Raw genomic sequence first — 55153 nt, 5'->3', positions numbered from 1 at the left:
GCGCCAAGCGCTCCTTCGGCGACTATCTCGCGCGGCGGGCGCTGCGGATCTACCCGGCCTTCGTGGTCGCGTCCCTGCTCTGCATCGCCGTCGTCGCGCCCCTCGGCGGCGGCAACCTCGCGGCCGCCTCGCCGCTCGAGACGCTGCTGAGACTGTCGCTGCTGCTGATGCCGGTGGTCCCGGGCGCCTTCGCCGAGCTGCCCTACCCGCTGCTCAACGGCTCGATGTGGACCATTCCGTGCGAGTTCGGCTGCTACCTGCTGCTCGGCCTCGTCGGCACCGCCCGCGCCCTGCGCCGCCGCGGGCGCTATCTCGGCCTGCTCGGGGGGCTCGGCAGCCTCCTCGCCCTGCGCTGGCTCTTCCTGCCCGTCGGGCATCCGGGCGACACCCTCGGATCCCTATCGGAGATGATCCGCCTCACCTTCGTGTTCTGCTGCGGCGGCGCCTTCCGGCTGTTCGCCGACCGGATCGCCTACACGCGGCGCGGCGCGACCCGCGCCGCCCTGCTGCTCCTGCCGCTGATGTTCAGCCGACCGCTGGCCGAGCCGGCCTTCGCGATCCTCGGCGGCTACCTGATCTTCTGGTTCGCCTTCGCGGTGCGCCCCACCGCCCTCAGCCGCGCCACCGCCCAGGTCGACCCGTCCTACGGGCTCTACCTCTACGCGTGGCCGGTGCAGAACCTGCTGGTCGCGCGGATCCCCGGCATCTCGCCCTGGACGGTCGCCGCCCTCGCCCTCGCGGCCGCCATCCCGCTCGGCCTGCTGAGCTGGTACCTGATCGAGCGGCCGATGCTCCGGTTTCGGCCGGGACCGGGCGGCGCGCCGCCGGAGCCCGACGCGATCCCGGCGGCCGCGCCCGCCCTCGGGGCCTAGCGCCGGAACGCCCGCGGCCGCCGGTAACCGGCGCCACCCCGGCGCGTTCTCGATGGAGCATCGGGACGCGGCCGCGGAGGCGGGACATGACGCAGGCTCTGGAACGCGCGACGCTCGACCGGCTGGTCGCCCTCGGCCGCGACCGGGGCCTCCTCACCGCCGACGATCTGCGCGCCGCGCTGCCCGTCGAGCGGATGGACGTTGACGCCCTGGTCCTCGTGATGCTGGAGCTGGAGGCGGCGGGCGTGAGCGTCGAGCCGGAGGCCTTCGGCCCCCCGAATGACCGAGCGGTCCCGGTCTCGGTCGCGCTTCCGGCGCCGCGGCCCGGCACGCCGCCGGTCCGGGCCGCGGAGGCGGAGGCGGGGCAGGGCGCGGCCTTCGCGGAGCCCGCATCCGCCGCGCCGGCCGCCCCGGAGCCGGTCCCGGACGACGGCGCCGATGCCGGCCGGGCCGTCCTCCTGGCCGGCCTGGCGACCGTGCTGATTCTCGGCGCCCTGCTCCTGATGCTGTGAGCCACCGGCGCGGAACGCATCGGGCCGCGGCTCCGTTGGCGAGAGCCGGCCGGTGACGGCCCCGAGGATTCTCGTATCCATGCGTCAGACCCCGGACGGAACCCTCGCCCTGCTGATCGCGGCCCTGCGCGAGGGCACGGCGCATGTCGAGGCGCTGCTCACGCTGGCGCGGACGGAGGTCGACGGCAATTTCCGGGCGATCGTGTCGCTGATCGCCATCGTCGGCACGATCCCGGTGCTGCTGATCGTCACCTTCTTCCTCGGCCTCGACGCCGTGGTGAAGCTGCTGGCCGTGCCGTTCGGTGCCGAGGCGCCGGCCGCGCTGATCGTCGCAGCGCCGTTCCTCGTCATCGCGCTCGGCCTCGGCTGGATGGGCGCCCGCCGGATGGCGCTCTCGAACCTCGAGCCCTGGCGGACGTGGCGGCAGGTAAAGCGCGATGTACAGGAGGTGACGCGCGCCGGCGCGTGATATCTGGACCGGAAAACCCAAAGGTATCAACGCGTTTCAGATGAATGCTCGCGCGCACTCTGAGCGCGGGTCGACCGCGCGCGACGCGCGGCGTGCGGAGGAGCGCGTTCAACCGATCTTCCAGGATCCGTGCTCAAAGCTCTGCTCCGACGACTGAATCAGCCCGAGCCGGTCTGCACCTAGCCCGTCGGCGCCAGCATGGTGCCGAGACCCGGATCGAGTGGGACGTCGAGGCGGCAGCGCAGGCCCTCGGCCTCGAAGGCGAGGTCGACGGTGCCGGCGAGTTCGCGCCGCACGCCGCCGGCGATCAGCCGCGTCCCGAAGCCCACCCGGGTCGGCGCCCGCACCGGCGGGCCGCCGCGCTCCTCCCAGCTGAGCCGCAGGCGCCGCTCCCCGGCCGTGCCGGCGGCGAGCGACCACGCCACCCGGACGCGGCCCTCGCGGACCGAGAGGGCGCCGTACTTGGCCGCGTTGGTGGTCAGCTCGTGGACCGTCATGCCGAGGGCCAGCACCTCGCGGGGGCTCAGCGACACTTCCGGCCCGTCCAGGCGGATCTGGTCGTCGCCGGTCCGATAGGGTCCGAGCTCGCTCTCCAGCACCTCGCGCAGGGGGGCCCCGCTCCAGTCCTCGCGGGTCAGGAGGTCGTGGGTCTTCGACAGGGCCAGGATCCGCGCCTCCAGGACCTCCGCGGAGCCGCGGGACTGCCGGGCGAGGGCCTGGACGGTGGCCAGGGTATTCTTCACCCGGTGGTTCAACTCGTGCAGCATCGTGCCCTGCTGCGCCTGCAGGGCGCGCCCGCGCTGGATCTCCGCGCGCAGCTCGGCGGTGCTGCGCTGGAGGGTGCCGGCCATGGCGTCGAGCTTGCTGCCGAGCCGGTCGAACTCCGCGGCCCCGCGCAGGCCGGTGCGGGCGGCGAGGTCGCCGGCCTGCCACGCCGCCGCGGTGCGCAGGAGCCGGTCGACCGGGCGCCGGATGAACACCCGCCCGGCCACGAGGGCGGCGGCGAGCGCCAGGGCCGCCCCCAGGGCGATCAGAACCAGCCCGCGGCGGGTGGCGGCGTCGATATCCGCGAAGGCAGTGGCGTAGTCGCGCCCGACGACGACGCGCACCCCGGCCAGCGGGCCGTCCGGCATCGCGGTGGCGATGATCCGCTTCCGGCCGTCGAGGCCGGCGGCGACGCGGACGTCGCTGCCCTGGGCCTCCAGCATGGCGGCCCGGTCGGGCGGGATCGGCCTGCCGATCCAGGCCGCCTCGTCCGGGCGGCGGGCGATGATCAGGCCGTCCCGGTCCGTCACGGTGATCGCCGTCTCGGGCTGATGGAGCGCCTGCTCCAAGTGATCGGAGAGCCAGTCGAGGTCGACGGCGGCGAGCAGGACGCCCGCCGGGGCCCCCGCCGACTCGCCGACATGGACGGCCCGGGCGAAGTGGATCGACGGCCGCTTCGTCTGGAAGCCGACCGCGTAGCCGCCCATCGCGTAGCCGCCCCGCTCCAGGGCGCGGCGGTGATAGGCCCGGCCGCGGCTCGAGTAGGAGCCCGCGGGCGCGCCGGCGCTGTCGCAGATCACGGCCCCGTCGGGGTCGGTGAGGGCGATCAGCAGCACGTGCGGCAGCCGCGCGGCAGCCCGCCGCAGGTAGGCGGTGCAGGCCGCCGGCTCCCGCACCTGCACGGTGGCATCCTCGGAGATCAGGTCGAGGGCCTGCTGCATCCGCTCGGAGATCTGGGCGAAATCCTCCGCGACGTCCCGCGCTGTGGCGCGGGCGTCGGCCCGCACGGCCGCGTCGCGGCTCGCCCGCAGGGCGACCTCGTTGTAGCCCTGGATCGCCAGCGCCGGGGCGAGGGCGAGCAGGACGAGCAGCAGGATGCGGGTCGTCAGTGACAGCGGCATCGGCGGTCAGTCGCGACCGGCGATCGGCGCGGGCGCCCGCGCGGCCAGGGTCTCCACGGAGCACGGCTCGGTGATCATCCGAATCCCCGATTCGAGTCCGCAGGTGGCGAAGGTCGCGTTCTCGGCGGAGCCGGCGACGCGCAGGCCCCTCGGATCCGGCCGTCGCGGCCGCCGGGCAGGCCGACATGGCCGACCAGCAGCCCGGCCGCCGCGTCCGCGCCCATGGGGCGCCGCCGGATCGGGCGGATGCGATCGGCGCGCGCGGGGGCGGATTCGAGGGCCGGACGCCGTCTCATGTCGGCGTTGTTGCAGAACCGGTCGGCCCTTGCCAGTGCGCCGCGCGGTCGGGGCGGCGGGAGCGTGGGCCGGCTCGCCTCAGCGCCCGCGGGGCCGGCCGGCCTCCGGACGCAGGTGCAGGAAGCTGCGCTCGCCGGTCGCGGCCTCGGCCACGTGCTGGATCGTGTCGAGCAGATCGGACACGGCCCGCGGCCCGGCCGGCCGGAAGCCCGCCCTCGGCTCGACCCAGCGTCCCTGCGTGCGGTCCGCGGCGATCTGCGCCTCGCTCAGCGCGTCGAAATCCCGGCGTCGGGTCATGGCTCAGCCCTCCACCGGGGACTCTGTCGGGGCCATGGTTGACGAAAGGTTAACGCCGGATCCGGCGGGGCGGCGCGCCGCGAATACCCGCCGGCTTGATCCCCGGCACAGGCCTCTCTAAACAGCGAAAACCGAGGTAAATCAATAGATTAGTGTGATTATAAACTGCGGTCTCCGGACCGGCCCGGATCGCGGCACCGGTCGAGGTACGGCGTGCGGGGGGCGATGACCGGTTCCGCCGGACCCGCCATCGGCACCCGGGTCGTCGACACCCTGGCGGCCCTGCGGCCGCTGGCGCCGTTCTTCTGCCTGTACGTGACCTTCGGGGCGACGCTCGGCTTCCTGTCCGGCGGGGCGCCGCTGATCCTGCGGGCGCGGGGCGTGGAGCTGGCCGAGGTCGGGCTGCTGCAGCTCATCAACCTGCCGGTCGGGCTCACCTTCCTGTGGGCGCCCCTGCTCGACCGGCTCCGCCTGCCGATCCTCGGCCACCGGATCGGCTGGATCGCGGCCGCGCAGGTCGCCTCGGTGCTCCTGCTGGTCGTCCTGAGCCTCGGCGAGGCTTGGCCGCTCCCGGCGCTGCTCGCCCTGGCGATCGCCGCCTGCGCCTGCGTGGCGACCATGGACATCGCCCTCGAGGCCCTGGTGGTCGAGACCGTGCCGGCGGAGCGGCGCGCCTTCGTGGCCTCGGCCAAGCTGTGCGGCGCCTCCCTCGGCGGGATCTTGGGGGTCGGCGTGCTGGTCGGCTCCTACGACAGCCTGGGCTGGCGCGGGGCGGTCCTGGCCTGCGCGGCCCTCGACGCCCTCTGCCTGCTGCCGATCCTGGGCTACCGGGAGTCGCGCCTGCGCGAGACCCGGAGCGCCGGTGCCGGCACCGCGGCCGGTGCGGGCCCGGAACGCTGGTCGGGCTCCCTGGCGCGGCTGCGCCGCCTGGGCGGTCGCGTGCTGGTGCTCGGCGCCTACTTCGCCGCCTCCTACCTCGTGGGCGGGCCCAACACCCTGGCGCTCCTCGATCTCGGCGTCCCGCTCGGGCAGGTCGGCACGCTCACCGGCACCGTGCTCCCGGCCGTGAACCTCGTCATGGCGCTGGCGGCCGGATGGCTGGCCGCGCGGTTCGGCACGGTCCGGCTGATCGCCGTGGGGGCCCTCGGCGTCCTGGCCTCCGGGGGCCTGATGGTCGTCGCCTGCGCGGGCCGGGTGCCGGATCTCGGCATCACCGCCGCCGTGCTGGGCTTCGTCGCGGGCGGGTTCCTGGGCGTGCCGGTCTTCAACATGATCTACCGCTGGGCCCAGGGGCCGAAGCCCGCCACCGACTACGCGCTCCTGTTCGGCGCCGCCTTCTTCGCCGCGATGCCGCTGCGGGTGGCAGCCCCGGCGCTCGCCGGCTGGATCGGCTGGCCGGGCTACTTCGCCGCCACCCTGCCGCTCTACGCCGCCGCGGTGGCGTGGCTCGCCGTCGCGGTGGACCGGACCCTGCGCGACGACGGGGCGGCGCGATGATCGCCGAGGTCGCCGCCCAGGTTCCCGACACGCTCGCGGCCTACCGGGACGGGGTCGCCGAGGGCCCAGGCGGCCCGGACGCGCTGCCCCTCGGCGCCCTGCGGGACGGGGCCGTGTTCGACGCGACGCTGGCCGCCTTCGGGGCCGGGTTCGGCGCGGAGTTCCGGACCGCCGACCCGCGAGTCCGGGTCTCCTACTGGAGCCAGTTCTACCTCGCGGCCCTGGCGACGCCGGCGCTGACCGCCCTGGTGCGCCTCGGCCGGCCGCTGCCGCTCGCCTTCGACGCGGTCAGCCTCGAGCTCGACGCGGCCGGCCGGCCGCGCCGCTTCCGCCTGCCCGCGGACGGGCCGGCCCGCGCGGCCTGCCCGGCGCCCGGCCTGACCGGGCTGGTGGAGGCGCATCTGCGCCCGTTCGTCGAGCTCTGCCACGCCCGGTGCGGGATCGCGCCCCGGGTCCTCTGGGGCAACGCCGCGGTGATCCTCGACTACGTCGCCCGGGAACTCGGGGACGGGGAGGGGCCCGGCACCGCCTGCGCGAGCGCCTGCCCCACGGCCTGCCCCACTGCCCGATCCGCCGCCCGCGCCGCCGCCTGTGACGACGTCGCGGCCTGCCTCGGATGGCGCGCCGGCCCCGGCTGCGCTAGGAGCCCGCTCGAGAGTCCTCTTGCGCAGGCGCTCTGCCCGGGACCTTCGGGCTGCAGGCGGCGGCGCGTCTGCTGCCTGCGCCACCGCCTGCCGGGGGTGCCGTCCTGCGGCGCGCTCTGCCCCGTCGAGTGCGCCGCCCAACGCTGATCCGAGCCGCGCGATGCTGAAGGCCTTCCTCGCCTATTACCGGCCGTACCGGACGCTGTTCCTGGTCGATTTCGGCTGCGCGGTGCTGTCGGGCCTGCTGGAACTCGGCTTCCCCATCGCCGTGAAGGGCTTCATCGACAGCCTGCTGCCCCGGCAGGACTGGGGCCTGATCCTGCTCGCCGCGGCGGCGCTGGCGCTGGTCTACGTCGCCAATGCCGGCCTGATGGTGGTGGTCACCTACTGGGGCCACGTGCTCGGCATCAACATCGAGACCACCATGCGGGCCCGGGCCTTCGACCACCTGCAGAAGCTGTCCTTCCGGTTCTACGACGGCCAGAAGACCGGCCACCTCGTCGCCCGGGTGACCAAGGACCTGGAGGAGATCGGCGAGGTCGCCCATCACGGGCCCGAGGACCTGTTCATCGCCGTGATGACGCTGTTCGGCGCCTTCGCGCTGATGCTCTACGTCCACGCGCCGCTGGCGCTGATCACCGCGGCGATCCTGCCGCTGATCGCGTTCGTGTCGATCCGCTACGGCGGCCGCATGACCCGCAACTGGCAGGCCCAGTACGGCCGGGTCGGCGCCTTCAACGCGCGGATCGAGGAGAATGTCGGCGGGATGCGGGTGGTGCAGGCCTTCGCCAACGAGCCCCACGAGCGCGCCCTCTTCGCCCTCGACAACGCCCGCTACCGGGACACCAAGCTCGAGGCCTACCGGCTGATGGCGGCCGGCCTGTCGATCAACTACCTGGGCCTGCGCCTCGTCCAGATTGCGGTGCTGCTCGGCGGCGCCGCCTTCGTGGTCCGGGGCGACCTGACGCCCGGGGGCTTCGTGGGCTTCCTGCTGCTGGTGGGCGTGTTCTACCGGCCGCTGGAGAAGATCGGCGCCGTGGTCGAGACGTACCCGAAGGGGGTCGCGGGCTTCCGCCGTTACCAGGAACTGCTGGCCACCGAGCCCGACATCACCGACCGGCCCGGCGCCCGCGCGGTCGGCGCCCTGCGCGGCGACATTCGTTTCGAGGGGGTGGGCTTCGGCTACGGGCCCGGCCGCCCGGTCTTCGCCGGCCTCGACCTAGCGGTGGCGGCCGGCGAGACGGTGGCGTTCGTGGGTCCCTCGGGGGTCGGCAAGACCACCCTCTGCGCCCTGCTGCCGCGCTTCTACGAGGTCGAGGCGGGCCGCATCACCGTCGACGGGATCGACATCCGCGACATCACCCTGGCGAGCCTGCGCCGCCAGATCGGCATCGTCCAGCAGGACGTGTTCCTGTTCGCCGGCACGATCCGGGAGAACATCGCCTACGGCCGCCTCGACGCCGCCGAGGCCGAGATCGACGCCGCCGCGCGGCGCGCCCGTCTCGGCGGGCTGATCGACAGCCTGCCGGAGGGCCTCGACACCGTGGTGGGCGAGCGCGGCGTGCGCCTGTCGGGCGGCCAGAAGCAGCGCATCGCCATCGCGCGGGTCTTCCTCAAGAACCCGCCGATCTTGATCCTCGACGAGGCGACCTCGGCGCTCGACACCGAGACCGAGCGGGAGATCCAGCGGGCGCTCGCCGAGCTCGCCCGCGGGCGCACGACCCTGGTGATCGCCCACCGCCTCGCCACCATCCGGGACGCCGACCGCATCGTGGTCCTGGGGGAGGGCGGGGTCGTCGAGGAGGGCCGGCACGCGGCTCTGCTCGCCGCCGGCGGCCCCTACAGCCGCCTGCACGCGGCGCAGTTCGGGCGCGGCGAAGCCGGCGCGGGCGTCCTCGCGGCGGAGTGAGAGCCGGCCTCGCTAGGGTGCCGCCGGCGCACTCGACTCGCGCACGACGAGGCGCGCGGGGAACAGCGTCTGGGCGAGGTCGTCCGGCGCCCGCGTCCCCTCGATCAGTTCGACCAGCGTCGCGAAGGCGGACCGGACCATGTCGAGCACCGGGACATCGACCGAGGTCAGGCTCGGGACCGCGTAGGCCCCCTGGCTGAGGTTGTCGAAGCCGACGACGCGGATCTCCGCGGGGACCCGCACGCCGCCCTCGTGCAGCGCCCGCAGCACGCCGAACGCCACCCGGTCGCTGGCGGCCACGACGGCGTCCGGCCGGGCGCCGGGTCCGGCCTCCAGGAGAGCCCGCGCGGCCCGGTAGCCGCCCGCGGCGGTCCCGTCGCAGGAGACCACGAGGGCGTCGCGCAGGGGCAGCCCCGCCTCCGCGAGGGCATCCTGGTAGCCGCGGAACCGCTCGGTGGCGGCGGCGGGCCGGCGCGCGTCGCCCGCGAGCAGGCAGATCGACCGGCTCCCCGCCGCGATCAGGTGGCGGACGGCCCCGTGGACCGCGTCGCGCTCCGCCAGCGCGACGTAGTGCGTGCCGGGCACCTCCAGGCCGAACACCACGAACGGGCATCGCTTGGCCTGGAGCAGGCCGATCAGCGGGTCGTCCCGATCCTCGGCGAAGACCACGAGGCCGTCGACCCGGGCCTCGCTGACGAGGCCGGCGATCCGGCCCGGGCCGTCCGGGTCGTCGGCGCGGCGGCAGCGGTGGACCAGGGTGTAGCCCTGCCGGTCGGTGACGGTGCCGAAGGTCCGGAGGACGTGGCCGTGATCGGCCGTCTCCCCCGGGCGGCCCCCGTCGGCGGCGGGCTCCGGCGCCGGAGCGAACACGCAGGCGATGCTGCGACTGGGCTTCTTGCGCAGGGACCGGGCGGCGAGGCTGGGCACGAAGTCCAGGTCGCGCATGGCCGTCTCGATGGTCTCGCGCGTGGTCCGGGCGACCTTCTGCGGGTGGTTCAGGACCAGCGAGACCGTCTGGAAGCTCACGCCGGCCCGTCGGGCGACGTCCTTGATCGTCGTCTGGCCCATCGTCACCTCGAGAGCCGGTCCGGATGGCCGCGCCCCCCGCGCGGCGCTGCCTCGTTCGGTGCGCCAATCTAGATCTGTATCGATCGGAGATAAAGCCGCGGGCCGGGCGGCGAAGACGGCGTATGCCCGCGCAAAGGCTGCGCAGGACCGGTCATTCGCGCGCGAAATCCGATCCATCCTGCGGTTTCTCGGTGCCCCGATCCCGCCGTTCGGACGGCCCGCCGGGCAGGAACCTTGTCCCCCCTGTGCGGTTCGCCGGGCAGCACCTCAAGCGATGATCGGGGCGTCGGGTGCCTCACCCAATCCGGATGCCACTCCCATGATGCACCGTCGCATGCACAGACGCGCTCTCCTCACCACGATGCTGGGCGCCACCGCGGCCCTGGCGGTCACCCGCACAGCCCTCGCGCAGGTCACGCCGGCCGGCGCGATTCCGACCGGCGCCTATCTCCAGATGGCCACCGGCGGCGGCCTGTTCCTGGAGAACACGGCCCGCGACGCTCACGCGAAGACCACCAATCCCGCCGTCAAGAAGTTCGCCCGCGCGGAGGTGGTCGAACAGGTGAACCTCGCCCGCAAGATCAGCGCCTACACGGGCGGCGCCCCGATCCCGGGCCCGGCCGCGGCGGGCCCGGGTGGCCTGATCGGCGGCCTCGTCGCGGCGCCGGTGGCGGTGGCCGGCACGGCCGTGAATGCGGCGGGCAGCGTCGCCGGCGGTGTCGTCGGCGGCGTGCTCGGCGGACCGGCTCCGGCCCAGGGCATGACCACCGACGCGCAGAAGGCGCAGATCCTGGCGCAGCTCAGCGCCATGCCGCCGGGGCCGCAATACGACGCCACCTTCGTGAACGCCTCGCTCCAGGGCCATCAGGAGGCGCTGGGCATCCACGGCGCCTACGCCCGGTCGGGCGAGGATCCCGGCCTGCGCGCGATCGCCCGCGGCGCCCTGCCGCTGATCAACCTGCACATCGCCCGGCTCGATCGGATGCAGGCGATGATGGGCGCTCAGCCGGGGTAAGCGGCCGGACGACGGGGTTGGTGCGCCGCGCGGCGCACCGGCCTCCTCGCGGTTGTCTCGCAGTTGTCTCGCAATTGTCCCACCGGCCTCGAACAGGACCCCGTCAGCCGGCCCGATCGCGCAGGCGCCGCACCAATCTGAGCAGCACGCCGCGGATATGGGATCGAAGCTGGGTGTTCTCTGCCATGGGACGCCGTTCGAAGCGCCGGATCGCGGCGCCTCGAGAAACACATCCCTTGGACGGACCGTTGCTACGTAAAAAGCGGGATCGTTGCCGCGGCCGAGCCGCAGAACCACCCTCCAAGGACGTAGCCCGTGGCCCGGATCGACGGCGCCCCGCGGCCCGTATGATGGGACCGGATCGTCGACAGCACGCTCCTGATGTGCGCGCGCAGCTTGTCCTTGCGGAGCGCGGCCGTCTCGGCGCACGGGTCTGGCGGGTTGGCGGAGGTCGACATGTCACGGGGCCCCGGCTCAGGCGCGCCACCGCTCCGGGCCGTCGGACGACGGCGGGGGGACGCTGGGGATTCTTGTACTTGATAACGTGAGCGGAATCTCGGGCGGACGGCGCAGATCCGAGCAAACTCCATGTTTTAGATGCATTAAGGTTTATCCGACCGAAGACCTTTCCCAGTCGTGTATCGCACTACGTTGAGATATCCGGACGATCGCCGCGGGGCTGCAGCAGGGGGGAGGTCGGTGTCCGAGCGCTTCTACTTCGACCTCGAGAGCGGCGAGGAGACGATCCGGGACGACGACGGCGTGGAGGTCGGCAGCCTGGCCGAGGCCATGGCCGAGGCGCGCAGCGTGATCGCCGAGATGGCCGACGAGGTCTGCGCCGCCGATCCCGACCGGTCCTGGAGCTTGGTCGTGCGCGACGCCGCCGGGTACGCCCGCCACCGGCTGCCGATCCGGCGGTAGCGCCCGACAAGAAGCCCGCCGCGGCCTGGCCGGGCGGGCTTGAAGGTGATCTCGTCTCGGAGAAGGCCCGACCGTAGACCCGCCACAGGGCGACCGCATCCCCCATCCGGAGGACGCCGACGCACGATCCCGCGACCGCCTGCCCGCGACTGCCGACCGGCGACCGCCCGCTGCGGCAGCTCGGACGCCGGAGGACCCGCCCCGCTGGAGGAAAGATCTGCGCAGGGGACTCACGTCCTCGGCGCCGGGTCGGTCAGCCCGCGAAGGCGCGGGGCGGCAGGCCGGCGACGCCGACGTCGAGCTCGAACAGCGCGCCGGCCTCCGGCACGTGCTCCGCCCCCCGCGCAGCCGAGGTGACGAACAGCCGGTCGAGGCCGGGACCCGCGAAGGCGCAGCTCGTGATGTTGGGGGCGGGCAGGGGGATCGCGCGCAGCAGGCGCCCCGCGGGATCGAAGCGGCTGAGCCGGCCGCCGCCCCAGTGGGCGATCCACAGGCAGCCCTCTTCGTCCGTGGTCATGCCGTCGGGCCAGCCCCAATCGTCGGGGAAGCGGAGGAAGGGCTGCTTGCCCGTCAGCGCCCCGTCGGCGGCGAGGTCGAAGGCGTAGACCGTCCGGGCGGCGCTGTCGCTGTGATAGAGGATCCGGCCGTCGCGGCTGAAGGTCGGCCCGTTGGCGACGCCGTAGCTGGTATCCATCCGCCGCCACGTCAGGTCCGGGTCGAGCCGGTGCAGGGCGCCCGACACCGCGGTCTCGGCCTGGTGCATGCTCCCGGCCCAGATCCGGCCGGCGAGATCGACCTTGGCGTCGTTCAGGCGGTTGTCGGGATCGTCGGGCTCGGGGTCGCCGATCGGCGCGAGGCGGTCGGCCTCCAGGTCGTAGGTCGCGAAGCCGCTCTTCAGCCCGACGACGAAGTCGCGCCGGCCCGCGCGGGGGATGATCCAGCCGAGCGGTTCCGGGAACGGGCGCGTGCCCACGGCGCCGTCGGCGAGGTCCAGCCAGTTCAGGGCCGGCGCCTCGATATCGACCCAGAACAGCACGCCCCGCTCCGGAACCCAGACCGGGCCCTCGCCGAGCCGGTCGCGCCGGGGCCGGTCGAGGATGCGGATCCGCAGGTCCATGGCGGGCTCCCCGATCTGGCCGACGCTCAGGCGCCGGCCGGCCGCGCTGCGGCGCCGGTCCGGCAGCCCCAGAGCGCGTAGAACAGGACGTAGAGCTCGCAGGCGGCGGTGATCAGGAAGGAGTGCTGCAGCCCGTACCGGTCCGCCGCCCAGCCCTGCACCACCACCAGCGACCCGCCCGCGATCGCCATGATCAGCAGCCCGGCGCCCTCCTCGGTGAGCGGACCGAGGCCGCGGATGCCCAGGGTGAAGATCGTCGGGAACATGATCGCGTGGAACAGGCCGACCGAGATCAGCGCCCACAGGGCGAGGTGGCCGGTCGCGAAGGTCGCCACCAGCATCACCGCGCAGGCGCCGATCGCCGCGCCGGCCAGCACGGTCTCGGCCGGGCGCCGCTGCATCAGGTAGCTGCCGACGAAGCGGCCGACCATCATGCCGCCCCAGAGCAGGAACAGGTAGCGCGAGGCCTGGGCGTGGGTCAGGTCCCCGATCTCGGGCTGCGACACGAAGTTGATGAACAGGTTCGACACCCCGATCTCGGCGATCAGGTAGATGAAGATCGCCGGCACGCCGAGCACGAGGTTGCGGTGGCGCCAGAGCGACAGGCCGGCGCGCTCGGCCCTGGCGGCCCGGGCGGTGATGCCGCCGGAACCGCTGATGGCGGGCAGCGGGAAGCGGGCGATGACCGCGGCGAGGACGACGAGCACCACCGCCACGATCAGGTAGGGCAGCTGCACCGACTGCGCGTCGGCCAGGCGCTCGGCGGGGGTCAGGGTGGCCCCGGCGGCGGCGTTGCCCGAGGCCGAGCGGCCGAGGATCAGGTAGCCGCCGAACAGCGGCGCCAGGGTCGTCCCGAGGGAGTTGAACGCCTGCACGAGGTTGAGCCGCGCCGGGGCGCTCTCGGCCGGGCCGACCACCGCCACGTAGGGGTTCGCGGCGACCTGCAGGAGGGTGATGCCGCTGGCGATCACGAACAGGGCCGTGAGCGTGATCGCGTAGGAGACCCGGTGGGCGGCCAGGATCATCCCGAGCGTGCCCAGCGCCATGATGCCCAGTCCCGTCACCAGGGCGCGCTGGTAGCCGACGCGCTCGATCAGCTTGGCCGCCGGGATCGAGGCGACGAAGTAGGCGATGAACCAGACGGACTCGATCAGCGTGGTCTGCGTGTAGTCGAGGTCGAACACGCTGCGCAGGTGCGGCAGCAGCGTGTTGTTGATGACCGTGATGAAGCCCCACATGAAGAACAGGCTCGCCAGCAGCGACAGGGCCGGGCGGTAGCCGCCCCGGTCGCGCGCGGCCTCCGCCCCCGTCCGGGGCGCCGCGGTCCCCGCGGTCGCGATCGGTCCTGCCATCCGGCGTTGTCTTCTGCCTCTCGGGCCGCCTTGTCGGGGTCCCGTGTTGTTCCTTTTATTTGTCTGAGTATATATCGGGCTCGCGGACGTCAACCGCGAGTCCCGTCGCGGTCCGGCGCACGACCGGCGCGGCGGGCGGAATCACGAAGGGGGAGAGCGCGATGCGTGGAGTGGGATCCCTGGCGCTGTGCGCCTGTGCGGCCCTGCCGGGCCTGACGCCGGAACCGGCCCGGGCGGCCGAGCCGACCCGGGCGGTGTTCGGCACGCTGCCGGACGGCCGGACGGTGGAGGAGGTGACGCTGACGAACGGCAAGGGCGTCACGGCGCGGATCCTGTCGTGGGGGGCGCTCCTGCGGAGCCTCGACGTGCCGGACCGCTCCGGCAAGGCCGCAGACGTCGTGCTCGGCTACAACGACCTCGCCTCCTACCTGGCCAAGGGCAACTATTTCGGCGCGAGCGTCGGGCGCTACGCCAACCGCATCCGCGCCGGGCGCTTCACCCTCGACGGCCGGACCTACACGCTGGCCACCAACGACGGCCCGAACGCCCTGCACGGCGGCGCGTCCGGCTTCGACAAGCGGCTCTGGACGATCACCGCGGTCAAGGGCGGCGCGGCCCCCTCGGTCACCCTGCGCTACGTCAGCCCGGACGGCGAGGAGGGCTATCCCGGCACGCTGACGGCGACCGCCACCTACGCGCTGGACGAAACGAACACGCTCACGGTCACCTACGAGGCGACGACCGACAAGCCGACGATCGTCAACCTGACCAACCACAGCTTCTTCAACCTCGCGGGCGAGGGCTCGGGCCGCTCGATCCTCGACCAGATTCTGACCATCCCGGCGGAGCGCTTCACGCCGGTCGACGCCACCCTGATCCCGACCGGGGCGCACCTGCCGGTGGCCGGCACGCCCTTCGACTTCCGCGAGCCCGCGGTGATCGGCGCGCGGATCCGCGACGGGCGGGACGCGCAGATCGTGCGCGGGCGCGGCTACGACCACAACTGGGTCGTGACCAACGCGCCCACGGCCGAGCCGCACCCCGTGGCGCGGGTCGAGGATCCGGGATCGGGCCGCATCCTCGACGTGGCGAGCAACCAGCCAGGCCTCCAGTTCTACGCCGGCAACTTCCTCAACGGGACCGCGGTCGGTAAGTCCGGCCTCGCCTACCGCCAGTCGGACGCCCTGGCGCTGGAGCCGGAGCTCTTCCCCGACACGCCGAACCAGCCGGCCTTCGGCTCGGCCCGGCTCGATCCCGGCAAGACCTACCGGAACGTGATCACCTACCGCTTCTCGACCAGCCCCGCCCACCGGACCCAGAAATGACCGACCGACCGATTGCACGGCCCCTGCGCTCGCGCGCGTGGTTCAACAACCCCGACAATATCGACATGACGGCGCTCTACCTGGAGCGCTACCTGAACTTCGGCCTCAGCCTGGAGGAGCTGCGCTCGGGCAAACCGATCATCGGCATCGCCCAGACCGGCTCGGACCTGTCCCCGTGCAATCGCCACCACCTCGTCCTCGCGGAGCGGATCCGCGAGGGCATCCGCGAGGCGGGCGGGATCGTCCTGGAGTTTCCCGTCCACCCGATCCAGGAGACCGGCAAGCGGCCGACCGCGGGCCTCGATCGCAACCTCGCCTATCTCGGGCTCGTGGAGCTGCTCTACGGCTACCCCCTCGACGGGGTCGTGCTGACCACGGGCTGCGACAAGACCACCCCAGCCTGCCTGATGGCGGCCGCCACCGTGAACATCCCGGCCATCGCCCTGTCGGTGGGGCCGATGCTCAACGGCTGGTTCAAGGGCCAGCGCACCGGATCCGGCACGATCGTCTGGAAGGCCCGCGAGATGCTGGCGGCCGGCGAGATCGACCACGACGGCTTCATCAAGCTGGTGACCTCGTCGGCGCCCTCGACCGGCTTCTGCAACACGATGGGCACCGCCACCACGATGAACACGCTGGCCGAGGCGCTCGGCATGATGCTGCCCGGCTCGGCCGCGATCCCGGCGCCCTACCGCGACCGGCAGGAGGCCGCCTACCTGACAGGCAAGCGCGTCGTCGCCATGGTGGCCGAGGACCTGAAGCCCTCCGACATCCTGACCCGCGACGCCTTCCTCAACGCCATCGCGGTCAATTCCGCGATCGGCGGCTCGACCAACGCGCCGATCCACCTCGCGGCGATCGCCCGCCACATGGGGGTCGCGCTCGACATCGCGGACTGGCAGACCCACGGCCTCGACGTGCCGCTCCTCGTCAACCTGCAGCCGGCGGGCGCCTATCTCGGCGAGGATTACTACCGCGCCGGCAGCTTGCCCGCGGTGGTGGCGCAGCTCATGCGCCGCGGCCTGATCCGCGAGGGCGCCCTCACCGTGAACGGGCGCACCCTCGGCGACAATTGCCGCGGCGCCGCGATCGAGGACGAGGACGTGATCCGGCCGATCGACCGGCCGCTCAAGGAGGCGGCGGGCTTCCTGGTTCTGCGCGGCAACCTGTTCGACGCCGCGGTGATGAAGACCAGCGTCATCGGCGCGGAGTTCCGCAGCCGCTACCTGTCGAACCCGGAGGATCCGGACGCCTTCGAGGGTCCCGTCGTGGTGTTCGACGGGCCGGAGGATTACCACGCCCGGATCGACGACCCGAGCCTCGGCATCACCGAGGAGACCCTGCTGGTCATGCGCGGGGCCGGGCCCGTGGGCTATCCGGGGGCGGCCGAGGTGGTGAACATGCGCCCGCCCGCGCAGCTGATCCGGGCCGGCGTGCACGCGCTGCCCTGCCTCGGCGACGGGCGCCAGTCCGGCACCTCCGGCTCGCCGTCGATCCTCAACGCCTCGCCCGAGGCGGCGGCCGGCGGCGGCCTCGCCCTCCTGCGCACCGGCGACCGGGTGCGGATCGACCTGCGCCGCGGCACCGCCGACATGCTGGTCGACGCCGACGAGATCGCGCGGCGGCGCGCGGCCCTGGAGGCGGCGGGCGGCTACGCCTATCCGGCCTCGCAGACCCCCTGGCAGGCGATGCAGCGCGCCGCGGTGGGGCAGATGCACACCGGGGCCATCCTGGAGGGCGCCGAGGCGTTCCAGCGCATCGCGCAGACGCGGGGCGTGCCGCGCGACAACCACTGAGGCCACTCGGGCCACTCGGGCAATGTCCGGGCCGGCGGCGCCCCGCCGCCGGCACCGTCAGGGCCGCATCGCCAGCTCAGTGTCGGCGAGGGCGAGGCGGACCAGCTCGGTCATCGTCGCGCGGGCGGCGTCCGGGTCGCCCGCCACGATCGCGTCGTAGAGGGCGCGGTGATCCGGCATCGGGTCCCGGGGCAGGCCCTGGCGGCGGTGCTTGAAGATCGTCGTCCACGTGACCGCGGCGGCGATGGAGCTCGACAGGGCGATCAGCGCGCCGTTGCGGGCCGCTTCCAGGATCGTGTTGTGGAAGGCCTGGTCGGCGGCCCGCCCGGCCTCGGTGGCGAGGCCGTGGCGGCCCATCTCCTCCAGGGCGTGCCCCATCCGGGCGATGTCGAGGCCGGAGCGCCGCTCGGCCGCGAGCGCGGCCGCGGCCGGCTCGACGATCATCCGCAGCTCGAACAGGTCGCGGATGAAGGACTCGCTCGGCTCCGACTCGAAGGCCCAGGCGAGGATGTCGGGATCGAGCAGGTTCCAGCGGCTGCGCTGGCTGACGCGGGTGCCGGTGCGCGGGCGGCTCTCGACGAGCCCTTTCGCGCTCAGGATGCGGATCGCCTCGCGATAGGCGGTGCGCGAGACGTTCAATTTCTCAGAGAATTCGATCTCGCCGGGCAGCACGTCCCCGGGCGCGTAGCGGCCGCCGAGGATCGCCGCGCCCAGATCGCGGGCGACCGAGCCGTGGATGCGGCGCGACCCCGAGGCGAGGGGCAGCGTCACGTTCTCCGAGCTCCGCTCCTGCCTCACCGCATCCACCTCCGGTCCGGGCCACCGGGTCGGGGCAGGAACGGCGTGATCGTATCCTGAAGTTGTAGGAGCGCAAAGAGGAACGCCCGCCGCACCGAAGTCGCGGCCGCGCTTGCGGCCGGAGGCGAACTGCTCTAGCCTAATTGTATGAGTAGTGAATCGACAGGATTCGCAACGGTCCGCGGAAGCGTCCGGGTCGGCGCGGGGGTCGCCCCCGCGATGGTGCAGGGCGGTCCGTTCCCGGCGACCTCGGGCGGCCGCAACGGCGCGGTCGGGCCGCTGGCGACCGAGCGGTTCCCGCGCCCGGCCCGCCACCGGGACTTGGCGCGCCGGATCGACGGCGCTCGCGCCCCGCAACCCGGCCGCTGACAGGCCGCCGCGCGACCCTCGACGGCAGCGCGTTCAGGACGCCCCGAAGCGGGCATCCCCGGGAGGACACAGATGGGACGATCACTCCTACAATTCCGCGCGGCCGACGGGCAGCGGGCCGTCGCGCTGCTCGCCGACGGCCGGGCGCGGCGGGTGCTCGGCGTCGACAGCGTGCTCGCCCTGGCGCACAGGGCCCTCGCGGCGGGGGACGATCTGACCGCGACGGCGGAGCGCGCGGGGCTCGGCGCGCCCGTCGATCTCGACGCGGTCCGGCTCCTGCCGCCCATCGACCACGCCGATCCCGCGCACCTGATGCTGAGCGGCACCGGCCTGACGCATCTCGGCTCCGCCGAGGGCCGCGACGCGATGCACCGCGCGGCCGCGACAGACCCGGCGCCGACCGATTCGATGCGCATGTTCCGGATGGGCGTCGAGGGCGGGAAGCCGGCGCCGGGCGAGACCGGCGCGCAGCCCGAGTGGTTCTACAAGGGCGACGGCGGCGAGGAGCCGGAGATCGCCGGGATCTACCTGATCGACGCCGACGGAACGCCGGTGCGCCTCGGCTTCGCCCTGGCGAACGAGTTCTCCGACCACGTGACCGAGCGCGGCAACTACCTGTGGCTCGCCCATTCCAAGCTCCGCCCGGCCGCCCTCGGCCCGGAGCTGTGGCTCGGGGCCCTGCCGCCGGACGTGCGCGGCACGAGCCGCATCCTGCGCGACGGAGCTGTGCTCTGGGAGAAGCCGTTCCTGTCCGGGGAGGCCAACATGTCCCACAGCATCGCCAATCTGGAGCTGCACCACTTCAAGTACGCGCCGTTCCGGCGCCCCGGCGACGTGCACGTCCACTTCTTTGGGACCGCGACCCTGTCGTTCAGCGACGGCGTCGCGACGCGGCCGGGCGACGTGTTCGAGATCGCGGCGGCGCCGTTCACGCTGCCCCTGCGCAACCCGCTGGCGATCGCGCCGGCGGACGCGCCGTCCGTGCGGGTGCTCTGACATGGCGGCCCCGATCCGCATCGGCCTCGTGGGCGTCGGCAAGATCGCCCGCGACCAGCACCTGCCGGCCATCGCCGCCTCGCCGGACTACGCGCTCGTGGCGGTGGCGAGCCGGCACGGCGGCCTCGACGGGGTGCCGAGCTACGGCAGCCTGGAGGCGATGCTGGCGGCGCACGGCGACCTCGACGCCGTCGCCCTGTGCCAGCCGCCGCAGGCGCGGTGCGCGGCGGCCCTGGCGGCGATCGCGGCCGGACGCCACGTCTTCCTCGAGAAGCCCCCGGGCGCGACGCTGGCCGAGGTCGGGCTCCTGGTCGCGGCCGCGCGGGACCGGGGCGTGAGCCTGTTCGCGAGCTGGCACTCCCGCTGCGCGCCGGGGGTGGAGCCCGCCCGCCGGTGGCTGTCGGGCCGCAGGATCCGGTCGGTGGCGATCGCCTGGCTGGAGGATGTCCGGCACTGGCACCCCGGCCAGGACTGGATCTGGGACGCGGGCGGGATGGGCGTGTTCGATCCGGGGATCAACGCCCTGTCGATCGCCACCCACATCCTGCCGCCGTTCTTCCTCACCGGCGCGACCCTGTCGGTGCCGGAGAACCGGCAGGCGCCGATCGCCGCCGACCTGCACTTCGCGGACGCCGCCGGCACCCCGATCCGCGCCCGGTTCGACTGGCGCCAGACCGGGCCGCAGACCTGGGACATCCGCGTCGAGACCGACGACGGCCCCCTGGTCCTGTCGCGGGGCGGGGCCGCCCTGTCGATCGCCGGCCGCGACCAGCCGCTCCCGTCCGAGGCGGAGTACCGCGGCCTCTACGACCGCTTCGCCGCCCTGGTCCGCTCCGGCACCAGCGACGTCGACCTGAATCCGCTGATCCACGCCGCCGACGCCTTCATGCGCGGCGAGCGCCGCGCGGTGGAGGCCTTCACGGACTGACCGGGAGGCCCCCCTGCGGGACACGAACGCGACAGAGCCAGGCAAGGCCGCGCGGTTAAGGGGGAGTCACACATGGGAAAGCATCGGGGAAAGCATCGGGGCAAGCATCGGGCAAAGCATTGGCGATGGGCCGCACTGGCGTTCTGCGCCGCGTCGATCACGGCGGGCGCGGGCCCGGCGGTCGCGCAGGTCGAGGCGACGGCACCGGACGGGGGACCGGCCCCGGTGAATCCGAGACCGAAGGCGAGCCCGGCGCAGAAGGCCCGGTACCGGGCGAACCGCGCCCGGCGGCGGGTCATCCGGGAGGCGCGGAGCTTCTCGGGCGCCAGCAGCGCCGCCGCCAGCCTCGACGTGCAGGGCAGCAGCGCGACGCCGCCCAGCCTGCCGCCGGGCACCCTCGATCTCGGCAACGGGATCAGTATGGTCCTGAACTACACGGGCGAGTTCGCCGCCAACCCGTCCGGCGGCATCCGGCAGGGATCGGCCTATGCGGGCCAGATCGCGTTCGGCCTCGACGCCGATCTCGGCCGCCTCGCCGGCATCGACGGCGGCTCGGTCCACACGATCGTTACCCAGCGCCACGGCCGGAGCTTGGCGCAGGATGACATCGGCTTCAACGGCAGCGTGCAGGAGATCTACGGCGGCGGCCAGACCGCCCACCTGACGCTGCTGTCCTACGAGCAGAAGCTGTTCGACAACCGCCTCGACATCGAGGTCGGCCGCCTGCTCGCCAACCCCAACTTCCTGGCCTCGCCACTCTACTGCAACTTCCAGAACAACGCGACCTGCGGCGCGCCCAAGTCCATCTTCAAGCTGACGAACTTCACCTACTGGCCGATCGCGACCTGGGGCGGCCATGCCAAGGCCTGGGTCACCGACAGGGTGTTCCTGCACGCCGGCATCTACGAGGTGAACCCGCGCGACCAGCTGCCGACCCGGAACGGCGTCGACTGGTCGACCAGCGGCGCCACCGGATACCTGGTGCCGGTGGAGGTCGGCTACTCGACCAATTTCGGCAACGACCCGCTGCCGCGCAACTACAGCATCGGCGCCGTGTTCGACCGGTCGGACTACACGGATCCCGTGCTCGACCGGCGGGGCGCCGCCCAGGTCTTCAGCGGCCTCGATCCGCTGACCCGGTTCGGCCGGTCGGCGGTCTACGCCCGCTTCGACCAGATGGTCTGGCGGCCGGATCCGAACGGCGTCCAGGGCCTGTCGGTGTTCGGCGTCGCGATCGGCGGGACCGGCGGACGGCAGACCCAGGATTACTTCCTGGAGGGCGGCGCCGTGCTGACCGGCACCTTCCCGGGCCGGCCCTACGACACCCTCGGCTTCGTCTTCGCCATGGAGAAGCTCTCCCCCGTGGGCACGGCCAACATCCGGGCGGCGCGCGCGTCGCTGGGGCTCGGCACCCGGACCGTCGAGTCCCTGCAGACCATCCTCGAGCTGAGTTACGGCATCCAGCTCACCCCGGCCGTGCGGCTGATGCCGAACCTGCAATACGTGATCGACCCGGACCAGACCCGCTTCCCGTTCCGCCCGAAGCCGATCCCGGACGCCTTCGTGATCGGCGCGAAGCTGTCGGTGGACCTGTTCACCCTGGCCGGACTCGCGAAGGGCCCGGGCAGCCAGTGACGCCCTGACCGCCCCGGCGCCCGCTCCCGGCGGGCGCCGGGCCTTCCGACCTGACCGGGGGAGGGACCGTCCCGCGGCCGCAGAGCCCGCGCTCGCCGGGTCCCGGATCGTCTCGCCGAGGCCGACGTCCGCGCCGCGCGCCCGTCGGGCAGGCGCGCGGTGCCGGCCGCGCGGCGGCGTTTCGCGCTGCGCGCGGCTTCGTGTACGAGACCGGGCTCCGCGGCCCGTCGCGCGGTTGACGGGCCGCCCGCCCGTGGGACGACGGCAGAGACCTCGACATGGCAGTGACCGATCACGACGCGGCACCGGTCTCCACCGGGGTGACCGGCCTCGACCACATCCTGGCCGGCGGCTACGCGTCCCAGCGCTCGCACCTCATCGAGGGGCGGCCCGGATCCGGCAAGACGACGCTGGCGATGCAGTTCCTCCTCGACGGCGTGCGCCGGGGCGAGCGCTGCCTGTACATCACGCTCTCGGAGAGCCGGCGCGAGCTCCTGAACGTCGCGGAGCGCCACGGCTGGTCCGTCGACGGCATCGAGATCTGCGAGCTCGTCGCGCCGGAACTCAGCCTCGACCCCGGGCAGCAGCAGAGCCTCGTCCACTCGTCCGACCTCGAGCTCGGCGAGACCGTCCGGATGGCGATCGCCGAGATCGAGCGGCTCAAGCCGCAGCGCGTGGTGTTCGACAGCCTCTCGGAGATCCGGCTGCTCTCACAGGGATCGCTGCGCTACCGCAGGCAGGTCCACGCCCTGCGCAGCTTCCTGCTCATCCAGAACACCACGGCGCTGCTCCTCGACGATCTCACCGCCGAGACGGACGACCTGAACCTGCACAGCCTCAGCCACGCCGTGATCCGGCTGGAGCAGCTCGCGCCCCTGTACGGCGGCGAGCGGCGGCGCCTGCGCGTGATCAAGATGCGCGGCACGCCGTTCCGGGGCGGTTTCCACGACTACGTCATCCGGCGCGGCGGGCTCACGGTGTTCCCGCGCCTCGTCGCGGCCGAGCATCTCGGCACCTTCCCCGACGACCAGTGCGGCACGGGCAGCCCCGAACTGGACCAGCTGCTCGGCGGCGGCCTCGACCGGGGCACCAGCACGATGCTGATCGGACCGTCCGGCGTCGGCAAGTCGACGGTGGCGCTCACCTGCGTCACCGCGGCGATCGCCCGCGGCGAGCGCGCGCTGATCCTCAGCTTCGACGAGACCACCGGCGTCCTCAGTCGCCGGGCCCGCGGTCTCGCCATGCCGGTCGACGACGCGATCGCCGCCGGATCGCTCATCGTCGAGCAGATCGACCCGGCCGAGGTCTCGCCCGGCGAACTCGCCGACATCGTCCAGAACGCGGTCGAGCACCGGGGCGTGACGACGGTCGTGATCGACTCCCTGACCGGCTATCACAACGCCATGCCGGAGGAGAATTACCTGCTCCTGCAGATGCACGAGATGCTGACCTACCTGAACCAGCAGGGCGTGCTCTCGCTCCTCGTCCTGGCCCAGCACGGCATGATCGGGGCGATGGGCGCGACTGTCGACCTCACCTACCTCAGCGACACGATCCTGCTGTTCCGCACCTTCGAGGCCGACGGGCGGCTGCGGCGCGCGATCTCGGTCGTGAAGAAGCGGACTGGCAGCCACGAGGACACGATCCGCGAATTGCGGATCGACTCCGGCGGGATCCGCGTTGGCGAACCGCTCAGCGCGTTCCGAGGTATCATGACCGGCGTTCCGACATTCGAGGGTGAGCGGTCGTCGCTCCTGCCAACCCGCGCGGCTGATGACCGAGGCTGAACTGCCGGTTCTCATCTTCGCGCCGGGTGGCCGCGACGCCGCCGTCGCCGCAGCGATCCTCGGCGAGGCGCGGATCGCGGCACAGGTGTGCGCCAGCCTCGCGGACGTGGTCTCCCGGCTCGACGCGGCCGCCTGCGCGGTCCTCACCGAGGAGGCGCTGCTGTCCTCGAACCGCCAGGCCCTGGCGGACTGGATCGCCGCGCAGCCGCCCTGGTCCGATTTCCCGTTCATCCTCCTGCGGCTGCGGGGCGCCGAGCCCAACGCGCAGCTGACCGACATGCTCGGCAATGTCAGCGTGCTGGAACGCCCGTTCCACCCGGCGACGCTGATCATGGCGGCCCGCTCCGCCCACCGCGCCAAGCGCCGGCAGCTCGAGGCGCGCGCCCATCTCGAGGAGCGCGAGCGCACGACCGAGCGGCAGGCGCTCTTGATCCGCGAGCTGCATCACCGGGTGAAGAACACGCTGGCCACTGTGCAGGCGCTGCTCGGGGCCTCGGCCCGGTCCGCGACCAGCGTCGACGCGTTCTATGCGTCGTTCTCGGCGCGGGTGATCTCGCTGGCCAAGACCCACAATCTCCTGACCGAGGATTACTGGCAGCAGGCGCCCCTGCGCGAGATGCTGATGAACGAGCTCGGGCCCTACAACGACGTCGAGGGCGCCCGCATCCAGCTGGACGGCCCCGCGATCGACCTGATGGGCGACCTCGCGGTCCCGACCGGCATGGCCATCCACGAGCTGACGACCAACGCGGCCAAGCACGGCGCCCTGTCGGTCCCGGAGGGCCGGATCGCGATCCGGTGGGATATCGAGCAGACGCCGGCCGCCCGCATGCTCCACCTCGACTGGACCGAGCGGGGCGGCCCGGCCACGGCGGCGCCGACGCGGAAGGGCTTCGGCTCGACGCTGCTGCAGCGCGTCCTGAAGGTCCAGTGCCAGGCGGAGATCGCCTTCGATTTCCAGCCGGCCGGGCTGCACTTCACCATGCGGGCGCCGCTGCCCGAGACGCGCGTCGTCCCGGCCTACTGAGGCCGTCCGGGTTCCGAACCCGGCGCCGCGCCTGTCGCGGGGTGTGCGCTTTCACACAGAAGTGTCTTGCCTTCTGCGGTCCTGATCGAACTTATCGCAGGTGCGAGATTTAGGATGTCGCAGCACAGCGATACGTCTTGCGATGAATAGATTTGCTCCTCTCGTGGCGGCCGCACTGGCCTGGGCCGTGTTCGGTACCTGGGCCGAAGCCCGTCGCTCGTCCTTGCAGAAGGACATTCCGGCACTCCGCCCGGGGATCGAGGCCGATCTGGCCGCGAGAAACTGTCCGGCCGTCCGGATCGACACGGAGCGTTTCCGTCAGTTCTCGCGCGAGAACCATCTGAACCACGCGGACTTCTTCACGAAGAAGCGCTCGGTCGCCCTGCAACACGACCTCGACGCGGAACTGGCACAGCTCCGGGAGCGTCCGGAGGAGGCCTGCGCGCAGATGTGGACCAAGTACGGCGACGACGGCACCGTGCAGCACCTCCTCGTCCGCAAGTAGGCACCGCCTGTCGATCCGGAGCCGCAGGGCGGGTCGACGACGACGACGCTGGCGACCGCGAGGGTGTCAGCGCGGGTGGCGTTCCGGTCGCGTCGGCCTCCCCCGCCACCCCGGATCCCGGGCCTGGCGATTCGGTTCCGAGTCCGCCCACGTATCGAGAACACGCTTCTCCCGCCGGGCGCGTTGAGAGAATAAAACCCCGTCTCTCGCGCCGATGAACCGCCGACACGCAAGATCTCGCGCCCATCCCGCGCGGCGGTCGAGATGAAAGTCCATATTGGACGCCCGATTTCGAGGAGAACGTTTTTCCTTCACCGGGCAATTGGGAACGCCGTTTCATTGACGGCGGAAGTCGCAGCCATCAATTCTAGCGGCCTGTTCGGATGTCCGGCCGCGCAACCTCCGCTCTTCGGAGACGGGGCGGTCCGTCATCCTGTCTCACAGCAAGGCATCCGGAATGACACGACCGAGACTTGTCGGGCTGAGCGCCAACGTGCAGCGGCCCTCGAAGACCCGCACGCTGGTGGACGCCGTGCTCCGCGAGGCCAGCGCCCAGGCTCCCCTCGACGCGGAGATCCTCGACTTCGTCGATGCCGGGACCGGCCTCGGCGCCGCCTGGACCCGCGACCAGCTCGCGCCGGCCGCGCGCGGCGTGCTCGCGGCCATCGAGGAGGCGGACGGGCTGGTCGTCGGCTCGCCGGTCTACAAGGGCGCCTATACCGGCCTGTTCAAGCACCTGTTCGACCTGGTCGATCCGGGGGCGCTCGCCGGGAAGCCCGTGGCGATCGTGGCCACGGGCGGCGGCGCGCGCCACGCCCTCGTGGTCGAGCACGCGTTCCGGCCGCTCTTCGGCTTCTTCGGGGCGCTCCAGATCCCGACCGCGGTCTACGCCTCCGATCCCGATTTCAGCGACGGCGCGCTGACGGAGGCCGGGGTGCGCGCCCGCGCCCGCGAGGCCGGCGGGCAGCTCGCCGCGCTGCTCGTGCACCGGGCGGCCGCGGCGCCGCTCACCCTCGCCGCCGCCGAGTGAGCCGGCCGATGCTCGACCGTCGCGCCCTGCTGGCCGCCCTCGCGGCCCTGCCCCTCGCGCCGGCCCTCGCGCCGGCCCTCGTCCCGGCCCTCGTCCCGGGCGCCCGGGCGGCCGAGCCCGGCGTGCTGCGGATCGGCTACCAGAAGAACGGCATCCTGGTCGTCGCCAAGCAGCAGAAGATCATCGAGAAGCGCCTGGAGCCCCTCGGATACGCGGTGCGCTGGGTCGAGTTCTCCTTCGGGCCGCCGCTGCTGGAGGCCCTGTCGCTGGACGGGATCGATCTCGGCCAGACCGGCGACGCCCCGCCGATCTTCGCCCAGGCCGCGCGCTCCAACCTCGTCTACGCGGCCGCCCAGGAGGCCGGCGGCTCCGGCGCCGGGATCCTGCTGCCGAAGGGCTCGGAGATCCGCAGCCTCGCCGAGCTCAAGGGCAAGCGCGTCGCCTTCGCCAAGGCGTCGAGCTCCCACAACCTGACCATCGCGGCGCTGGAGAAGGCCGGCCTGAGCTACGCCGACATCGAGCCGGTGACGCTGGCGCCCGCGGACGCCGCGGCCGCCTTCGCCCGGGGCAGCATCGACGCCTGGACGATCTGGGACCCGTACTTCGCCATCGCCGAGCAGGGGGAGGGCGTGCGCGTGCTGGTGCGCGCCACCGACGTCACCCCGCAGAACAACTTCTTCCTGGCGAGCCGGCCCTTCGCGGAGAGCCGGGCCCCGGTCCTCACCGCGGCGATCGACGCCCTGGGCGAGGTGGCGGCCTGGTGCACGCAGAATCGCGGCGCGGTGGCGGAACTCCTGTCGCAGGGCACCGGCGTGCCGCTGGCCGCGACGCGGCGGGCGGTGGACCGGACCGACTACGTGATCGGACCGATGACCGACCGCGTCGCCGCCGAGCAGCAGCGGGTCGCCGACCGCTTCCACGCCCTGAAGCTGATCCCGAAGCCGATCCGCATCGCCGACGCGGTCTGGACGCCCCCCGCCCGCAACGGCTGAGACGACCGCAGAGAGCCATGACCGACCGATCGCCCCGCGCGCTGTCCCTGTCATCCGCCGGCGCCCCCGCCCCGAACCGCCGCCTCCTCCTGTCCGCCGGCCTCGGCCTCGCGGCTGCCGCGCTGCTGCGGCCGGCCCGCGCGGCCGGCACCATCCGCATCGGCTACCAGAAATACGGGTCCCTCGTGCTGCTGAAGGCCCGCGGCACCCTGGAGAAGGCCCTCCAGCCCCTCGGCACCGCGGTGGCGTGGTCCGAGTTCCCGTCCGGCCCGCCGCTCCTGGAGGCGCTGAATGCCGGGGCGATCGATCTCGGCTCGGCCGGCGAGGCGCCGCCGATCTTCGCCCAGGCGGCGAGCCCGGAGCTGCGCTACGTGGCCGCCGAGCCGCCGGCGCCGCGGGGCGAGGCGATCCTCGTGCCCAAGGACAGCCCGATCCGCAGCGTCGCCGACCTGCGCGGCAAGACCGTCGCCCTCAACAAGGGATCGAACGTCCACTACCTGCTGGTGCGCGCCCTGGAGCAGGCGGGCGTCCCCTACGACGCGGTGACGCTCGCCTACCTCGCGCCGGCCGACGCCAACGCCGCGTTCGTGCGCGGCTCCGTCGATGCCTGGGTGATCTGGGACCCGTTCCAGGCCGCCGCCGAGCGCGCCACGGGCGCCCGGGTCCTGGTCGACGGGCGCGGGGTCGACGGGCACGCACTCGCCCCCAACCGCCAGTTCTACCTGTCCCGGCGCGGCTTCACCGACACCAGCCCCGCGATCGTCTCGGCCGTGCTGCAGGCGATCGGGGAGATCGACGCCTGGGCGGAGGGCCATGCCGACGCCGTGGCGGCGGAACTGGCGCCCTCGGTGGGCATCCCCGCGCCGGTTCTCGCCGTGGCGCTCGGCCGCCTGTCCTACGGCGTCGCGCCCCTCGACGCGGCCGCGATCGCCGACCAGCAGAGGGTCGCCGACAGCTTCCACCGTCTCGGGCTCCTGCCGAAGCCCGTCCGGGTCGCCGACGCGGTCTGGACGCCCCCCCGGCCCGCGGACGCCCTCAAGTCCGAGAAGCGGACGGAGAACCGCTGATGCGCCCCTCGAAGCTCGTTCGCCTGCGCGACTCCGCGGTGCCCTGGCTGCTGCCGGCCGCCATCCTGCTGGGCTGGCAGGCCGCGGTCTCGGCCGGCCTCGTCTCCAACCGTTTCATGCCGGCGCCCCTCGACGTGGTCCGGGCCGGCTGGGAGGCCGGGCGGACCGGGGAGCTCTGGACCAATCTCGGCGTCAGCACCCTGCGGGCGCTGGCGGGCTTCGTGATCGGCGGCGGCATCGGCTTCGGGCTCGGCCTCGCCAACGGCCTGTCGCGCCTGTCGGAGCGGCTCACCGACACCTCGGTGCAGATGGTGCGCAACGTGCCCCACCTGTCGCTGATCCCGCTGGTGATCCTGTGGTTCGGCATCGGCGAGGAGGCCAAGCTGTTCCTCGTGGCGCTCGGCGTGTTCTTCCCGATCTACGCCAACACCCTGCACGGCATCCGCTCGGTGGATCCGGGCCTCGTGGAGATGGGCCGGGTCTACGGCATGTCCCGCACCGAGCTGTTCACCCGCGTGGTGCTGCCCGGCGCCCTGCCGTCGATCTTCGTGGGCCTGCGCTACGCGCTGGGCATCATGTGGCTGACGCTGATCGTCGCCGAGACGATCTCGGCCTCGTCGGGGCTCGGCTACATGGCCATGCAGGCCCGGGAGTTCATGCTGGTCGACGTCGTCGTGCTGGCGATCCTGATCTACGCCGCCCTCGGCAAGTTCGCCGACGCCCTGACCCGCCAGCTCGAGCGCGCCTGCCTCGCCTGGAACCCCGCCTACAGGAGCGCCTGATGCTGCTCGACGCCGTCCGCCGCGAGGCGCTTCCCGACCCGGGCACGGATCCGCGCCCGGCGCCCGGCCCCGCCCCGGGGCACAGGCAAGCGGATCTGCCCGCGGATCTGCCCGCGGATTCGCCCCCCTCGCCGCCGGCCCGCGGGATCGCCGTCACCGTCCGCGACTTGGACAAGAGCTTCGACGGCACCGCCGTCATCGAGGGCCTGAACCTGTTCCTGCCGGCCGGCGGGTTCACCGCGGTGGTCGGCCGCTCCGGCTGCGGCAAGAGCACCCTGCTGCGCCTCATCCTCGGGCTCGACACGCCCACGGGCGGGCGGATCGACCTGGAGGGGCCGGAACGCTCCCCGCGCCGGTCCGAGCCGCCGAAGCGGATCATGTTCCAGGAGCCGCGGCTGCTGCCCTGGGCGCGGGTCGTCGACAACGTCGCGGTCGGCCTGTCGGGGCACGGCTCCCGGGCCGAGCGCCGGGAGCGGGCACTGGCGGCGCTCGCCGAGGTCGGCCTCGCCGACAAGGCCGGGCAGTGGCCCGCCACCCTGTCGGGCGGCCAGCGCCAGCGCGTGGCCCTGGCCCGGGCGCTGGTGAGCCGGCCGGGCCTGCTCGCCCTCGACGAGCCGCTGGGCGCCCTCGACGCCCTGACCCGGATCGGCATGCAGGACCTGATCGAGCGGATCTGGCGGGCGCAGGGGTTCACCGCGCTCCTCGTCACGCACGACGTCACCGAGGCCGTGGCGCTGGCCGACCGCATCCTCGTGGTCGAGGCCGGCCGGATCGCCCTCGACTTGCGGGTCGACGTGCCGCGGCCGCGCCGGCGCGGGGATCCGGACCTCGCCCGCCTCGAGGGCCGCATCCTCGATCACCTGCTCGGATCGCAGCCGACCGCCTGAACGCGGGGTCGCCGTTTCCCGGAAGCGGCGGCCCGCCCTAGCTCTCGACGATCACCGGACCCGCGCAGTCGGGTCCGGCTTTTCCGCATCCGGCCACCGGGCCGCACAGGAGATTCCGATGACAGCAGCCAATGACGGGCGCGCCGACGTCCTCTGGTTCCTGCCGACCCACGGCGACGGCCGCTATCTCGGCGCGCGGGAGGGGGCCCGGGACGTCTCGCTCAGCTATCTCCGGCAGATCGCGCAGGGGGCGGACGAGCTCGGCTATTACGGCGTGCTGCTGCCCACCGGACGCTCCTGCGAGGATTCCTGGATCGTCGCCTCGGCGCTGGCGCCGCTGACCAAGCAGCTGCGCTTCCTCGTGGCGGTGCGGCCGGGCCTGATGGAGCCCTCCGCGGCGGCCCGCATGACCGCGACCCTCGACCGGATCTCGGACGGGCGCCTCCTGATCAACGTCGTCACCGGCGGCGACCCGGTGGAACTCGCCGGCGACGGCGTGTTCCTGTCCCACGACGAACGCTACGCCGTCACCGACGAGTTCCTGACGATCTGGCGCGGCCTGCTCGCGGGCGAGACCGTGACCTTCCGGGGCGATCACCTGCGCACCGAGAACGGCCGGCTGATCTTCCCGCCGGTGCAGAAGCCCTACCCGCCGCTCTATTTCGGCGGCTCGTCGGCGGCCGGCATGGCGGTCGCGGCCGAGCATTGCGACGTCTACCTGACCTGGGGCGAGCCCCCGGCCCAGGTCGCCGAGAAGATCGCCGCCGCCCGGGAGGCCGCCGAGGCGAAGGGCAAGACCTTCTCGTACGGCATCCGCCTGCACGTCATCGCCCGCGAGACCGAAGCCGCGGCCTGGGAGGCCGCCGAGCAGCTGATCTCGAAGCTCGACGACGCCACCATCGCCAAGGCGCAGGAGACCCTGAAGCGGCAGGATTCCGTCGGCCAGAGCCGCATGATGGCGCTCCACGGCGGCAGCCGCGACAAGCTCGTGGTGGCGCCGAACCTCTGGGCCGGCGTCGGCCTCGTCCGCGGCGGCGCCGGGACGGCCCTGGTCGGCTCGGCCGACCAGGTCGCCGACCGGATGAAGGAGTACATCGATCTCGGGATCGACCGCTTCATCCTCTCGGGCTACCCGCACCTGGAGGAGGCCTACCGGTTCGCCGAGCTGGTCTTCCCGAAGCTGCCGCTGCGCGCCACGACCGGGCGGCCGGCCGGCAATGCCCGCAACGACGGCCCGTTCGGCGAGATCATCGCCAACGACCTCGTGCCGACCCGCCGCGTCAGCGCGCACTGACCGGCGGCCCCGCCGGCACGGGGCATGGCTGATCTGCGTTCGGGCAGCCCGGACGTCATGGTCATGCCATCCTTGGCGCCCATCCGCACCGCCCATCGCCGCGCGACCCGCTCGCGCGGCCTGGACGAGCGTAGGATTTCGATGACTTCGACCAAGACGGCCCTCCTGGCCATCGGTCTGTGCCTCGGCCCCGCCGCGGCCTTCGCGGAGCAATCCCCGGCCCGGGAAGCCCTCAAGCAGTACTGCACCGGCGACTACATGGATTTCTGCAGCGCCTACGCACCGGGTGGCCCGGAGGTCGAGGCCTGCTTCAAGGCCAACCTCAAGAAGCTCTCCCCGAACTGCTCGGCGGCGATCACCGCCTACAAGAAGGAGCAGCGGGCGACCAAGCGCGTCAGCGAGGCGCGCTGAGGGCCGAACGCCCGTCGCGGCGGCCGCGACCCGGGAGCCCCCGACGGCGCGGCGGATCGGCCGATCCGCCGCGCGTTCCACCGCGGCGATCCCACAATGCTGCCGCGCGGAAGCGGCCTGCACGATAATTTAAGCCGGCGCCTGCCATCGGTTGAGAACTGGCGTGGCCAAGGTCAGGTCCTGCGATTCGGCGACGATCCGTGCGCGTGATCGCACGGGATCTGCCCCGGGATCTGCGATCTCCGCGCCCATCGGGATTTCGAGACGCGGGTACCGTGCCGATGACGACAACCGACCTGACGTCCGCCGGGACCGCATCCCCGGCCGGCGGCCGCGCGGCGATCCTGCGCGGGGCCCGCATCGGGGCGGCGGCGGCCGTCACCGTGATGGTGCTGCTCCTCGACCTCATCAGCTACTCCCAACTCATCTTCTCGGGGCCGCTGGCGGAGAGCCGCGCGGCCGGCCTATCGGCGCTGCTCGCGGCCTACGTGCTGGGCAGCCTCGTCTTCATCGCGCTGCGCCGCACCGCGCGGATCTCGCTGTCCTTCATCGGCGCGGCCGCGATCGTGCAGGCGGCAATCGCCGCGGCGGTCGCCGGGCAGCTCGAGGCCGCGGGCGTCACCGATCCGGAGACGGTCGGCCAGCTCGTGCTCGTCGCCTGCGGCGTCTCGACCTTCGCTACCGGCGTGATCTTCGCGCTGCTCGGCACCCTGCGGGCCTCCCTGCTGGTGCAGCTCCTGCCCTACCCGGTGCTCGCCGGCTTCCTCGGCGGCGTCGGCCTGCTGTTCCTGCGCAGCGGCGTGCAGATCGGCGGCCATGTCGACGACCCGCTCGCGGCCCTGCTCCACGCCGTCGATCCGGCGAACCTCGATCCGGGCCGGATCGATGCCGGGGCGCTCGCGCGCATCGCCCTGACCCTCGTGATCGGGTTCTGCGCCTTCTACCTCCCCCGGATCGTCCGGCACTGGGGGACCTACCCGACGGTGATCCTGTCGAGCCTCGCGGTGGTCCATCTCGGGCTGGCCTGGACGGGCACCAGCGTCGCCGCCGGGCAGGCATCGGGATGGCTGATCGAGCCGCTGCCGACGGGCACGCTGCTGCGGCCGCCCGCCATCGGCAGCCTGACGGCCTTCGATCCGCACCTGCTCCTGCCGATCTGGCCCAAGATCGCCACCCTGGTCGTCGTGGCGGTGATCATCCAGATCCTCTACGTGGTGAGCGTCGAGCTGGAGATCCGGCGCGACCTCGACATCGACCGGATGTTCGTCGCCTCGGGCGCCACCAACCTGGTCGGCAGCGTGTTCGGCAGCTCCGCGATGGGCTTCGGCCGGACCTCGACGCTGCTGCTGCACAACATCGGCGGCGGCCACTGGCTCGGCTGGTGGCTGACCCTCACGGTCATGGCGGCGCTCCTCATCGTCGGCGCGAGCCCCCTGGCGCTGCTGCCCCGCCCGCTGGCCGGCGGCGCCCTGATCGCCATCGGCATCGGGCTCCTGTTCAACCTCGGCGTCGCCAGCCGGACCCTGCCGGGCTGGGAGATCGCCATCGCGCTGGTCGTGTGCACCGCCACCGCGTATTTCGGGGCCACCACGGGCTTCCTCGTCGGCGTCCTGCTGGCGATCCTGATCTTCGGGGTCCAGTACGGGCAGATCGGCGCGATTCGCCGGTCGCTCTCCGGGGCGGACCGGCGCAGCAGCGTGATCCGCGGCCCCGACGCCGCCGCGCGGCTCGAGGCGGCCGGCGACCGGACCCGGATCTACACCCTGCAGGGCTACCTGTTCTTCCTCAACGCGCAGGCGATCTTCCGCCGGGCCGCCGCGGAGGCCGGGGATCTGCGCGTGCTGATCCTGGATTTCCGCGAGACCGTGGGACTCGACAGCTCGGCGCTGATCGCGTTCCGCAAGGTCGGCCAGCTCGCCGAGCAGCGGCGCTTCGAGGTGCTGCTGGTCCACGTGGATCCGATCGCGCGCCTGCTGATCACCCGCAGCGGCCTCACCGCCGACCCGCGTGTCCGGATCCTCGACACGCTGGACGAGGCCCTGCGCGCCGCCGAGGCGACGCTCCTGGCGGAGGCCGGCGGCGCCGGCCCGGGGGAAGTCGCCGTCTTCGCCCGGCACATGGCCGACCGGCTCGGCAGCACGTTCGGCCCGGACGACTTCGCGCCCTACCTGACGGTCCGCGAGCTCGCGGCGGGCGCCGCGCTGATGCGCCAGGGGGAGGCGGCCGATGCCCTCTACTTCCTGGAGCAGGGCCTCGTCTCCATCGAGATGGAGGTCCCCGGCCGCGGCAACCTGCGCCTGCGCACCACCACGGCCGGCACCGTGATCGGCGAGATCGCGCTGGTCCAGGGCGGGCGGCGCACCGCCACCGCCGTCGCCGAGAGCCCCTGCCGGGTGGTCGTCATCGACCGCGCCGCCCTCGCGCGGATGGAGCGGGAGCGCCCGGACCTCGCGCTCGCCTTCCAGCGCTTCCTGATCCTGGAACTGGCCGGCAAGGTCTCCGACACGAACCGGCTGCTCGAGGCCGAGATGCAGTGAGGCGCCCGGCGGCGCCCGCTCTCCCGGTCAGGGGTCAGGCCGCCGCCAGCACCACGGCGAGCCCGAGATGGGTGACTTGGTGCAGGAACTGGTCGATGCCGATCAGCCACCAGAACCGGGCGTCCGTGGCCGGCAGGCGGGTCCGCTGGCCGACCAGCACCTTGCCGCGATCGATCCCCGTGTGGATCGCGAAATCGACGAGCGCCAGCCACCACAGGGCCGGCTTCACCGCCAGCGCGATCGCCAGCGTGCCGAGACCGTGCAGGCCGGTATGGGCGCAGAGGGGGGCGAGCCAGGCGGACGACCGCTGCTTGCCCTGCGCCATCCAGTTAGTCTGAAGGAAGAAGTCCGCCGCGAGGTGCTTCACGGCGAACGCCAGGACCAGCAGCGCGAAGGCACCCACCGGGACGAGCGTATCGACGGACGGCATCGCGGCCCTGGCTCTCCTGCCGCGATCCTGCGGGGACAGGTTCGGCGGCGCGCACCGCGCCCCGAATCGAGGAAGCGCCAGCATACACGCGCCGACGGACCCTGGCGCGAGCGGAAATCCGGCGCGGCCGCCGGCCCGATCCCGGGCGTGGCACCGCAGGATTCGGGATCCGGAATGACTTCCCGCCCTGCTGCCGGGCGCTCCACCAGATGTTTCCTCTATTCCCTCAGGCATCCGGCAATCTGTCGAGTTTTAATAATTCCAATCCACGAAGATAGACGTTGTTACACAGAACAGCCGCGTGTTACGCGTCCCACCCGCACGCGCCGTGCCGATGGGAGCTTGTGAGCGGGACAGTGGCGACCTGGAACTGCGACGCCGGTCCCTCCGGCCACGGGATCGCCGCGGTCCCGCCGGGCCGGCCCGGCCGCCCTCCGCCCGGCGGATCATGGAACCTCGCGGCGTTCGAGCGCCATCGCGCCGCCTATCTGGCGCGGGCGCGCCGCATCCTCGGCTGCCCGGCCCAGGCGGAGGACGTGGTCCAGGACGTGCTGCTCCGGCTGATCGCCGATCCGCCCCCGGCCCAGACCGCGATCCAGGCCGCCTATGTCGGGCGGATGGTGCGCAACCTCGCCCTGGACCGGGCGCGGCGGCAGGGTCTCGAGCGGCGCCTGTTCACCGGCCTCGACGCCGCGCCGGACCCGGCCGATCCCGGCACCGGCACCCCCGAGGCGGCCGCGGCGTCGCGGGAATCCCTGCGGCAGGTGGAGGCCGCGGTGGCCGAGCTGCCGGAGCCGGTGCGCACGGCCTTCCAGCTCCACCGGGTCGAGGGCGTGCCGCAGATCGAGATCGCGGCCCGGCTCGGGGTCTCGCGCGCGCTGGTGTGCGGCCTCGTGCGCCGCGGCCACCTGCACTGCCTCGCGGCCCTCGACCGGCGCTGCGCCGCCTGCCCGGCGCGCGCCGAGGCCCCAGGCCGGCAGCGGCGCCGGACCGCGCCCGTCAACTAGGACCTCAGCCGCGGCCCGGCGCAGGCGATCATCAGCCCGCCGGCGACGGACCCGTGGGCGGGGGCGGGGGCGGGGGCGTCACCGGACGCGCACCCCTGTTCGCAGAGGGCGGTCTAGGCGGGCACCGCGGGAGGCCGCGGCGCGGCGTCGGCGGCGGCCGCCCCCGGCACCCAGAGCCGGTCGCGCACGAAGTGCTCGCGCGACAGCGCGACCAGGGCCGCGCGCTTGTGGGGGAAGTCGACGGTCGCGATCGTCGCGAAGCCGGAGCCGTGGAGGTTCCGGATCTGCTGGGCGTGATCGGCCCGCGGCTCGCCGACGACGCGCTGCGTGCGCGGCTCGTCGAGGAACAGGTAGTGCATCAGCGACGGCAGCCAGGCCGAGAGCGCGGGCCGCCCGCGCACGGACGCGTCGCCGATCGCGACGTGCCAGCCGCGGTCGTAGGGGCCGGCCTCGTAGAGCGGCCCGAGGCGGCTCTCCCGCGCCCAGTACAGCTCGAAATAGCCGAACGGCCTGCCGTCGAGGCAGCCGAGCAGCGGCAGGGTCGCGGGGTCGGCCTGGAGCCCGGCGATGTAGGCGGCGTGCGCCTCCAGGGTACCGGTCTCCTGCCAGATCGCGGCGATGCGGGGGTCGTTCATCCAGGTCGAGAACAGGGCGACGTCGCCGGGCTCCGTCATCGTGCGGAAGCTCAGACGCCGATCGAGCCACGGGATCGCCCGCGCGTAGACCGTGCCGGCGGGCGTCCGGGGCCGCAGCGGGTGGCGGCGGCCGGCCGTGGCGGTGAACAGCTCGGGGAAGGGCGGCCGGGCCCGCGGGAGCCAGCGGGCGGCGCATTGCCAGAGGAGCCCCGGCAGGATCTCGACCCCGTCGCCGTCACCGAGGGCCCGGGCCGCGCCGAGGTCGAGCAGCCGCCCGGACGTCGCCGGATCGGCCGCGACGACGATGCGCAGGACCTGCATGTCCTGGGCGGTCAGCGCCTCGGCGCGCGCCAGGATCGCCTCCGCGGCCGCCGCCGGCGCGACCGGCTCGGCGAGGCGGATCACCGGCACTTCGCGGGTCCCCTCCAGGGTGAGGGACACCGGCGCGGCGTCCCGCGCGGTTTCACGCCCCCCGTCATCGCGCGGCTTCGGGGGATGCGCCCCCGCGTCGCGCATCCGCTGGCTCGAAGCGTCCGTCATCCGTCCTCCGCGCGTCGCCGGCACCTCCGCGTCGCCGGCACCTCCCTGACGGATGGGCCCGTCCGGCGTTCAGAGGTTTCGTGCGGGCGCCATCCGCCGGCACCGGGTGCGACAGCATGAACGGCGCCCCGCCTCAACCGTCACTCCGTCGAAGCCCGAGCGGCGCAGGAGCGAGCGGATGGACAGGCACGGCCAGGAGGCGGGCGCGGACACGGCTGCGGAGGGGGGTCAGGGCACGGCCGGGGACACGGCCGGGGACGCAGCCAGGGACACCGCCGAGGCCCGGGCGCCGTCCCCCGCGCGAGCCTCCGCTCGGACGGCCGCCTGACATGCAGGCGCCCGAACCGACCTTCGAGACCCTGCGCGACGCCCATGTGGCCGCGCTCACCGGCTCCCTGATCGACGGCGTCGAGCACGGCCCCGGGGGCGCCGGCTACGTCTGGTCGCGCAGCATCCCGGACCCGACCGTGAACTTCGCCTTCGGCGTGCACCGTCCCGACCAGTTCGCCTGGGCGGGCGCGGCCGCCCTCGGGCGAGCCCGGGCGCCGGCCTTCCTGGCCCGGGACGACGGCGAGATCGCGCTGCTGCGCGCCCTGTTCGAGCCCGCGATCCTCTACCCGGCGCGCTGGATGGTGGCGCGGGAGCTTCCGGCGCCGGCCCCGGCCGGCAGCGCCGTCACCGTGCAGGCGACGCCCGCGCCGGGGCCGGATTTCGAGCGGGTCTTCGCCCACCTGTCCGACGCGCCGGGCGTGCGGACGCATCTGCGCCGCTACTACATCCCGGCGCTGCGCGCGGCCCGGGGCCGGCACGGCCTCGTGACCCTGCACCTCGTCCTGCGCGACGCCGCCGGCCCGGCGGCGTGCGCCAGCCTCTACCTGCGCGGCGAGACGGCGGGCCTGTACAATGTCAGCACGCGGGCCGACCGGCAGCGCCGCGGCCTCGGCACCGCCGTGACGGTCGCGGCCCTGCGCGAGGCGCGGGCGCGGGGAGCCGCGCAGGTCTTCCTGCAATGTCCGGCCGACGGCAGGACCGAGGCCCTCTACGCGCGGGCAGGCTTCCGGACGGCCTGCGCGCCGACCCTGCTGTGCACGACCCCGCCCTGATCCGGATCCGCTCAGAACGGCTCCGCGCCGTACCCGTCGGGCGTGAGGCCGAGGACGAACCCGATCTCCGCCTCCGCGTCGCGCAGGACGAGCGCGCTGGCCGGGCCGGTCACGACCTTGCCCCGTCCCTCGATCCGGGCGCCGTAGCGACCGCGGGGTTCGAGGGCGGCCAGCGCCGCGAGGGCACGGCGCACCGCCCGCGGGTGGCGGACGCCGTTCTCGTCGCGCCAGGCCGCCTCCTCGCCGGGCCAGACCCGCTGGGGCAGGTGCTGCACGCCGGCGCGCGCGGGCGGCCGCAGGGCCGCGGCGAGGCGCGCGCGGAGCCTCATGGCCGGCCGATCCAGGCGGCGCGCAGGATCCGTAGGGGCGCGGCCGGCACGGGCCTCCGGACGGGCGCGAGCGGGAGCGCATCGAGCACCACCGCGCTGGCGAGCGCCGCGGCCAGGGGCGCGTAGTCGGCCAGATGCACGCCGTCCCGATGGAGGCCCGGACCGGCGAGGCCGCCGGTGCCGGATCGCCACGGCGCGAACGGGTCGAAGAAGGTGCGGCCCCCCGCGGCGCAGAGTGCCGCGAGGCGATCCGAGAAGACCGCGACGGCGGCGGGATCGCGCCCGGTCGCCCCGGCACCGATCGGCGGGATCGCGGCGACGAAGACCTTCGCGGTCCAGGCCTCCAGGCGGCGCAGGATGTCCCGGACATCGGCCTCGAACCGGTCGACCACCCGGGCCCGCTCGGGATGGCGCCAGCGCTGGATGTCGTTGGTGCCGATGATCAGCACCGCGGCCGCGCAGCGGACCGGGACGCGCAGCGCCGCGAGCTGGCGGCCGCAATCGGCCGCGGTGCTGCCGCCGACCGCGACGTTGATGCAGGGCCGGCCGCCGAGATCCGGCACGCCGACGAGCTCCGCGTGGGAATTGCCGGCGAGCAGCACGCTGCCGGGCGCGGCCGCCCGGAGGGCCGCGCGGATGCCGGGACGCCGCTCGGCGAAGCGGTGCCCGACGATCCGCCCGTGCCGCCAGTGCCGGGCCGCATTCTCGATCCAGTGGGCGCCCATGGCTGTCCTGATCAGGCGTGAGGGAGCGGCCGCTCCCGGACGGCCGGGACCGGAGGATGACGGGCGCGGGCTGGTCCGCAGCCCGGATACAGGGGACGACAGGTCACATGCGGCCGAACGACTTGCCGCCGCGAGACGAATCACCGGATAAACTTCTCAGAAACACGCGTTAATATGATCCCGTACATCGGATCATCTTCACCACGTATATGTGGGAAAAATTCACACGTCAATCGCGGCGCGGGCGCGATGGGGCGCATGTGCCGGGCCGGACACCTTCCGGCGGCCGCGGCGCCGCGCTACCTCGGGACTCGCGGGGCGCCGTCGGCCGCCCGGGAGCGGCGGGGAGCCAGGATGGCGAGCGCGATGATCAGGGACCGGGTCTTCATCGTCACGGGCGCGGGCTCGGGCCTCGGGGAGGCGACGGCGCGGGGCCTCGCGGCGGCGGGGGCGCGGGTGGTCGTGGCCGACATCGCCCGGGAGGCCGGTGCCCGGGTGGCGGCGGACCTCGGGGCGCAGGCCCGCTTCGCCGAGACGGACGTCACCCGCGAGGCGGACGGCGCGGCGGCGGTCCGGACGGCGCTCGACGCGTTCGGGCACCTCCACGGGCTGGTGAACTGCGCCGGCATCGCGCCGGGGGAGAAGGTGGTCGGCCGCGACGGGCCGCACCGGCTCGAGACCTTCGCGCGGGCGGTCTCGGTCAACCTCGTGGGCACGTTCAACATGATCCGGCTGGCCGCCGACGCCATCGCCCGCGAGGCGCCGGACGCGGCCGGCGCCCGGGGCGTGATCGTGAACACCGCCTCGATCGCGGCCTTCGACGGCCAGATCGGGCAGGCCGCCTACGCGGCCTCGAAGGGCGGGGTGGTATCCATGACTCTGCCGATCGCCCGGGAGCTCGCCCGGCACGGCATCCGGGTGGTCACCATCGCGCCCGGCATCTTCGAGACCCCGATGATGGCGGGCCTGCCCCAGGACGTGCAGGACACGCTCGGCCAAAGCGTGCCGTTTCCGCCGCGCCTCGGCCGCCCGTCGGAATACGCGGACCTCGTCCGCCACATCTGCGAGAACCCGATGCTGAACGGCGAGACGATCCGGCTCGACGGGGCGCTGCGGATGCCGCCGCGCTGACGGCTCAGCCGATCGACACGCTGGTCAGCACCTCGGCGGCGCGGCGGACCTCGGCGGCGATCATCTCCTCGCTCGGGCCGTCGATCGGCAGGTCCGACAGGATCGCCGCCACGTCGCGCTTCACGTCCTCGCGGATCTCCGGGTTTTCCTCGGAGAGCCGCCCGATCAAGACGCCGAGCACGATCTCCAGGGCGGACAGCTTGGCGTGCAGGCGGGTGAACTCGTCCAGCGGCTCGGGCTCGTGCGCGGTCATGGCCTGCTCCATCCGGGGGACGTCCGCCGTCCCCGAGAGGCGCGCCGGATCGCCCGCGTGTCATACAGGGGCGCCGGCCGTCCGTCTCGCCGGGCGTCGACCCCGCGTAGCCCCAGGCGCCGACCCGGCCCCGCCCGGGCGACGGGACCCGAATTTTTTCCCGATCGCGGGCAACCGGATTTCCGGACCCGACGTTTCACGCATCCGTGAACGAACCCGCGAAGGGACACACCGCCATGATCACCCGTCTCACCGCCGCAGTCGGCCTCCTGGCCCTCTCCACCGGCCTCGCCTTGGCCCAGACGCCCACCGCGACGCCCGCCGAGCCGGCCACGAAAGCCGACAGCAACATGAAGGAGTGGCAGGTCGCCAAGGTCGCCAAGGTCAGCCTCGCCCAGGCGCTGGCCACCGCCGAGTCGCAGGGCGACGAGAAGGGCGGCCGCGCCATCGACGCCGACTTCGAGAAGGCCGGCAGCAAGGATCCGGCCCACTACGCGATCAAGGTCGTCTACCCGAGCGGCAAGCTCGTCGAGTACGGGATCAACGCCGATACCGGCGCCCTCTACAAGACCGAGAACCAGCCGTTCGAGCGCTACTTCACCCGGCTGAAGGCCTCCGACTTCCAGAACGCCAAGACCTCGCTGAAGGACGCGCTGGCCATCGCCGAGCAGAAGGCCGGCGGCGGCAAGGCCTACGAGGCCGAGGTCGAGAAGGACGGCTCCTCGGTCCAGTACGAGATCAAGGTCGCCGGCGCCGACAAGGAGCAGGAGGTCAAGGTCGGACCGGACGGCAAGGTCCTGAACTGAGGCCCTGAACAGAGGTCCCGGGCTGCGGCAGTGAAGGCTGCCGCAGCCCGCACCGATCTCGCGAGCGCAGCCAAGCGATCCAGGCGGCGCCGCGCTGATCCAGGGCGCGCTGCCCTGGGTCGCGTCGCCGCGCTCGCGAGGACGACCGGGTCGGTTGCTGCATCCTGTCGCTCCACCGTCCGGGGAGCCGTCGAGCCCTCACGGCGCTTCCTCCCTTTGCGATGCGGCCCGAGCGGCCGCGAACGGGGAGGGCGGCATGGACGCCGGCGCGCAGGACACCGACGGCCGTCTCGGCCGGCCCCACACCCGGGTCGAGGGACCCGACAAGGTCACCGGCCGGGCGCTCTACAGCTCCGACCTCACCGGCTCGGACCGGGACACGGCTCACGCGGCCCTGGTGACCAGCACCATCGCCCGGGGCCGCATCACCGGGTTCGACCTCGCGGCGGCCGAGCGGGTGCCGGGACTCCTCCGGATCTTCACCCACCGGGACTTCGCGGGCGCGGTGGCGCCGGTGAAGCACCTGATGGCCGGCGGGTACGCCAACAGCTCGCACCGTCCGCTCGATTCCGACGCCGTCGCCTATGCCGGCCAGATCGTGGCCCTCGTGGTCGCCGAGACCCTGGGCGCCGCCGAGGCGGCGGCCGGTGCGGTGAAGGTCGCCTATGCGGAGGAGCCCGCCGCCGGCGGCTTCGACGCCACCGGCGCCGAGACGGTGCGCCTCGCCGACCTGAAGGCTCAGCACGAGGATATCGCCCGGGGCGACGCCGAGGCGGGTCTCCGGGACGCGGCCCTCCGCGTCGAGGCGCGCTACGCGACGCCGGTCCAGCACCACAACCCGATCGAGCTGTTCACCACCCGGGCCGCCTGGGACGGCGAAAGGCTCACCGTCCACGAGCCAACCCGCTACGTCGGCGCCGTGCAGCACGGGCTCGCGGCGCAGCTCGGGCTCGATCCCGCGCAGGTGCGGGTGGTGGCGGGGCTGATCGGCGGCCATTTCGGCTCGAAATTCGCCCTGTCGCAGCACACGGCCCTGGTCGCCCTGGCGGCCAAGCGCCTCGGCCGGCCGGTCTCGCTGGTGCCCAGCCGGCGACAGTGCTTCACCATCGCCAATTATCGGCCGGAATCGCGCCACCGCATCCGACTCGGCGCCGACCGGACGGGCCGGTTCACCGCCCTGGTCCACGAGGCCGAGACCGTGACGTCGCGCTTCGATCCCTTCGTCATGGAGGGCGCGGAGGTGACGGCGAGCCTCTACGCCTGCCCGAACATCCGCACCGAGGAGCGGGCCGTGCGGGTCGATCGCAACACGCCGGGGCCGATGCGGGCGCCCCCGGAGGTGCCGTTCCTGTTCGCCCTGGAGAGCGCCGTCGACGAGATGGCGGTGGCCCTCGGCATGGACCCGATCGCGCTGCGCCGCCTCAACGACACGGCGGTCGATCCGGTCTCCGGAAAACCGTTCTCGACCCGGCCGCTGATGGCCTGCTTCGACGCCGGCGCGAAGGCCTTCGGCTGGTCGCGCCGGGTGCCGCGCCCGGGCGCGATGCGCGACGGGCCCTGGCGGGTGGGTCTCGGCTGCGCGACTTCGGTGCGGCCCACCAAGATCGCGGCCGCGACCCTGCGGGTCCGGCTCGGCCCGGACGGCGCCGCGGAGGTCGCCTGCGCGCACCACGAGATCGGCAACGGCATCACCACGCTGCTGGCGATGGGCGCGGCGGACGGTCTCGGCGTGCCGGTGGAGCGGGTCACCGTCCGGCTCGGCGACACCGACCTGCCGGCGGCGGGGATCTCGGGCGGGTCGAGCACGACCACCAGCCTGATGAGCGCCCTGGCGCTCGGCTGCCGCCAGATCCGCGAGAGCCTGGCGCAGGCCGCGACCGGGCAGGGCGGGCGCCTCGCCGGCCGCGATCCGGGCAGCCTGCGCCTCGCGGGCGACCGGCTCGCGGCGCCGGACGGGGCCGGGATCGCGCTCGGCGAGGCCGTCGGCCCGGAAGGCGTCGAGACGGTCGCGGAGTTCGTGCCCGAGGGCGGCGACCGGGAGAAGGCGCTCGCGGGCCTGCGGCAGGGCCATATCGGGCTCGCCCTCGGTGGGGGCGGGAAGGCCGTCTCCTGGGGCTTCGGCGCGCAGTTCGCCGAGGTCCACGTCCACGCCGAGACCGGGGAAATCCGCGTCGCCCGGCTCACCGGCGCCTTCGCGGCGGGGCGGATCCTCAACCCGCTGACCGCGCGGAGCCAGCTCACGGGCGGGATGATCTGGGGCCTCGGCTCGGCGCTGCTCGAAGAGACGGTGGTGGACGGCGCCGCCTACCGCAACCCGGATCTCGCCGAGTACCTCGTCCCCACGGCGGCCGACGCGCCGGAGGTGGAGGCGCTGCTGGTGCCCGATCCCGACGATCAGGTCGATGCGCTGGGCCTGAAGGGCCTGGGCGAGCTCGGGATCATCGGGGTGAACGCGGCCATCGCCAACGCAATCCACCACGCCACCGGCCGCCGGATCCGCAGCCTGCCGATCCGGCTGGAGGACGTGGCGTGAGGGGCTGACTCTCCTCCCCCTTGCGGGGAGGAGTTTGGGGATCGCAGATCCCGCGTGGGGGTGGGGCCGGAAAGGGCTCGGCGGTTCCTTCTGAACCACCCCCACCCCTAACCCCTCCCCGCAAGGGGGAGGGGAATATCGGACGCGCTTGCCCGCCGCCTACTCCATCGTCGGCGCGAGCTTCTTCACGCTTGCCACGTCCTCGCCGAGCCACGCCGCGTTCTTGGCGGTGCCGTCGAAGGTCGCGCTCGTCTTGAACAGCTCGTACTTGCCCTCCAGCGCGTAGGGCTTCGAGCGCGACAGCAGCTCGGCCACCGTAGTCCTGTCCATCGGCTTGAAGGTCTTCACCGCCTCGAAGGCTTGGTCGAGGTCGCGCTGGTTCTGGATGCCGGTGATCACCACCGAGACCGGCAGGTTCAGCGAGAAGTGCAGGTACTCGAGCGGCTTGATCGGCGCGTCCGCCTTCAGGATCACCCCGTCGCCGAAGGTCTTCATGGCGAGCGGCGCGATGCCGTTCTGCACGAGGTAGGGCAGGACGAGGTGGCTGAACGAGCGGAAATGCGCGTCCATCACGTTGATCGGCATCTGCACGGCATCGAAGTGGAAGCCGCGCTCGGCGGCGACCTCCAGCATCTGCAGGTGGATGCGCGGGTCCTTGTGGCCGGTGAAGCCGATGTAGCGCAGCTTGCCCTGCTTCTTCGCCTCCAGGAAGCCATCCATGGCGCCGCCCTCGGCGAAGACCCGGTCCGGGTCGTCGTAGCGCAGGATCTCGTGGTGCTGGACGAGGTCGATCCGGTCCGTGCGCAGGCGCAGGAGCGACTGGTCGATCTGCTTGAGCGCCTCCTCCTTGGTCCGCCCGTCCATCTTGGACATCAGGAAGACCTTGTCGCGGTAGCCGCCCTGGGCCAGGGCCGCGCCCATGCGCAGCTCGGAGCGCCCCTCGTTGTAGTCCCAGCAATTGTCCATGAAGGTGATGCCGCGGTCGATCCCGGCATGGATCAGCCGCGTCGCCTCGTCGTCCGTCACGGCGCTCTTGCCGAGATGGAACCCGCCCATGCCGATCGCCGAGATCTTTTCGGAGCTCTTCCCGAACGGGCGGTAGAGCATCTCGCCCCGGCGCTCGCCGGGATCGGTGACGAAGGGCAGGTCCGCGGGATCCTGCGGGCGGTTGCCGGGGAGGACGGGGGCGTTCACGGCCGCACCCGCGCTGCCGGCGCCAGCGAGGCCCGCGCCGAGCACGGCGCCCTGGAGGAAGCTGCGGCGTTCCATCGGCTGTCTCCGTTCGAGGATGTCCTGGTGAGGGGAGGTAATGCGTCGGGCCGCGTCATCGTTCGGTCCCCGTGGCGAGGCGTCCCGCCGCGTGGAGCAGGCGCAGGGCGGCGCAGGCGGCGCCGTATCCGTTGTCGATGTTGACCACCGTGATGCCCGGCGCGCAGCTCGCCAGCACGGCGTCGAGGGCGGCGCGCCCGCCCGCGGCGACACCGTAGCCCACGGAGGTCGGGACCGCGATCACCGCGCCGGCCACGAGGCCGCCGACGACGCTGGGCAAAGCCGCGTCCATGCCGGCGGCGACGATCACCACCGGGTGCGCCCGGATCTCCTCGATCCGCGACGTCAGCCGCCACAGGCCGGCGACGCCGACATCGGCGAAGAGCGAGGCCGCCCGTCCGGCATAGGCCAGCACCCGCAGCGCCTCGCGGGCGACGGGTACGTCCGAGGTGCCGGCCGCCACCACCGCGACCCGGGCCGGGCCGGCAACCCGCGGCGCCGCGCCGAACACGGCCGTGCGCGAGACCGGGCAGTAGTCGAGCCGCGCGACGTCCCGGAGCCGGTCGCGCTTCTCCGGGTCGAGGCGGGTGAGGAGCAGCGAGGCGCCGCGCGCCCGGGCGGCCTCCAGGATCGCGTCGATCTGCTCCGGGCTCTTGCCGGCGCAGAAGATCGCCTCCTCCAGCCCGATCCGCTCGGGCCGGGCGAAATCGAGGGTGAACTCTTCGGAGATGCTCACGCCCGGGCCTCCCGCGGCTCGACCAGGAAGGCGCTGCCGACCCGGTAGGGGGCGAAGCGGACCGGGCCGGCGAGACGGGCCGGCGCCATGTCCCGGATGCCCGCCCCGAGCGTCTCGCGACCCTCGGCGTCGAGGGCGGCGAGGCTCGCCGGATCGAGTTCCACCACCACGCCCTCGGCGCGGACCCGACAGCGGACGGCCCGTCCGACGCCGTCGGTCGCCAGCGCTCCGCCGACCAGCCGCTCGACCGCGTGAATGAAGGTCAGGGTCTCCGGCTCGATGGCGATGCCGGTCTCGACCCGGCTCGACAGGCAGGGCGCGGCCGGCAATTCCGCCACGGCCCCGAGGCCGAGGTCGCGGGCGAGCGCCCGGACCGACGCCTTGTCGAACCCGGCCTCTACGTAGGGGTGGCGCACGCCGTGCTCCCGGGCGGCGTCGAGGCCGGGGCGGTACTCGCCGAGGTCGTCGCGGTTCGCGCCCGACAGGATCTGGCGGTCGGTGACGCGCCGGACCGCGCCGTAGAGATTGGTCTTGCAGAAGAAGCAGCGGTTGACTGGGTTTGCCCGATAGGCCGGGTCGGCGAACTCGCCGGCCTCGATCACCCGTAAGGACCAGCCCTCGCGGGCGCCCTCGGCGCGCACGCGCGCGGTCGCTTCCTCCGGCACCGCCGGCGAGACCGCGTGGACCATGAGAGCCGCCCCCGGCGCCAGCCGGTGGGCGAGGGTAGCGAGCGTCAGGCTGTCGACCCCGCCGCTCACCGCCACCGCGACGGGGCCGAGCCGGGCGAGGACGGATTCCAGATGCTGGCGCGTCACCGCTCCTCCTGCTCCTGTTCCAGGGCGAGGCGCTCGGCCTCGCGGCGTAGGGCGGCCCGGGCCGCGTGGCCCGCTCGGTCACGGGCGTCGTCGGCCTCGGCCTTGGCGGTGCGCCCGCCCGGCCGCGCCACGATCTTCACGCGAACCGACCGGCCGTCGTGCTCGACCGTGCGGGCGGCGCGCGCGAGCACCGCGCCCTCCACGGGGTGGTAACGCAGGCCGATGGTCGTGGTCTCCCGGAAGCAGGCCGCGACCGCCGCCTCCAGGCTCTCCGGACGGACCAGGACCTGGATCCGGGCCATCATCCGGCCCTTCTTGCCGATGACCGGCATCTGCACGACGTCCACGATGCCGGGCTCGGCGCGCAGCCGGTCGAGGCCCGTGGCGAGATCCTCGCTGGACTGGTCGTCGACCTCGAAGGCGATCACCGCGAGATCCCGCCGGCCCGGGCGGGACGCGGCGCCGTCCTCCAGCACAAGGGCGCGCAGGCAGTTGCTCAGGCCCGGCAGGACCTTGGTGCCGAAGCCGATGCCGGTGCGCCCGAGGATCCCTCGGGGGCGACCGCGCCCGGGATCGTCGCCGCAGAGGTGGCGCAGGATCGCCGCGCCGGTGGGGGTGACGCGCTCGCCGGGGATCCCGTCGTCGAGGGTCGCGAAGCCCGCCAGCAGAAGCGTCGTGGCGGGGGCCGGGACGGGGAGGGGACCGTGCTGGGTCCGCACCCGGCCGGAGCCCAGCGGCAGGGCCGAGACGCTCCAGCTGCGCGCCTCCAGGGCGGCGATCAGGTGGGCGGCGGCGACGATGTCGGCGATCGAGTCGGCGGCGCCGACCTCGTGGAACGCCACCGCGTCGACCGCGATGCCGTGGACGCGGGCTTCCGCCGCGGCCAGATGCCCGAAGATGCCGAGCGCGTGCGCCCGCACCGAAGGCGCGAGATCCGCCGCCTCCAGCGCGGCGCGGATCTCCGACCAGGGACGGTGGCCGTGGTCGTGGGCATGATCGTGAGCATGCGGATGGTCGTGGTGCCCGGTATGCGCGTGCCGGTGCGGCGCGGGCTCCGACACGGGCGCCGACACGGTGAAGCGCGCGCCAGTGAGGATCCCATCGTTGTGCGCGCTGACCGCGCAGGCGATGCGCGCGTCGACCGCCCGGACGCTGGCGGACACGCCGGCCCGATGCTCGGGGAAGGCGTCCAGCAGGGCGGCGGCGAACATGTCGCCGGCGACGCCGCCGAGCGCGTCGAGGTGGATGTGCATCGTGTGTCGCGCGGGCGCCGGTGGCGGGTGACGGGTCCACCTCAGATCGGCCGCGGCCGCCCCGCGGCAAGGCGCACGCGGCCTCCGGTGCCGCGGCGTATCGCCCGCGCCGCTCAGGAGAGCTGCAGGTAGGCCGGATCGAACAGCCCGCGCTCTCGCAGTCCGTCGAGGTCGCGGATCGTCAGGCGGCGGCTGCGCAGGGCGACGAGGCCGCCGGTGCGCAGCTCCTTCAGGGTGCGGTTGATGTGCACGCTCGTCTGGCCGAGGGCGTCGGCGAGGTCGGGCTGGGTCACCGGCATCGGCAGCGTCGTCCCGTCCGCGAGGCCGACGCGCGTCAACCGCAGGTGCAGCTCGCAGAACAGGTGCGCCAGCCGCTCGATCGCCGAGCGCCGGCCGACGCTGGCGATCCACTCGCGGTGGATCGCCGTGGCGGCGAGCAGCTCCCGCCACAGGCACTCCTCGACGGCGGGCCGGCCGCGGACCGCGTCGCCGATCTGCTCCGGGGCGATCCGCGCGACGGTGACGGGCGTCAGCGCGCCGATGGCGTGGTCCATGCGTGCCCGGCGGAACACGAACGGGTCGCACAGGTCGCCCGGCAGGAGCAGCGCGACGATCGCCCGCCGGCCGTCCGGGAACTGCTTGTACCGGCAGGCCCAGCCGTCGAGGATCAGGTGCGTGTGGTACGGGTCGCTCTGCTGCCCTTCGATATCCTGCCGGGCCGCGACGTGGCGGACATGCAGGCGCCCCAACCCGTCGAGGATCGCGCGGTCCTCGGGCGCGAGCCGGACATGCCGCTCCATCTTCCGTACGAACGGGTTGTCCACGTCCGCCTCCGGTCAGATCACCGGGGCGCCGGCGTGCCGGCGGCCAGGCAGGCGCCGGGGAGGTCGCCGAAGCGGGGGGCCATGGGGGATCGGGCGACGTCGCGCCCATCCGAAGCGTCCCGAACGACGGCGCCGCCATGGGTATCGGTCAAATAATGAGGCACGGATATTTCTATCGGCAGGGGGCCAAACCGTCGCCCGAACATCGAAGTCCGGATCTTCTTGATCGGCTTGTGCCTGCAGCAGAAAAACGCGCGCCAACCTGTGTTAAGTCGGCGTTCTCGCCGGCGACGCGCTCCGCGAGCCCCCCTCGCTCAGGAGGCCGTGCCCCGGGTGAGGGCCGGGCGCCGCGCTACTCCGCGGCGGCGCCCACCGTATCGGCCATGCGCGCCCGGCGCGTGCCCAGGGGCTGCGGTTCGCCGACGGTCGTGTCCTCGGCGGTCTGATGCTCCATCTCGGCGTTCACCTGGGCGCCGGCCAGCACGATCATGGTCGAGAGCCAGATCCAGGTCATGAAGCCGATCGCCGCGCCGAGCGAGCCGTAGGTCTTGTTGTAGCTGCCGAAATGGCCGACGTACCAGGAGAACAGCAGCGACGCGACGATCCACAACACGGCCGCGAGGGCGCCCCCGGGCGTGACCCAGCGCCAGCGCGGCGCGTCCCGGCTCGGCCCGTAGCGGTAGAGCAGGGCGAGGCCGAGCAGCACCGCCAGGAACAGGACCGGCCAGCGCAGCAGCGCCAGCCACCACGCGTCCGCGCCGAGCCCGACGAATTCCAGCACCACCGGCACCACCACCACCGCGGCCAGCGCCAGGAGGAGGAACAGGAGCGCCCCCGCCGTGAAGGCGAGGGAGACGAGATTGAGGACGAGGAAGTTGCGCTTCTCGCGCTCGTTGTAGACGAGGTTGAGGGCGTCGAAGACGTGCTTCACGCCGCCATTGGCGCTCCACACGGACAGGGCGATGCTGATGAGCAGGCTGAACCCGAGTGTGGTGTTGCCCTGCTCGTTCAGCCGCTTCACTTGGTCGCCGACGATCTCCAGAGCGCCCTGGGGCAGGATGCCCTGGAGGCTGGCGAGCTGGTCGTTGATGGTCGAGGCGTCGGCCACGAGGCCGTAGCAGGAGACCAGGGCCGCCACCGCCGGGAAGATCGCCAGGAGCGTGAAGAAGGTGACGCCGGCCGCGATCAGCGACAGGCGGTTCTCGCCGATGTCGTGATAGGCGCGCAGCGCGATGTCCTTCCAGCCCTTGGCGGGGATCTCGGTCGGCGTCGAGGCCAGCCGCCCGCGATCGGCCTCGGCCCGGGCCACGGCGTGGGCCTCCCGTCCCGCATGCGCGGGCGACGTCCGGCGCGCCCCGTCCCGGTCGGCGGACCGGCCGGGCGCACGGTCGACCGAGGCACCGACCGCGCCGCGCGCCGACCGGCGGGGAAGGGCGACGAGGCCGATCAGCGCGGTGGCGAGGGCGAGGGTCCAGACCGTCGAGGCGCCTCCCTCGGGCGCGGCGGCCCTGGCGGGGGCTGGATCGGGGGCAGGCATCGGCGACCTCGGCAGGGTTCGGGCAGACGGGGGCGGGCCTTCGGGGCCGCGCGTCGCGGCGGCCATTCGGACGCGCCCGGGACGGCGCGTCCGAATGGCCGCAGCTGCGAGGGGGAACGCCGCGGCGCGAGGAAGGGTTCGCCGTGCAGTTGCAACTCGACGACACACGACGCGGAGAACCGGCATGGCACGCCTGGACGGCGGGACGGTGGTCATCACCGGGGCCTCGAGCGGCATCGGCCGGGCGGCGGCCGAGGCCTTCGCGGCGCGGGGCGCCCGGGTGGTGCTGGCGGCGCGGCGGGCCGACGTAATTGATGGAATCGCCCGCGACCTGCGCGCGTCGGGCGCCGAGGCCGTCGCGGTCCCCACCGACGTCACAGAGCCCGAGGCGGTGGACGCCCTGTCCCGGGCGGCACTCCGGGCCTTCGGCGGCATCGACGTCTGGATCAACAATGCCGGGGTGGGGGTGTTCGGCCCCCTGCTGGACGCTCCCCTGGACCTGCACCGGCAGACGATCGCGGTGAACCTGCTGGGCGCCGTGCACGGGGCCTACGCGGTGCTGCCGCATTTCCTCGACCGCGGCCGGGGGACGCTGATCAACACGGTCTCGATGGGCGGCTGGGCGCCGACGCCCTTCGCCGCCGCCTACACGGCCAGCAAGTTCGGCCTGCGCGGCTTCTCGGCGAGCCTGCGCCAGGAACTCGCCCGGCACCGCCGCATCCGCGTCTGCGCCGTATTTCCCGCCATCGTCGACACGCCGGGCCTGGAGCACGGCGCCAATGTCAGCGGCCGGCGGCTCAATCCCGGGCACCTGTACTACGCGCCCGAGGCCGTGGCGGAGACCTATCTCCGCCTCACGCGCCACCCGCGCGACGAGGTCGCGGTCGGCTGGCCGGCCCGCCTCGCGCAGGTCGGCTACGCGCTGGCTCCGTACCCGACCGAGCACCTGATGGGTGCCGGGTTCCGGTGGGCCCTCGACCGGGCCGAACCCGGGCCGCGCACGCACGGGGCCCTGCGCGCGCCGAAGCCGGAGGGCACGCGGGCCGACGGCGGCTGGCGCGCGCGCAAGGGCGTCCCCGATGCCGGAACCCTGAGTACGGCCCTCGGCACGGGGCTCGCCGCCGCAGGGGCCTGCGCGGCCGTCCTCGCCGGTCTCGCGGCGGCGCGGCGGTTCGGCGCCCGCGGCTGAGCCCTGTTCGGGACAGGCGTTAACCCATGTTGCGGCATGGGCGGCCGGGGCGCGCCACAACCGGTCCTCTGGGCTTGACCGGCCCGCCCGCCGACGACCGGACCGAATGCCCGACACCGAAGGCCCATCGCTCCTCGATCCCATCGCGGATGTCGCAGAGGAGGCCGGGGACGAGACCCGCTTCGGCCTGCCGGAGGCCGTGCGCGCCCATCTCGGCACGCTCCTCGGTCGCGCCTACGACCGGATCGACCTCGACTCGGACAGGGATGCGAATCCCTTCGCCGACCTGCTCGCGCGCCTGGAGACCGCCCTCGCGCAGGCCGAGGGCGAGCGCGACAGAACGTTCCGCGCGGGCCTGCTGCAGGTGGTGCCGGCGCTGCACCGGTTCGCGGTCTCGTTGACGCGCGACCCGGCCGCGGCGGACGATCTCGTGCAGGACACCCTGTTGCGCGGCTGGCGCGGCCGCGGCGGATTCACCCCCGGGACCAACCTGGAGGCGTGGCTGTTCACGATTCTCCGCAACGTCTTCTACAGCCAGCACCGCAAGCAGGGCCGCGAGGTCGCCGACACCGACGGCAGCTACGCCGACCGGCTGACCAGCATCCCCGAGCAGGGGGGCCATCTCGACCTGCAGGACGTGCGCGCGGCCCTGGATCGGCTCGCGCCGGTGATGCGGGAGGCGCTGGTCCTCGTGGCGATCGAGAACCTGAGCTACGAGGAGGCCGCCGTCGTCATGAACTGCCGGATCGGCACCGTGAAGAGCCGGGTCTGGCGCGCCCGCGAGCAACTCGCGCGCATGCTCGGCTACGGCGGCGACGAGATCGGCAGCGATGGGGTCATGCTCTCGGTGACCGGCACCTCGGCCTGATCGCGACGATTCTCACGATCGAATACGCCAATTCGACACTTCGACGGCCGTATTCGCAAGCAAATTGACTTAGGTGAAAGCGCCCGGGCCGCCGCCTGGGCGATATGGGGCGGGTTGGGTCGATCCGTCGACTCGGCCGGGCTCCCATCGGTGTGACACCCCCCCGATCCACCGATGGGAGCCTCTTCACCGGAAGCCGCAGCGGATGTGCGGGCCGGACACCCCCGCCCCCGATCTCAGGTCGAGCCGCCCCGATCCGCATCGAGCTGCTGCAGCAGCTCCGCCAGCCGGGGATCCAGCGCCTCGTCGATCACCGGATCATACATCGCCCGCATCTGGTGGCCGAGCCGCACGCGCGTCTGCGCGTCGAGGGTCGGGCCGCCCGCGATGGGGATCACCCGCAGGGCGGCGGGTGCCGCGCCGGGGGCGTAGCGCTCGGTCGGTCTCGGGGCGGCACGCCGGTGCTCGGGCCGCGGTTCAGGCCGGTGTTCGGGATAAGGCATGCCTCCTACATCGGCCCGCACCCCCGCCGCGGCAACCACCGGTCCGCCCGATGGCACGACCGGCGGCACGACCGGCGGCACGACCGGCGGCGTCTCGTCGTCCGCCTCAGGCATCGTCCTCCGGGGCGAAGACCTCGCCCTTCTCGGCCAGCACGGTGTTGGCCGCGTCGCGGGCCAGCTCGTCCCGCGCGGCCGCGGGATCGGGGCGGCCGAGGGCCCGCGCCAGGGCCCCGTCCCAGCCGGGCGCCGGCGCCTGGCCCTGCCCGGCGAGGATCGCGCCGGCCCGGCGGCAGACCCGGTCCCAGTCCGGCGCGCCGAGGGCGGCCCAGTCGGTCCCGAGGCCGAGTTCGGTGGCGGCTTCGGTGGCGGCCTGAGTCGCGGCCCGGGTCGCGGCGTCGGCCGGGCCCGGCGGCGGGGCGGGGATGTCGGTCATGGCGATGCGGCCTCCTGCCGGGCTGTCGATGCTCCGGCGCACGATATAGCGCGCCGGTCCCCGCCCATCAGCGCAGGCCGTGGGCCGCGAGTTCCTCCGGCACGCAAGCGGCCGCGTCCTGGCGCACCAGGATCGCGTCGAGGGTGACCGGGCGGTCGTCCCAGGCATCCACGCCGACATCGCAGGAGCGCGTGGTGTCGGCGAGCCAGCCGTGGCTGTGCCCGTAGAGGTGGCGCGTCTCCCGCCACAGGCCCGGCCAGGCCCGGTGCGCGTAGTGCGACAGGAACAGGCGGTGCGGCCGCCCGCGCGCGTCCGCGACGGAGAGGCGGGCGCTCTCCACCGGCGGCTCGGCCCAGGGCAGGTCCAGGACACGGTTCGAATCGTGGTTGCCCCGGACGAGGCGCTTGGTGCCGTTCAGCCGCGCGAAGATCGCCGCGCAATGCGCCCGGCTGGCATGGGCGGCGAAGTCCCCGAGGTGCCAGACGACGTCCTCCGGGCCGACCACGGCGTTCCAGCCGGCGACCAAGGCCTCGTCGTGAGCCTCGACGCTGCCGAACCGCGCACCGCGGTGGCGGAGGATGTGCGGGTCGCCGAAATGCGTGTCCGCGGTGAAGAAGATCGCCATGGTGTCGAGACCTGGGCCGCGGGCGCGTCCCGTCCAGGCCGGCCGGCGCGGGGCGCGCGGCCGCACCGCCGCTTCGGGCCCGCTTCCAGCCCGACTCGGGCCCGCTTCCGGGAAGCCGCACGGGCCGGTAAGGCTGCGGCGATGCTGGATCCCGCCATCTATGCCCATCTCCTGGACGCGGCGCGCGCACATCCGCCGCTGCGGGCCGCCCTGGAGCGGGCCGGTCCGATCCGGATCGAGCCCTCGGCGCATCCGTGCGTCGCCGACCGCCTGTTCGTCGAGGTGGTCAACCAGCAGCTCTCCGTCCGGGCGGCGGCGGCGGTCTGGGCCCGGATCGAGGCCGCGGCAGCGGCGGTGGGCGCGAGCCCGAGGGGCCTGTTCGAGGCCGGGGACGCGGCGCTGCTGCGGGCCTGCGGCATCTCGGGCAACAAGGTGCGGGCGCTCCAGGCGATCGTGGCGGCCGAGACGGCGGGCCTCCTCGGGCCAGGCCTCGCCGCCCTGCCGCATCCCGAGCGGTCGGCGATCCTGTGCGGCATCCGCGGCGTCGGCCCCTGGACGGCCGACATGGTCGGCATCTTCCACTTCCACGACCCGGACATCTGGCCCGCGGGCGACGTGGCGGCGGTGGGCTGCCTGCGCCGCCTCACCGCGCAGGCCGACACCGCCGCGGTGGCGGCCGCCTTCGCGCCGTACCGCTCGATCCTGGCCCGCTACCTGTGGCGGATCAAGGACACGGCGCCCGCACCGGCGGACCTACCGGCGGACCTGCCGACCCGGACGGAACCGGCGCCCTGGGCCCGGCGCCCCCGCGGCACGGCGAAATCCGGGTGACGGCCGGCCGGAGATCGGCTATCCGTCGGCGCCTCCCGGGCCCGTAGCTCAATGGTTAGAGCCGGCCGCTCATAACGGTCTGGTTGCAGGTTCGAGTCCTGCCGGGCCCACCACCAATTAGCTAAGGCGCTGCAAACGCTTAAAGATCGTCGACCATCTCGCTTGCAATCGGGCCGGGATGCATCACAAATTGCCTAACATGGGCGACGACGTTCCTGAGGGTCGCCCAGATCTTGATCCGGCCGGAAGGTGAGCTTCCAAGTCTCATTGGGCGGCTTGCAAGGCCGTTTCCAGGGCCATTCCTGGGCCGTTGGCCACCCCAGGGCGGTCTGAGGACCGCTCTCGTTGTAGTGCCGCCGCCTCGTCTCGATCTTGTTCCTCATGTCGGCCAGCGACAGGGACGCAGTTCGCGTTCAGGCACTCGTCGCGTCGGCGGCCGTCTTGTGTGGATGGCTCCCGCATTGCAAGTGGCGAATTGAGCTTCTGACGCGTTGGTCGGGTGCAGTCTTGTGTCCGGCCTGTTGATGCAGTCGTTCATGTTGACTGCTGGCCCTGATGGTATCCGTGAGCTGGGTCCCACTCTGCTTTGCGGGCTATGACGCCCTGGACAGCCGGCGGGGTGTCCCGGCTCCCGGTCTGACCGGTTCGCCATCAACTCTCATCGTCCTCGCAACCTGGAAACGTCTCCTCTACGTGCTGTCAGGCGGCCGTGGCCGCCGGTGCGCGGTAGGTGCCGCCGCGGGTCATGATCGCCCA

52 protein-coding genes and 1 tRNA gene (1 of these 53 cut by a window edge) are annotated in these 55153 nt (G+C 73.4%); 33 read left to right on the top strand and 20 right to left on the bottom strand.

Annotated elements, in window-relative coordinates:
- The 3 genes from BLW78_RS24480 to BLW78_RS24470 all read left to right on the top strand — a co-directional run.
- On the top strand, positions 1–872 hold the 3' portion of the coding sequence (locus BLW78_RS24480) for an acyltransferase family protein (RefSeq protein ID WP_091682620.1). The gene continues 220 nt to the left of window position 1, outside the view; 872 of the gene's 1092 nt are visible here — the last part of the coding sequence; its start codon lies off the left edge, out of view; the stop codon is at positions 870–872.
- Between the two features lie 86 nt (positions 873–958).
- Entirely contained in the window at positions 959–1384 is a 426-nt protein-coding gene (locus BLW78_RS24475) for an RNA polymerase sigma factor region1.1 domain-containing protein (RefSeq protein ID WP_091682619.1), read from the top strand.
- 79 nt (positions 1385–1463) lie between these two features.
- A complete protein-coding gene (locus tag BLW78_RS24470) occupies positions 1464–1853 on the top strand; it encodes a phage holin family protein (protein ID WP_042669436.1) in 390 nt (129 codons plus the stop codon).
- A 179-nt stretch (positions 1854–2032) separates the two neighbouring features.
- On the opposite strand, the gene BLW78_RS24465 is transcribed toward BLW78_RS24470, so the two are convergent.
- Entirely contained in the window at positions 2033–3739 is a 1707-nt protein-coding gene (locus BLW78_RS24465) for a sensor histidine kinase (protein ID WP_091682617.1), read from the bottom strand.
- Positions 3740–4114: 375 nt separating this feature from the next.
- A complete protein-coding gene (locus BLW78_RS24460) occupies positions 4115–4333 on the bottom strand; it encodes a hypothetical protein (RefSeq protein ID WP_020094759.1) in 219 nt (72 codons plus the stop codon).
- Between the two features lie 225 nt (positions 4334–4558).
- Between BLW78_RS24460 and BLW78_RS24455 the strand changes: the two genes are divergently transcribed.
- From BLW78_RS24455 to BLW78_RS24445, 3 genes are read left to right on the top strand one after another with little or no spacing between them, the layout of a single operon-like run.
- A complete protein-coding gene (locus BLW78_RS24455; protein WP_091682616.1) occupies positions 4559–5830 on the top strand; it encodes an MFS transporter in 1272 nt (423 codons plus the stop codon).
- The gene (fhuF, locus tag BLW78_RS24450; RefSeq protein ID WP_091682614.1) at positions 5827–6621 is read left to right on the top strand and encodes a siderophore-iron reductase FhuF; all 795 of its coding nucleotides are present in this window, start codon (positions 5827–5829) and stop codon (positions 6619–6621) included. The genes BLW78_RS24455 and fhuF overlap by 4 nt, the downstream gene beginning before the upstream one ends.
- A gap of 13 nt (positions 6622–6634) precedes the next feature.
- A complete protein-coding gene (locus BLW78_RS24445) occupies positions 6635–8383 on the top strand; it encodes an ABC transporter ATP-binding protein (RefSeq protein WP_042675783.1) in 1749 nt (582 codons plus the stop codon).
- A 12-nt stretch (positions 8384–8395) separates the two neighbouring features.
- On the opposite strand, the gene BLW78_RS24440 is transcribed toward BLW78_RS24445, so the two are convergent.
- A complete protein-coding gene (locus tag BLW78_RS24440; RefSeq protein ID WP_091682613.1) occupies positions 8396–9451 on the bottom strand; it encodes a LacI family DNA-binding transcriptional regulator in 1056 nt (351 codons plus the stop codon).
- 334 nt (positions 9452–9785) lie between these two features.
- Between BLW78_RS24440 and BLW78_RS24435 the strand changes: the two genes are divergently transcribed.
- On the top strand, positions 9786–10466 hold the full coding sequence (locus BLW78_RS24435; protein ID WP_091682655.1) for a DUF4142 domain-containing protein: 681 nt from the start codon (positions 9786–9788) through the stop codon (positions 10464–10466).
- 699 nt (positions 10467–11165) lie between these two features.
- Positions 11166–11387 (top strand): DUF6894 family protein, encoded by a 222-nt coding sequence (locus BLW78_RS24425; RefSeq protein WP_056527261.1) that lies wholly within the window; start codon positions 11166–11168, stop codon positions 11385–11387.
- A 253-nt stretch (positions 11388–11640) separates the two neighbouring features.
- Here the strand turns inward: BLW78_RS24425 and BLW78_RS24420 are convergent, their stop codons facing one another.
- Positions 11641–12504 (bottom strand): SMP-30/gluconolactonase/LRE family protein, encoded by an 864-nt coding sequence (locus tag BLW78_RS24420; RefSeq protein WP_056527258.1) that lies wholly within the window; start codon positions 12502–12504, stop codon positions 11641–11643.
- A 26-nt stretch (positions 12505–12530) separates the two neighbouring features.
- The gene (locus BLW78_RS24415) at positions 12531–13856 is read right to left on the bottom strand and encodes a sugar MFS transporter (protein ID WP_091682611.1); all 1326 of its coding nucleotides are present in this window, start codon (positions 13854–13856) and stop codon (positions 12531–12533) included.
- A gap of 161 nt (positions 13857–14017) precedes the next feature.
- On the opposite strand from BLW78_RS24415, the gene BLW78_RS24410 reads away from it, so the two are divergent.
- Both BLW78_RS24410 and BLW78_RS24405 read left to right on the top strand, forming a co-directional pair.
- Positions 14018–15181, top strand: a complete 1164-nt coding sequence (locus BLW78_RS24410; protein WP_056527252.1) for an aldose epimerase family protein — start codon at positions 14018–14020, stop codon at positions 15179–15181.
- Entirely contained in the window at positions 15178–16977 is a 1800-nt protein-coding gene (locus BLW78_RS24405; protein WP_091682610.1) for an IlvD/Edd family dehydratase, read from the top strand. Before BLW78_RS24410 ends, BLW78_RS24405 begins: the two co-directional genes overlap by 4 nt.
- 57 nt (positions 16978–17034) lie before the next feature.
- On the opposite strand, the gene BLW78_RS24400 is transcribed toward BLW78_RS24405, so the two are convergent.
- Positions 17035–17748: a FadR/GntR family transcriptional regulator gene (locus BLW78_RS24400; protein WP_244491948.1), complete on the bottom strand. Its 714-nt coding sequence runs from the start codon at positions 17746–17748 to the stop codon at positions 17035–17037.
- A gap of 468 nt (positions 17749–18216) precedes the next feature.
- On the opposite strand from BLW78_RS24400, the gene araD1 reads away from it, so the two are divergent.
- The 14 genes from araD1 (at position 18217) to BLW78_RS24325 (ending at position 34022) form a co-directional block, all read left to right on the top strand.
- Positions 18217–19140: an AraD1 family protein gene (araD1, locus tag BLW78_RS24390; RefSeq protein WP_056527246.1), complete on the top strand. Its 924-nt coding sequence runs from the start codon at positions 18217–18219 to the stop codon at positions 19138–19140.
- Between the two features lies 1 nt (position 19141).
- Positions 19142–20068: a Gfo/Idh/MocA family protein gene (locus BLW78_RS24385; protein ID WP_091682608.1), complete on the top strand. Its 927-nt coding sequence runs from the start codon at positions 19142–19144 to the stop codon at positions 20066–20068.
- Positions 20069–20140: 72 nt separating this feature from the next.
- A complete protein-coding gene (locus tag BLW78_RS24380; protein ID WP_082557876.1) occupies positions 20141–21703 on the top strand; it encodes a carbohydrate porin in 1563 nt (520 codons plus the stop codon).
- 278 nt (positions 21704–21981) lie between these two features.
- Positions 21982–23490 carry an ATPase domain-containing protein gene (locus BLW78_RS24375; protein ID WP_091682606.1) on the top strand — a complete coding sequence of 503 codons (1509 nt, stop codon included), beginning with the start codon at positions 21982–21984 and terminating at the stop codon, positions 23488–23490.
- On the top strand, positions 23477–24517 hold the full coding sequence (locus BLW78_RS24370; protein ID WP_091682604.1) for a sensor histidine kinase: 1041 nt from the start codon (positions 23477–23479) through the stop codon (positions 24515–24517). Before BLW78_RS24375 ends, BLW78_RS24370 begins: the two co-directional genes overlap by 14 nt.
- 163 nt (positions 24518–24680) lie before the next feature.
- On the top strand, positions 24681–25022 hold the full coding sequence (locus BLW78_RS24365; protein WP_244527043.1) for a hypothetical protein: 342 nt from the start codon (positions 24681–24683) through the stop codon (positions 25020–25022).
- A 457-nt stretch (positions 25023–25479) separates the two neighbouring features.
- Positions 25480–26052, top strand: a complete 573-nt coding sequence (gene msuE, locus BLW78_RS24360) for an FMN reductase (RefSeq protein ID WP_091682601.1) — start codon at positions 25480–25482, stop codon at positions 26050–26052.
- An 8-nt stretch (positions 26053–26060) separates the two neighbouring features.
- Entirely contained in the window at positions 26061–27044 is a 984-nt protein-coding gene (locus BLW78_RS24355) for an aliphatic sulfonate ABC transporter substrate-binding protein (RefSeq protein ID WP_091682599.1), read from the top strand.
- A gap of 17 nt (positions 27045–27061) precedes the next feature.
- A complete protein-coding gene (locus tag BLW78_RS24350) occupies positions 27062–28111 on the top strand; it encodes a sulfonate ABC transporter substrate-binding protein (protein WP_091682598.1) in 1050 nt (349 codons plus the stop codon).
- Positions 28111–28893: an aliphatic sulfonate ABC transporter permease SsuC gene (gene ssuC / locus BLW78_RS24345; RefSeq protein WP_056527222.1), complete on the top strand. Its 783-nt coding sequence runs from the start codon at positions 28111–28113 to the stop codon at positions 28891–28893. Before BLW78_RS24350 ends, ssuC begins: the two co-directional genes overlap by 1 nt.
- Complete coding sequence (locus BLW78_RS24340) at positions 28893–29780, top strand: ABC transporter ATP-binding protein (RefSeq protein ID WP_020094783.1); 888 nt, start codon at positions 28893–28895, stop codon at positions 29778–29780. Before ssuC ends, BLW78_RS24340 begins: the two co-directional genes overlap by 1 nt.
- A gap of 118 nt (positions 29781–29898) precedes the next feature.
- Positions 29899–31074 (top strand): FMNH2-dependent alkanesulfonate monooxygenase, encoded by a 1176-nt coding sequence (ssuD, locus tag BLW78_RS24335; protein WP_020094784.1) that lies wholly within the window; start codon positions 29899–29901, stop codon positions 31072–31074.
- 141 nt (positions 31075–31215) lie between these two features.
- On the top strand, positions 31216–31485 hold the full coding sequence (locus BLW78_RS24330) for a hypothetical protein (RefSeq protein ID WP_012318328.1): 270 nt from the start codon (positions 31216–31218) through the stop codon (positions 31483–31485).
- A gap of 281 nt (positions 31486–31766) precedes the next feature.
- On the top strand, positions 31767–34022 hold the full coding sequence (locus tag BLW78_RS24325; RefSeq protein ID WP_091682596.1) for a cyclic nucleotide-binding domain-containing protein: 2256 nt from the start codon (positions 31767–31769) through the stop codon (positions 34020–34022).
- 34 nt (positions 34023–34056) lie between these two features.
- Here BLW78_RS24325 and BLW78_RS24320 read toward each other — a convergent pair whose 3' ends face one another.
- Positions 34057–34452: a DUF3307 domain-containing protein gene (locus BLW78_RS24320; RefSeq protein ID WP_091682595.1), complete on the bottom strand. Its 396-nt coding sequence runs from the start codon at positions 34450–34452 to the stop codon at positions 34057–34059.
- 344 nt (positions 34453–34796) lie between these two features.
- Between BLW78_RS24320 and BLW78_RS24315 the strand changes: the two genes are divergently transcribed.
- Positions 34797–35459: a sigma-70 family RNA polymerase sigma factor gene (locus BLW78_RS24315; RefSeq protein WP_244527042.1), complete on the top strand. Its 663-nt coding sequence runs from the start codon at positions 34797–34799 to the stop codon at positions 35457–35459.
- 113 nt (positions 35460–35572) lie between these two features.
- Here BLW78_RS24315 and BLW78_RS24310 read toward each other — a convergent pair whose 3' ends face one another.
- Positions 35573–36634 carry a GNAT family N-acetyltransferase gene (locus BLW78_RS24310; RefSeq protein WP_244527041.1) on the bottom strand — a complete coding sequence of 354 codons (1062 nt, stop codon included), beginning with the start codon at positions 36632–36634 and terminating at the stop codon, positions 35573–35575.
- A gap of 329 nt (positions 36635–36963) precedes the next feature.
- Between BLW78_RS24310 and BLW78_RS24305 the strand changes: the two genes are divergently transcribed.
- Positions 36964–37737, top strand: a complete 774-nt coding sequence (locus BLW78_RS24305; RefSeq protein WP_091682592.1) for a GNAT family N-acetyltransferase — start codon at positions 36964–36966, stop codon at positions 37735–37737.
- 11 nt (positions 37738–37748) lie between these two features.
- Here the strand turns inward: BLW78_RS24305 and BLW78_RS24300 are convergent, their stop codons facing one another.
- Positions 37749–38066, bottom strand: a complete 318-nt coding sequence (locus tag BLW78_RS24300; RefSeq protein ID WP_091682591.1) for a hypothetical protein — start codon at positions 38064–38066, stop codon at positions 37749–37751.
- Positions 38063–38791: an SGNH/GDSL hydrolase family protein gene (locus BLW78_RS24295; RefSeq protein ID WP_091682589.1), complete on the bottom strand. Its 729-nt coding sequence runs from the start codon at positions 38789–38791 to the stop codon at positions 38063–38065. Before BLW78_RS24295 ends, BLW78_RS24300 begins: the two co-directional genes overlap by 4 nt.
- Before the next feature lie 354 nt (positions 38792–39145).
- Between BLW78_RS24295 and BLW78_RS24290 the strand changes: the two genes are divergently transcribed.
- Positions 39146–39922 carry a 3-hydroxyacyl-CoA dehydrogenase gene (locus BLW78_RS24290; protein ID WP_091682588.1) on the top strand — a complete coding sequence of 259 codons (777 nt, stop codon included), beginning with the start codon at positions 39146–39148 and terminating at the stop codon, positions 39920–39922.
- A 4-nt stretch (positions 39923–39926) separates the two neighbouring features.
- On the opposite strand, the gene BLW78_RS24285 is transcribed toward BLW78_RS24290, so the two are convergent.
- Positions 39927–40175 carry a hypothetical protein gene (locus tag BLW78_RS24285; protein WP_026605197.1) on the bottom strand — a complete coding sequence of 83 codons (249 nt, stop codon included), beginning with the start codon at positions 40173–40175 and terminating at the stop codon, positions 39927–39929.
- A gap of 236 nt (positions 40176–40411) precedes the next feature.
- Between BLW78_RS24285 and BLW78_RS24280 the strand changes: the two genes are divergently transcribed.
- Both BLW78_RS24280 and BLW78_RS24275 read left to right on the top strand, forming a co-directional pair.
- Positions 40412–40981 carry a PepSY domain-containing protein gene (locus BLW78_RS24280; protein WP_091682586.1) on the top strand — a complete coding sequence of 190 codons (570 nt, stop codon included), beginning with the start codon at positions 40412–40414 and terminating at the stop codon, positions 40979–40981.
- Between the two features lie 256 nt (positions 40982–41237).
- Entirely contained in the window at positions 41238–43514 is a 2277-nt protein-coding gene (locus tag BLW78_RS24275; protein WP_091682585.1) for a xanthine dehydrogenase family protein molybdopterin-binding subunit, read from the top strand.
- Between the two features lie 159 nt (positions 43515–43673).
- Here the strand turns inward: BLW78_RS24275 and BLW78_RS24270 are convergent, their stop codons facing one another.
- The 6 genes from BLW78_RS24270 to BLW78_RS24245 all read right to left on the bottom strand — a co-directional run bounded on the left by BLW78_RS24270 (position 43674) and on the right by BLW78_RS24245 (position 49948).
- A complete protein-coding gene (locus BLW78_RS24270; protein WP_091682583.1) occupies positions 43674–44783 on the bottom strand; it encodes an aldo/keto reductase in 1110 nt (369 codons plus the stop codon).
- Positions 44784–44838: 55 nt separating this feature from the next.
- Positions 44839–45519: a nickel pincer cofactor biosynthesis protein LarB gene (gene larB, locus BLW78_RS24265; RefSeq protein ID WP_091682582.1), complete on the bottom strand. Its 681-nt coding sequence runs from the start codon at positions 45517–45519 to the stop codon at positions 44839–44841.
- Complete coding sequence (locus BLW78_RS24260; protein ID WP_091682580.1) at positions 45516–46334, bottom strand: ATP-dependent sacrificial sulfur transferase LarE; 819 nt, start codon at positions 46332–46334, stop codon at positions 45516–45518. The genes larB and BLW78_RS24260 overlap by 4 nt, the downstream gene beginning before the upstream one ends.
- Positions 46331–47587 carry a nickel pincer cofactor biosynthesis protein LarC gene (locus BLW78_RS24255; protein WP_091682579.1) on the bottom strand — a complete coding sequence of 419 codons (1257 nt, stop codon included), beginning with the start codon at positions 47585–47587 and terminating at the stop codon, positions 46331–46333. Before BLW78_RS24255 ends, BLW78_RS24260 begins: the two co-directional genes overlap by 4 nt.
- Positions 47588–47700: 113 nt before the next feature.
- A complete protein-coding gene (locus BLW78_RS24250) occupies positions 47701–48411 on the bottom strand; it encodes a Crp/Fnr family transcriptional regulator (protein WP_042672072.1) in 711 nt (236 codons plus the stop codon).
- 352 nt (positions 48412–48763) lie between these two features.
- On the bottom strand, positions 48764–49948 hold the full coding sequence (locus tag BLW78_RS24245) for a YihY/virulence factor BrkB family protein (RefSeq protein WP_091682577.1): 1185 nt from the start codon (positions 49946–49948) through the stop codon (positions 48764–48766).
- A 184-nt stretch (positions 49949–50132) separates the two neighbouring features.
- Here BLW78_RS24245 and BLW78_RS24240 point away from each other — a divergent pair, with 184 nt between their 5' ends.
- Positions 50133–51137, top strand: coding sequence for an SDR family oxidoreductase (locus tag BLW78_RS24240; RefSeq protein WP_091682576.1), 1005 nt, complete (start codon positions 50133–50135; stop codon positions 51135–51137).
- Between the two features lie 106 nt (positions 51138–51243).
- Positions 51244–52005, top strand: a complete 762-nt coding sequence (locus BLW78_RS24235) for a sigma-70 family RNA polymerase sigma factor (RefSeq protein ID WP_020094805.1) — start codon at positions 51244–51246, stop codon at positions 52003–52005.
- A gap of 236 nt (positions 52006–52241) precedes the next feature.
- Here BLW78_RS24235 and BLW78_RS24230 read toward each other — a convergent pair whose 3' ends face one another.
- From BLW78_RS24230 to BLW78_RS24220, 3 genes are all read right to left on the bottom strand, one after another.
- Complete coding sequence (locus BLW78_RS24230; RefSeq protein ID WP_244527040.1) at positions 52242–52622, bottom strand: hypothetical protein; 381 nt, start codon at positions 52620–52622, stop codon at positions 52242–52244.
- Entirely contained in the window at positions 52615–52941 is a 327-nt protein-coding gene (locus BLW78_RS24225) for a hypothetical protein (protein WP_020094807.1), read from the bottom strand. Before BLW78_RS24225 ends, BLW78_RS24230 begins: the two co-directional genes overlap by 8 nt.
- Positions 52942–53008: 67 nt before the next feature.
- Positions 53009–53566 (bottom strand): metallophosphoesterase, encoded by a 558-nt coding sequence (locus BLW78_RS24220; RefSeq protein WP_091682574.1) that lies wholly within the window; start codon positions 53564–53566, stop codon positions 53009–53011.
- A gap of 141 nt (positions 53567–53707) precedes the next feature.
- On the opposite strand from BLW78_RS24220, the gene BLW78_RS24215 reads away from it, so the two are divergent.
- Complete coding sequence (locus BLW78_RS24215; RefSeq protein WP_091682572.1) at positions 53708–54397, top strand: DNA glycosylase family protein; 690 nt, start codon at positions 53708–53710, stop codon at positions 54395–54397.
- Positions 54398–54434: 37 nt separating this feature from the next.
- Positions 54435–54510: transfer RNA gene (locus tag BLW78_RS24210), tRNA-Ile, on the top strand.
- Positions 54511–55153: the final 643 nt, after the last annotated feature.

This window comes from Methylobacterium sp. 275MFSha3.1 (assembly GCF_900108435.1).
Classification (GTDB): Bacteria; Pseudomonadota; Alphaproteobacteria; order Rhizobiales; family Beijerinckiaceae; genus Methylobacterium.
Note: the sequence above shows the minus strand (reverse complement) of the source record. Positions and strands in the feature narration are given on the sequence as shown.

Excerpts from the sequence above, each read along its gene's own strand:
- msuE (WP_091682601.1), top strand. The coding sequence starts at position 25,480 with ATGACACGACCGAGACTTGTCGGGCTGAGCGCCAACGTGCAGCGGCCC.
- BLW78_RS24240 (WP_091682576.1), top strand. The coding sequence starts at position 50,133 with ATGGCACGCCTGGACGGCGGGACGGTGGTCATCACCGGGGCCTCGAGC.
- BLW78_RS24380 (WP_082557876.1), top strand. The coding sequence starts at position 20,141 with ATGGGAAAGCATCGGGGAAAGCATCGGGGCAAGCATCGGGCAAAGCAT.
- BLW78_RS24245 (WP_091682577.1), bottom strand. The coding sequence starts at position 49,948 with ATGCCTGCCCCCGATCCAGCCCCCGCCAGGGCCGCCGCGCCCGAGGGA.
- BLW78_RS24440 (WP_091682613.1), bottom strand. The coding sequence starts at position 9,451 with ATGGGCCAGACGACGATCAAGGACGTCGCCCGACGGGCCGGCGTGAGC.
- ssuC (WP_056527222.1), top strand. The coding sequence starts at position 28,111 with ATGCGCCCCTCGAAGCTCGTTCGCCTGCGCGACTCCGCGGTGCCCTGG.
- BLW78_RS24270 (WP_091682583.1), bottom strand. The coding sequence starts at position 44,783 with ATGGAACGCCGCAGCTTCCTCCAGGGCGCCGTGCTCGGCGCGGGCCTC.
- araD1 (WP_056527246.1), top strand. The coding sequence starts at position 18,217 with ATGGGACGATCACTCCTACAATTCCGCGCGGCCGACGGGCAGCGGGCC.
- BLW78_RS24255 (WP_091682579.1), bottom strand. The coding sequence starts at position 47,587 with ATGCACATCCACCTCGACGCGCTCGGCGGCGTCGCCGGCGACATGTTC.
- BLW78_RS24405 (WP_091682610.1), top strand. The coding sequence starts at position 15,178 with ATGACCGACCGACCGATTGCACGGCCCCTGCGCTCGCGCGCGTGGTTC.
- BLW78_RS24230 (WP_244527040.1), bottom strand. The coding sequence starts at position 52,622 with ATGCCTGAGGCGGACGACGAGACGCCGCCGGTCGTGCCGCCGGTCGTG.
- BLW78_RS24415 (WP_091682611.1), bottom strand. The coding sequence starts at position 13,856 with ATGGCAGGACCGATCGCGACCGCGGGGACCGCGGCGCCCCGGACGGGG.
- BLW78_RS24385 (WP_091682608.1), top strand. The coding sequence starts at position 19,142 with ATGGCGGCCCCGATCCGCATCGGCCTCGTGGGCGTCGGCAAGATCGCC.
- BLW78_RS24420 (WP_056527258.1), bottom strand. The coding sequence starts at position 12,504 with ATGGACCTGCGGATCCGCATCCTCGACCGGCCCCGGCGCGACCGGCTC.
- BLW78_RS24330 (WP_012318328.1), top strand. The coding sequence starts at position 31,216 with ATGACTTCGACCAAGACGGCCCTCCTGGCCATCGGTCTGTGCCTCGGC.
- BLW78_RS24325 (WP_091682596.1), top strand. The coding sequence starts at position 31,767 with ATGACGACAACCGACCTGACGTCCGCCGGGACCGCATCCCCGGCCGGC.
- BLW78_RS24295 (WP_091682589.1), bottom strand. The coding sequence starts at position 38,791 with ATGGGCGCCCACTGGATCGAGAATGCGGCCCGGCACTGGCGGCACGGG.
- BLW78_RS24445 (WP_042675783.1), top strand. The coding sequence starts at position 6,635 with ATGCTGAAGGCCTTCCTCGCCTATTACCGGCCGTACCGGACGCTGTTC.
- BLW78_RS24465 (WP_091682617.1), bottom strand. The coding sequence starts at position 3,739 with ATGCCGCTGTCACTGACGACCCGCATCCTGCTGCTCGTCCTGCTCGCC.
- ssuD (WP_020094784.1), top strand. The coding sequence starts at position 29,899 with ATGACAGCAGCCAATGACGGGCGCGCCGACGTCCTCTGGTTCCTGCCG.
- fhuF (WP_091682614.1), top strand. The coding sequence starts at position 5,827 with ATGATCGCCGAGGTCGCCGCCCAGGTTCCCGACACGCTCGCGGCCTAC.
- BLW78_RS24470 (WP_042669436.1), top strand. The coding sequence starts at position 1,464 with ATGCGTCAGACCCCGGACGGAACCCTCGCCCTGCTGATCGCGGCCCTG.
- BLW78_RS24305 (WP_091682592.1), top strand. The coding sequence starts at position 36,964 with ATGCAGGCGCCCGAACCGACCTTCGAGACCCTGCGCGACGCCCATGTG.
- BLW78_RS24275 (WP_091682585.1), top strand. The coding sequence starts at position 41,238 with ATGGACGCCGGCGCGCAGGACACCGACGGCCGTCTCGGCCGGCCCCAC.
- BLW78_RS24370 (WP_091682604.1), top strand. The coding sequence starts at position 23,477 with ATGACCGAGGCTGAACTGCCGGTTCTCATCTTCGCGCCGGGTGGCCGC.
- BLW78_RS24290 (WP_091682588.1), top strand. The coding sequence starts at position 39,146 with ATGGCGAGCGCGATGATCAGGGACCGGGTCTTCATCGTCACGGGCGCG.
- BLW78_RS24285 (WP_026605197.1), bottom strand. The coding sequence starts at position 40,175 with ATGACCGCGCACGAGCCCGAGCCGCTGGACGAGTTCACCCGCCTGCAC.
- BLW78_RS24340 (WP_020094783.1), top strand. The coding sequence starts at position 28,893 with ATGCTGCTCGACGCCGTCCGCCGCGAGGCGCTTCCCGACCCGGGCACG.
- BLW78_RS24435 (WP_091682655.1), top strand. The coding sequence starts at position 9,786 with ATGCACAGACGCGCTCTCCTCACCACGATGCTGGGCGCCACCGCGGCC.
- BLW78_RS24220 (WP_091682574.1), bottom strand. The coding sequence starts at position 53,566 with ATGGCGATCTTCTTCACCGCGGACACGCATTTCGGCGACCCGCACATC.
- BLW78_RS24215 (WP_091682572.1), top strand. The coding sequence starts at position 53,708 with ATGCTGGATCCCGCCATCTATGCCCATCTCCTGGACGCGGCGCGCGCA.
- BLW78_RS24455 (WP_091682616.1), top strand. The coding sequence starts at position 4,559 with ATGACCGGTTCCGCCGGACCCGCCATCGGCACCCGGGTCGTCGACACC.
- BLW78_RS24310 (WP_244527041.1), bottom strand. The coding sequence starts at position 36,634 with ATGACGGACGCTTCGAGCCAGCGGATGCGCGACGCGGGGGCGCATCCC.
- BLW78_RS24375 (WP_091682606.1), top strand. The coding sequence starts at position 21,982 with ATGGCAGTGACCGATCACGACGCGGCACCGGTCTCCACCGGGGTGACC.
- BLW78_RS24350 (WP_091682598.1), top strand. The coding sequence starts at position 27,062 with ATGACCGACCGATCGCCCCGCGCGCTGTCCCTGTCATCCGCCGGCGCC.
- BLW78_RS24320 (WP_091682595.1), bottom strand. The coding sequence starts at position 34,452 with ATGCCGTCCGTCGATACGCTCGTCCCGGTGGGTGCCTTCGCGCTGCTG.
- BLW78_RS24460 (WP_020094759.1), bottom strand. The coding sequence starts at position 4,333 with ATGACCCGACGCCGGGATTTCGACGCGCTGAGCGAGGCGCAGATCGCC.
- BLW78_RS24475 (WP_091682619.1), top strand. The coding sequence starts at position 959 with ATGACGCAGGCTCTGGAACGCGCGACGCTCGACCGGCTGGTCGCCCTC.
- BLW78_RS24355 (WP_091682599.1), top strand. The coding sequence starts at position 26,061 with ATGCTCGACCGTCGCGCCCTGCTGGCCGCCCTCGCGGCCCTGCCCCTC.
- BLW78_RS24235 (WP_020094805.1), top strand. The coding sequence starts at position 51,244 with ATGCCCGACACCGAAGGCCCATCGCTCCTCGATCCCATCGCGGATGTC.
- BLW78_RS24300 (WP_091682591.1), bottom strand. The coding sequence starts at position 38,066 with ATGAGGCTCCGCGCGCGCCTCGCCGCGGCCCTGCGGCCGCCCGCGCGC.
- BLW78_RS24410 (WP_056527252.1), top strand. The coding sequence starts at position 14,018 with ATGCGTGGAGTGGGATCCCTGGCGCTGTGCGCCTGTGCGGCCCTGCCG.
- BLW78_RS24280 (WP_091682586.1), top strand. The coding sequence starts at position 40,412 with ATGATCACCCGTCTCACCGCCGCAGTCGGCCTCCTGGCCCTCTCCACC.
- BLW78_RS24225 (WP_020094807.1), bottom strand. The coding sequence starts at position 52,941 with ATGACCGACATCCCCGCCCCGCCGCCGGGCCCGGCCGACGCCGCGACC.